The following is a 41414-nucleotide window of genomic DNA, read 5'->3' on the forward strand; positions in this document are numbered from 1 at the left end:
CCCTGACCGCGGCGCCCGTCCCGGCCCGCGCGAAACGCAGACGCCCGCGCCGGACCCGCGCGCCGGGATGACCGGGGCCGCCTGCCGCATCGACGTCTGGCTTTGGCGGGCGCGGTTCGCGAAGACCCGGTCCCTCGCGGCGGCCATGGTCGAGCGCGGCATGGTGCGGCTGACCCACAACGGCGTCCAGACCCGGCTCGACAAGCCCAGCCGGACTGTCCACGTCGGCGACGCCCTGGTGTTCGCCCTCGGCGGGAAGCTGGTCGAGCTTGAGGTGCTGCAGACGGGCGAAAGGCGCGGACCGCCCGGGGAGGCCCGCGCCCTGTATTCCGTCGTGAAGAACGGGCCGCCTCCTACTGGCGGATGAATTCGCCCTCGATGTGCAGGCTCACCTCGTCCCCCAGCACCGGCAGGGCGTAGTCGATCCCGAAATCGGACCGCTTGATGGTCGCCTCGCCGTCGAAACCGGCGCGATAGGCTCCGCCCATGGACGGGCCGGCCTGGTTGAAGCGAACCGTCATGGTCACCGGACGGGTCACGCCACGCAGGGTCAGGTCGCCCTGCACCGTAGCGCGGTTCGGCACGGCGGGGTCGACGGTCACGGAACGCGACACATAGGTGGCCACCGGGTGGTTGGCCGTGTCGAAGAAGTCGGCCGTCTGCAGGTGGGCGTCGAGCCCGTCCGAGTTGGAATCCACCTCGGTCAGCGGGATGGAGGCGGTCAGGGTCGCGGCCGAGGGATTGGCCGGATCGAGGGTCAGGTCGGCGTCCACGTTCACGAACTGGCCCCGGTAGGTCGAGAAGCCGAGGTGGTCGACCGACCAGGTGATCTTGCCGTGCGCGGCGTCGAGCGCATAGGCGCCGGCCTGGACCTCGGCCGGGGCTTTGGTGAGGGCGGCCTGGGCGAAGACTCCGCCGCCGGCCAGCAGGCTGAGGGCGGCGGCGGCGATGACCGTTCTGGAGACGAGACGCATTCTGTAAAATCCTCTGAATATCGGGCGGTCTGCAATCGCATCTGATACAGATAGGGCGGCGGAGCGTCGCGGCAAGCCCCCGCCGGTGCGTCACGTCCGCCCACCGAGTTGACAGGCGGGGCCGCCGGGGTCATGTGCGCTGCCCGTTCCTCCCGCAAGCCGTTAGCGCCCCAGACCGCCCCATGACCTACATCGTCACCGACGCCTGCGTGAAATGTAAGTTCATGGACTGTGTCGAGGTCTGCCCGGTGGACTGCTTCTATGAGGGCGAGAATTTCCTCGTCATCGCACCGGATGAATGCATCGACTGCGGCGTGTGCGAGCCGGAATGCCCGGTCGACGCCATCAAGCCCGACACCGAGGACGAGCCGGACGGCAAGTGGCTGATGGTCAACGCCGACTACGCCAAGGTCTGGCCGAACATCACGGTCAAGGGCACGCCGCCGGCCGACGCCGAGAAGTTCGAGCGCGAGACCGGCAAGTTCGAGAAATATTTCTCTGAAAAGCCCGGCAAGGGTTCCTGAGCGAGACCCGCCGCGACCCGGGGCTCGCCCTGCCCGCATCCGGTGGGGATTTCCAGTCCCGCGCGCGCTGACGCTGTGGACGTTTTGAATTTCTGCAATTTTGTGATAGGTTACTGTCATTGGGTCGGGCGGTAAGCGATTTTCTCGCGCCGCCCGCGTTTGCGACAGAACTCCGCCCACGAAGGCGGAGTCGGCCAGAGGTTTGGTGATCCGTTTCCGCAGTTGAAGCCTGAAATTGCCGCGCCGCTGACGGGAAGCCGTCGTCGGAGAGCGCACAGGTGTCTTCGGTGTTTGCGTCTCGCCTTCCCTGCGCCGGGAAAGGAATGACATGACGAACAAGACCGGACTGGAATTCAAGGTTGGCGATGCGGTCGTCTATCCGGCGCACGGCGTCGGCAAGGTCGCGGCGGTTGAGGTCCAGGAAGTCGCCGGCATGTCGCTGGAAGTCTATGTGGTCACCTTCGACCACGAGAAGATGACCCTGCGCGTCCCCACCAAGAAGGCCAAGACGGCCGGCCTGCGCTCGCTGGCCGCCGACGATGTCGTGACCAAGGCGCTGACGACCCTGAAGGGCCGCGCCCGCATCAAGCGCACCATGTGGTCGCGTCGCGCCCAGGAATATGAAGCCAAGATCAACTCGGGCGACCTGATCTCGATCGCCGAGGTGGTCCGCGACCTGCACCGCGCCGACAGCCAGCCGGAACAGTCCTATTCGGAGCGTCAGCTCTATGAATCGGCTCTGGACCGCATGGCCCGTGAAGTCGCCGCCGCCAACCGCATCGACAAGGACGCGGCCGTCCAGCTGCTGTCCAAGTCGCTGAGCGCCAAGAAGGCGGTCATCGCCGCGGCCGAAGCCGCTGAAGAAGCCGCCGAAGAGGCTGAAGCCGCCTGATCAGGCGACATCGCTGAACACGTCGGAAGGCCCGGGATCGCTCCCGGGCCTTCTGCAATTCAGACGCCCGGCCCGGTCCCGGAGACGCGTTCGAGATAGGCGATCAGATCGGCGATCTCGGTCGGGGTCATCTCGAAGGCCGGCATGGCGGGGTGGGCGGTGACCAGACCTTCGGCGAACGCCTCCTGAAGGTCGCGCACGGGATACAGCACGCCCATGGCGCGGAAAGGCGGGGCGCCGGTCATCGGGCTGTCGCCGGAGCGCTCGACGGCGTGACAGCCGGCGCATTTCTGTTGGACCAGCATCTCGCCTCGATCCGCCGAGCCCATGATGACGGGCTCGGTTCCATTCTGGCGGACGGCCTCGCCGGCGCAGCCGCCCAGCGTAAGGGCCGCCACCGCGGCGATCAGTCGACCTGTCATTGTTTGACCCTCCGTGCGAGCGTCGCGATAAGGGCGACCCGCACCTGCCTGGACCGCAAATGCGTTCCGGGCGTTGTTCCATAACAAAGCGGGTCTGCGCCCGTTCCGGCAGTACCGAAACCGCAAACCTGTTCAACGAGAGCGACGCGAATGACCCAGTTCCACCATATCCGCCTCGAACTCGCCCGCGAACCCGGCCATCCCGAGGGCGCGCCGGATGAGGGCTATGACATCGTCGCCCCGCTCGACGCCGACGGTCGACTGGACGGGGAAGCCCAGCGCGCCGAACCGGGCCGCGGCCACGTCCGGCGCTTCTCGGGGAACGAGACCGTCAGCGCGGGACAATTGCGTCACGGGCCGGGCGGGCGGTGGGTGCTGGACATGGACCAGGGCGACGCCGACGACGCCGTCGGCTTCCGCTTCGGCGACGAGCGCTTCGTCGCCGGCGAATATGTCAGCCTGTCGCTGCCCTCGGGCGAGCAGCACACCTATGTCGTGGCGCGGGTCGTCGAGGTCTGAGCCGAACCCGCCCTAGAAATACTCGGCTCCGGCCGGGCATTGGGCGGCGAGGCGGCGGGCGTTGATCGTCGCCGGGATATAGGGGGTCCAGACGCCGGCGGCGCGGATCGAGGCGCCGCCGCGGAAGCTGAACTGCTCCGGCTGATAGGTCCCGTTGAGCCGCACGCGCACGCGACGGCCGCTGCGGCTGGTGCAATTGCCCTCGAACCGGGCATTGCCGCTGCCGACCTGGCGCACCGGGTAGGTGCACTGGTAGTGGCGCGTCGACAGACCGCCGAAGAAGCGGTTGATCTCGCTGGGCCGAACGCATTTGGTCTCGGTGTCGCGCTGGCCCAGGGCGCTGGTGGTGTATTCCCAATACCCGGCCAGCACGGGCGGCGGGCCCGACTGGGCCGGGGCCGCCGGTCCGGCGAAGGGCGCGGTGGCGGGCGCCGCCAGCAACAGGGCGCCGACGAGGACGGGAACGAGACGGATCAGGGCGGACGACTTCATGACGCGGACCTTCGACGGCGGAGCTTCGCCGCATGAATAGAAGCGATATATGGCGGGAATTGAACAGCGGCTGAACGGCCCGCGACCCGCCTCAAGCCTTGACGGGACGCGGTGACTTCCACTATACGGCCCCCTCTCGCGCGGGGACCCCATCCCTGCGCGCCTCTGTTTCATGCGTCCGCACCGTTTCGCGGCCCGCTCCTGCCCAAGGATAGTCAGATGTCGCGTCGCTGCGAACTCACCGGTATCGGCCCCATGGTCGGCCACAGCGTGAGCCACTCGAACGTCAAGACCAAGCGCCGCTTCCTGCCGTCGCTGAAGACGGTCAAGGTCGCCTCGGAAGCCCTGGGCCAGACCTTCAGCCTGCGGATTTCGAACGCCGCCCTGCGCACCCTCGACTTCAAGGGCGGCCTGGACCCGTTCATCGTCAAGGCCAAGGACGAGCAACTGTCGCTGGCCGCCCAGCGCATCAAGCGCCAGGTCAAGGCGAAGATCGCCGAACAGGCCGCAGCCGCCGCCTGATCGGGCGACAGCGTCAGAATTTGAAGAGGCCGGTGGAAACACCGGCCTTTTTCTTTGCGCGATTGTTTGTGCCGGCCGGCGCCAGGTCAGGGCCGGCTTGCGGCGCCGGGGCTGACAGTCAGGGAGACCGGCTTCATTCGCGGAGGCTCTCGGAGACGACGGGGGCCGGCCCCAGAGGGTCGTCCGTATCGCCCGTCGGTAGACCTCGCGACAGCCGTCAGCGCATCGCCATCGCAGCGGCGGCCTGGCTCGGTTGAGCCAGAAGTCGGGCGACCGCTTCGGAAAAGGGTGTCAGCCTCAAGGGCTTCTGCAGGCATTCGTCGGCGCCGAACAGCATGGCGGTGCGAAGCAGGTGGCCAGGCTCCATGCGACCGCCCGACGAGATGGCGAGTATGCGGATGCCGGGATTGCGGCGGCGGAGCTCAACGATGGTCTCCAGACCGTCCTTGTTCGGCATGAGCATGTCGAGAACCACGAGATCCACCGCCATTGAGGCGACGATCTTCAACGCTTCATCCCCGTCTTCCGCCTCGACAATGGCATGGTCCTCACTGCGAAGAAGCTCACCGGCGATCAGCCGGACAGTGGGGTCGTCGTCTACGATCAGGATGATGGCCATGACAAAAATACTCCAAATGAACTCTAGATGGCCCGGGGTTAGGAATTGATAAGCAAACTGATGAAATCAGGCGGCCGCCTGCGATTCTCCCGCCGGCAGATCGGCAAATACCCCCGGGCGGGCGTAGACATAGCCCTGAATGTAATGAACCCCGGCGGTGCGCAGGAACCGGACCTGGTCTTCGGTCTCGACGCCCTCGCAGACGATCTTCATGCCAAGCGCCCGGCCGACCCCGATGACGGCATGGATGATCGCGGCGGAGGCGGTGTCCTCGGTGCAGCGGGTGACGAAGCTTCGATCGATCTTGAGCGTCGAGAAGCGCAGCCGGCGAAGCGCATGCAGACTGGTGTAGCCCGATCCGAAATCGTCAAGCGCGACGTCGACCCCCAGGTCCGCCAGACGCGCCAGCGTGGGCTGGGCCAACTCGATGTCGAGAATGGCCGTCTCCGTCACCTCGATTTCCAGTCGCTGCAGCGGAAAGGTCGCACGGCGGGCGGCCTCTGCGACCCGGTCGGCGAAGTCGGACCGCTGGAATTCAACCGCGGAGGCATTGACGGAGATACGGAGATCCCCGCGGCTCGCGCCGTCCCGCATGGCCCGCTCCAGGACGAAATCGGTCAGGTTGGCGATGACGCCGGCGGCTTCCAGCTGGGGAACAAATTCCTCGGGACTTCGGGCCCCGCGGGTGGGGCAGGTCCAGCGAACCAGGGCTTCAGCCTTGTTCGCAAACGATCCGCTGCGATCCATCATCGGTTGATAGACCAGACCCAGATGTCCTGCCTCGACGGCCCTGGCGAGATCCGCTGCGGCGTCGTCGGACGGGGCGGCCGGCATCGGGGGAGCGTCGGCCTCGGTGAGGGCCGCCGCCAGGGTCCGGTCCAGCAGCGACGACAGGGCCGCCAGGTCGATCCCGGAGACGTCACCCGCGCGGGCGGCGCCTTCCGCCGTCGAGGCCATCCGGGCCACCGCCGCCGCACCCAGGCTGAGACTCATGGATTTCAGGGCATGGGCGGCGCGGGCGGCGCCGTCCAGGTCTCCGGCTGAAACGGCGGACTGAAGGTCCAGCAGGCGCGCGGGCGCATTGGCGGCGTATAGGGCTTCAACCCGGGCGACGAAATCGGGTCGACCATTGCGCGCCATTGCGGCGAGCTCCTCCCTGATCACCGGATCGAACAGGTCGTCGGCGGCGCGGTCTTCCGGAGCCGGCGCAGGCGGGGCCGGGGCGGCGGCTTCCCGGGCGAACCGGCCGCAGTGACTGTTCAGGGCGCGGGCGAGATCGCCCACGGTGAACGGCTTGTGGATGACCCCGTCCATGCCCGCGTCCCGCCAGGCGTTCGCAGCCGAGCCCACGACATGGGCGGTCAGGGCGAGGATCGGCGTGCGCGCCCGGCCGGCGGCGGCTTCTTCGGCGCGGATCGCCGCGGTCGCCTCGAAACCATCCATCACGGGCATGGAGCCGTCCATCAGCACCAGGTCGAACGTCTGGACCCGAAGCAGGTCCACCGCCTGCGCCCCGTCTTCCGCCAGCGACGGCGTCACGCCCAGTCGCTGCAGGGCTTCGGACGCCACCTCGCGGTTGACCTCGGAATCATCAACCACCAGCACCCGGGCGCCGGTGAAGACCATGGAGGGGATGGCCCCGGCGACGTTCTCGTGAATGGCCAGAGGCTCTCCGGCCCTGATCTGGGCGGCGAGGGCCATGACATCGCAGCGGCGGACGGGCCTGGACAGGAGGCAGGATCCCGGCGCGACCTCCATCTCGGTGGCGCTCACCACCACGGTGGGTCCCCCCCTGCACGGGACGGAGGGTCCACAGAACAGGGCAGCCAGTCCGTCCGGCTGGTCCGTCACCGCCAGGCCGAACAGGTCCAGATAGCGCGCCAGCGCCCGGCCGGTCATCGGGCCGACGGCCTCGACGGCGACAGTGAGGCCGTCGACTCGCGGGTGCGGCCCCACGGCCTCGCCGGCGGCGGGGAGGCTTGCCTCGAAGGCGAAGGTCGATCCCTCGCCGACCGTGCTGGAGAGCTTCCATTCGCCGCCCATGGCCTTCACCAGCCGGTCGCAGATGGTCAGGCCCAGACCGGTGCCGCCGTGTTTCCGGGTCGTGCTCTGATCCTCCTGCGAGAAGGCCTCGAACAGGCGCGGAAGCTTGTCTTCGGGAATGCCGGGTCCGGTGTCCGTGACGCCGAATACGTACAGATCCGGCGTATCGGGACTGGGCTCGATGCTGAGCAGCACGCCCCCCGTCTCGGTGAATTTGATCGCGTTGTTGGCCAGATTGCTGATCACCTGGCGCAGACGGGTGGGGTCAGCGATGACCGGAGGAATGCGCGGATCGACGAAGACCGCGAGATCGAGCCCCTTCTCCAGCGCCCGCTCGGCGAACAGGCTGGCCACGTCCTCGGCCACTTCGGCGAGGTCGACCTCGACGGCTTCCAGCTCCAGCTTGCCCGCCTCGACCTTGGAGAAGTCGAGGATGTCGTTGATGATCCCCAGCAAGGACTTGCCCGATTTGGCGATGACGTGGGCGTAGCGGCGTTGGCGGGGCGGCAGGTCCGAGCCCGAGAGCAGTTCGCTGAGCGCCAGAATGCCGTTCATCGGCGTCCGGATCTCGTGGCTCATGACCGCGAGGAAGTCCGACTTGGCCGAGGTGGCGGCCTCCGCCGCGTCCTTGGCGATGGAAAGTTCGGCGGTTCGCGCGGACACCTGTTCTTCCAGCCCGGCGACGTGGGCCGCGATCCGTTCATCCCGGATGGTGATCCCGGTCATCATCGCCTGGAATCCGGACACCAGATCGCCGACCTCGCCGTCGGCCACGATGTCGGGCATGCGGGCGTAGTCCCCGGACTCGCGGACGGCGTTGGTGAAGGCGGCGAGCTGGGTGATGGGCTGGCTGATGCGGCGGGCCATCCGGAACGCGATCAGCAGGCCGGCCAGCAGGGCGATCCCGGTGCCCGCCAGGCTGATGAGCACCGCGCCGAGAATGCGCGCCTTCAGGCCGGGGGTTTCACTGAGAAGCGTGATCTCTCCGACGCGATCCCCCTCGCTCAGGATGGGCGCGGAAACCTGCAGCGTGCCGCTGTTCAGAACCGACCAAAGGGAAGCGTCGCCGTCACCTGCGAGATGGGCGTCGGAGTTGAGGCGCACGCCGCCGCCGGTTTCCGCCAGCAGTCGCCCGTTCGCGCCCGCTATCCGTGCATAGGTGACGCCGGGCATCTGGCTGATGGACCGGATCGCCACGAAAACTCCGGTTGTATCCCCTCGCCGCACCGAATCCGCCGCCTGGGACCCGATGACCCGCGCCGTCTGGGTCAGGCGGTCAGTCTCGAGGGCAGTCTGGCGGCGGGCGTCGATCCATCCGGACAGCGTTGCAGTAACAATGCAGGTCGTCACCAGTGAGGCAAGGACGAGGCCCACGAGTTTCCGTCGGATGGATGAGCCGGAAAACAGTGTCGAACGAGCCAATGCTCTGCACCTCTTGTCGCGTTACGACATTGATACAGTCGCTTAATGACTTATGCCTTAAAGCTGTCTCAATCGGGGACCGCCGCAGGCCGCCTTGGCCTCAAGGGGACAACCAGTGAGTGGCTTTTTCTACGTCCTGGACGAGACCGCACGGATTCTGTTCGTCGACGACGACCCGATCCTGCGCGAGTTCGCCCAGGTCAATCTGGCCTCGCCCAAGGCCGCGGTCGATGTGGCGGCGGACGGCGCCGAGGCCCTGCGCAGCCTGGCCGCCTGCCCGTACGACATCGTTCTGCTCGATCTCGAAATGCCGGTGTTGAACGGTTTCGACACCCTGGCCAGACTTCGCGCCGATCCGCGCACCCGGGACCTGGCCGTCATCGTCCAGACCGGACGGGAGGATGTCGAGGCCATCGACAAGGCCTTCCGGCTCGGCGCCACCTCCTTCGTCACCAAGCCCCTGAACTGGCGTTTGCTGACCTACCAGATCCTCTATGTCCTCAGGGCGTCTCGCGCCGAGCGCCATCTGCAGTCGGCTGCGGCCGCCGGCTCGTGTCAGGCCGCATGAAAGCCGCCGGCGCCTTCCCTCGCGCCCTGGGCGCCTGGCTGGCCCGGTTTCGCTCGGACGTCGGAGGCAATATCGCGCTGACCGCCGCCCTCGTCGGACCGGCGGTGATTCTGCTCGGCGTCGGGGCGATCGACCTGCTGGCGGTGAGTTCCGCGCATGGAAGGCTCCAGAGCATCGCCGACGCCGGCGCGCTGGCGGGCGCGCCCCATCTCGCCCTGGCCACCGACGGCGCCGGCGCCAAGGAGCGGGCGGCATCCTTCGTCGTCGGCGAAATCAGCCAGTGGGAGGACGCGCCCGACTATGTGGGAACCTATGAGGTCGTCGAACAGGGCGGTCAGCGCGCGATCCGGGTCCTGCTCCGCGGTCACCGGCCGTCGTTCTTCGCCAACATGCTGCCGCCGGGCGGCTGGAATTTCGTCGGAGAGGCAACCGCGACCTCGGTCGGACTGGTGCCGCTCTGCGTGCTGATCACCGGGGACGACCGGGCCAAGATGCTGAACATCAAGGATGCGAGCCGGCTGACCGCGCCCGCCTGCATGGTCCACTCCAACCACGACATCCTCGTTGAGGGCGGCTCGATCACGGGGGCGGCGGTCCAGGCCGTCACATCGGCCCGCGGGACGATATCGCCGTCTCCCGGCACGGGCGCGGCGCCGATCGACGATCCGTTCGCCAATCTTGACCTCACCCGGGAACGGCGGCTGGACTGTACGCTCGGCCGCGCGCTCGAGCCCCTCAGGCTGGCTGCGGGCAGCCGGCGGATTCCGGCCGGCGTGCATTGCGGCGGCATGACCATTTCGGGGTCGGCGACGGTCGTCCTCGAGCCCGGAGAGCACTGGTTCCTGGGCGGACACCTGGTCATCATGGAGAACGCCCGGCTGGAAGGCGACGACGTCGTCCTGTTCTTCGACCAGGCGTCCAAATTCGAGTTCAAGGACAGCGCCCTGGTGCGGCTGGCCGGACGGACCGAGGGCCCCTACGCCGGCATCGTCATGGGGGCGACGCGCGACAACAGGCAGGATTTCATCATCTCCAGCGACAACGTCGAGAGCCTGCTCGGGGTCGTCTACGTCCCCGCCGCCACGATGATCGTCGAAGGCACGGCCGACGTCGCGCGGGACAGCGCCTGGACCGTCATCGTGGCGCACAGCCTTCAGATGAAGGGCTCGCCGTCCCTCTACATCAACGCCGACTACAACGCGACAAGCGTGCCGGTGCCGGCCGGCGTGGGCCCAAGGACCGGCGGCAGCCGGCTTATCGAGTGAGGCAGGAAGAAACCATGGCCATGGAAGCTGAACTGCTGGCGGAGCGCGATGAAACGCCCGCGCCGAAAGAACGCCGGGCGCGGGCCGAACGGCGCGGTCCGGATCGCCGGCGGGAGGGCAACCGGATCAATCCGAAAGCGCCGCGACGGTCGCTGCTGAAACCCTTGGGCGCCTTCGGCGTGGCCTTCAGCGCCGCGACATTCATCCTCACCCTGATGGCGGGAGAAGCGGCGGGCGCGCGGGCGACCATGGGCATCATCGCCTTCGAGGCCGCCGTCCTCCTCACGTCCTTCATCCTGCTCGCAATGGGCGCGATCGAGGCGCGGCTGATCGAGATTCGCCTGGAGCTGATGATGCTGAACGGCGGGACGCGCGGCGCGGATCGCCGCGGCCCGGACCGCCGGGAGGAGTAGGCCGCGCTTCTTTCCGCGGGCGCCGGGACTGTGAGGCTTTCGGGTTGCGCGGGCCGCCGTCGCCTTTAGGCTGAGGTCGTCGTCCCGGGGAGTCAGCCGTGTCCTTCAAAGCCTGCCGCGCCCTCCTCACGGGCGTATCCATGCTCGCCCTCGCCGCCTGCGCCACGGCGTCGGTCTCGCAGGAAGTCGTTCCCGCTGTCGCCGAGCCGGTCGCGGTCCAGACGCCGGTGCGCGAATCGACCGCCTTCACCCTCGGCACCGACCAGCCGCGCACGCCTGAACAACTGGCCATGTCGTTCGACAAGGCGGACCTGTCGATCCGGGTCATGCCCGAGACGAAGACCATCGACGCCGTCGCCGTGCTGGACTTCACCGCCACCGCGCCGGTGACGGCCGTGGTGGTCGAGCTGGACACGCTGCTGACGGTGACCTCGGTGCAGGTCGACGGCGACGAATTGTCGGCCGACGACGAATGGGACAATCCCGAGGGCCGGATGACGATCCGGCTGGGACGCACCCTCGCGACCGGAGAGACGGTGTCGGTCCGCATCGCCTATTCGGGGGCGCCCCGCGTGGCGCCCCAGGCGCCGTGGGACGGAGGTTTCGTCTGGGCCGCCACGGCGGACGGATCGCCGTGGATCGCCACCGCCGTCCAGCCCGAGGGCTGCGACATCTTCTGGCCCTGTATCGACCATCCGCTGGCGGAGCCGAAGCGGGTGGACCTGCACATCACCGTGCCGTCGAACCTGTCGGCGCCCTCGAACGGGCGGTTCATGGGCACGGTCGATCACGGCGACGGCTGGACCACCTGGAACTGGAGCGCCGCCAATCCGAACACCTATGCGATCGCCCTGAACATCGGGCCGTATGACGAGGTGCGCAGCGACTATCAGAGCCGGTTCGGCAATGTGATCCCGATCTCCTACTGGCATCTGCGGTCCGACGATCCGGCCAAGGTCGCGGCCCTGTTCGCCCAGTTCGCGCCGATGATGGACTTCTACGAATCCACGGTCGGCCCCTACCCCTTCGGCGACGAGAAGATGGGGGTGGTGGAGACGCCACACCTGGGCATGGAGCACCAGACCATCAACGCCTATGGCAACGCCTACAAGCTGGACGGCAAGGGCTATGACTGGTTGCTGCACCACGAACTGGCCCACGAGTGGTTCGGCAACCAGATGACCAACCGCAACTCGGACGACATGTGGCTGCACGAGGGCCTGGGCAGCTATATGCAGCCGCTGTATCTGCGCTGGCTGCACGGCGAACGCTATATGCAGGCCGAACTGCAGGAGCAGCGCCGCGACCTGATCAACCGGTTCGCCGTCGTCTCGGGGGCCGAGCGGTCCGAGGACGAGGTCTACAAGAGCGACGTCGGGCCGGGACTGGACCTGTACAACAAGGGATCGTTGATCGCCCATTCGCTGCGGATGCTGATCGGGGACGAGGCCTTCTTCCGTTCGGTGACGCGGCTGGTCTACGGGACCCCTGACCCGAGGCCCGGCGATTTCGCCCCGCGCTACGGCACGACCGATGAGTTCCTCGCCATCGTCAACGCGGAGTCAGGACAGGATCTGACCTGGTTCTTCCGCGGCTACCTCTACCAGGCCGCCCTGCCCGAACTGCGCCAGACGAGGGAGGCCGGCGAACTGGCGCTGGAATGGATCACCGGCGACGCCGGGGCCTTCCCCATGCCGGTGGAGGTCGAGGTGGATGGCGTTCGGCAGACAGTCGTCATGACCGGCGGACGCGGCCGCATCGCGGTTCCGGCTCGGGCGCATGTCCTGATCGACCCCGACAACAAGGTGCTGCGCCGCGATGTGTTCCTCGAGGAATGGAAGGCGGCGGGTTCGCCGAACTAGATCGCCTCGGCCCTGACCGACTGGCGCACCAGCTGGCACGAGCCCTGGGTGGTCAGGAAGGCGATGTCGGCGGCGTCGCGTCCACAGGCGATGCGGACCAGTCCCTCGACCGGCGCGAGGCCCGTCGGATCGACCAGCCACCAGCCGTTCGACAGCCAGACCTCGAAAATGGCGTGGAAGTCCGGCGGGTTCAGTTGATGCGCAAACGCGCTGACCGCCCGCGCCGGAATGCCCGAGGCGCGGCACAGGGTGATGCCCATGTGGGTGAAGTCGCGGCACACCCCGGCGCGGTCGATGAAGGTGCGCGCCGCCGTCGTTTCGCTGTCAGATGCGCCCGGCTCGTAGTCGATCTCGGCCTTGATCCAGTCGAGGATCTTCAGCACCCGGTCGCCGCCGACCGTGCCGCCGAAGGTGCGTTCCGCGAACCGTCCGAACTGGTCCGAGGGGCAATAGCGGCTGGGGTTGAGATAGGTCAGGACCTCGGCCGGCAGGTCGTTCCAGTCATGCTGGACGGTCACCGGCGGCAGGCCCTTGAGCACGCCGTTGTCGACCACCGCCTCATAGGCCAGGGCCACCTCGCCCGAGAGGTGGGCGCGCAGGGTCCGCGCCCCGAACTCCACGTCCTCATCCTGGATGAAGTCGGTCGCCGGGGTGGTGGTCAGGCTTTCCTCTAGAATGGTCTGGCCGGGCCAGTGGGCGACCTGAATCTTGTAGATGGCGTCGGTCGGCGGATCGAAGCGATAGACCAGGTCGGCGCGGACGCGGATTTTCATGAGGGCTCGACTGAAGCAGGACGGGCCTGACGTCAACGGCGTGGGCGCCCCCGCCGTTCCGCAGGAGAAGCGCACGGCCGCCCTGAAGTCGCCGCGTCCGGGCCCTCGGCCTCCGGGTCGCGATCCCTGGGAGCCGGCCGGGGCTGATCGTCGTCGGAAACCGCCTGGGCCTGCACGACCTCTCCGCGGCGGGGCAACCAGCCGCAGGCGCGGTCTCGCCAGACCTCCCCGATCACATAGAAGCCCCGGCTGGCGAGCGCCGCAACAAGGCCCGCGCGCTCGTAGGCGGCCAGGATTCGACGCTTCTCCACGTTGTTCATTTCCGAGCCGCCTCCTCTGCGGGAAACGACAGATCGCGACGCCCGTTCCTGTGTCGACATCCGCACATTGCGCGGAGGCTCCGGCATTGCGCGGGCGCAAGACAGGGCCGCCTCCCATGCCGTACCCTGCGCCGGATGAATGACAACTCGCATTTCCGGCAGCTTCTGGCCGCCGCCGCCGCCCAGTCCGAACCGCAACGTCTGCTGTTTGTCTTCGCCGTCGCCGAATTGCCCGACCGCCCCACGCCTGAACAGAGGGAGCGCTTCGAGTCAGGCCGCGGTGGAACGCTTGCGCCGCTGATGTGCGTCGACAAGGCGCCGCAGGACCTCGCGGACTTCCCGGCCCTGGTCTCGGAAGCCGAGCGGGCCGGCCCGCCGTGGAGCGTGGTGTTCGCCGCAAGCCTGTCCGGTCAGGCCGGGCGTCCGCCCGACAAGGCCCGGATCGAGCTCGCCCTGGAGACCATGACCGCGGCCGTGCGCGACGGCCGGTTTGACGGGTTCGCCGCCTATGGACCGCAGGGCGAGTTCCTCGAAATCGGATAAGACAGTGGAGTCTGCCCGACCTCTTTGACGGGGTTCGTCCGGGCAATTGATCGATGCCAAACCGGTTTGGCGGTCCAGGCTGTAAGTCCATCGGACCGGCCCGTCCGGGGCGTAGAGGCAACCGAATTCCCCATGACCGCAGACCCGGCGCGCGAACTCGTCCGCACCTATTTTCCCGGCGCGCGATCGGAAAACGAACGCCGGCTGCGCGGCGAGATCGACGCCACGCTCGACCACTGGTTTCGATGGCGCTCCGGCCGGTTCGAGGACAGCGCCTCGCACTGCGCGCCAACTGCCGCCGATTCTCCCGCGCGCGAGGGTGATCTGCTCGGGCGCCGGTTGCTGACGCTCTGCGACGCCCTGACGGCGGAAACGCCGACCTTCTCCCCCCGCTACATCGCCCACATGAAGGCCGATCTGTCCCTGCCTGGCCTGCTGGGGTGGTTCGCGGCGATGCTGCACAATCCCAACAACAGTTCGCGCGACGCCAGCCGGGTCGGCAGCGTGATCGAGACCGAGGCCATCGCCGCCCTGGCCGGAATGCTGGGCTATGATCCCGCGCGGGCCCAAGGGCATTTCACCTCCGGCGGGACGGTGGCCAATTTCGAGGCGGTCTGGCGCGCGCGCTACAGGCTGGACCACTGGCTCGCCCTCGCGCTGCATGTCTCCGAAACGACCGGCGAGACACTGGATCCCTTCGCCGCGGCCCATATGGGGTGGGAACAGTTCCGCAGGCTGCAGATCGCCCACGCGGTGTCGGACGATGTCCTGAAGTCCTGCAGCGCGGCGGCGTCCAATCCTGGCGACGTCTGGCGTCGGATCAGCCGGGCCTCGGGGCGGGCCTACCGGGGGCCGGTGATGCTGGTTCCCGGAAATCGGCACTATTCCTGGAGCAAGTCGGCCAATGTCTTCGGCCTGGGCGGGGAGGCGATCTGGAGCGTGGCCCTGGACAAGGGCGGACATCTGGACCTCGCCGATTTCGAACGCCGGGTGGAAAGCGCCCGGGCTGACGGAAGGCCGATCCTGATGGCCGTCGCCGTGGCCGGCGCCACCGAGACCGGGGCCGTTGACCCTCTCCACCGCCTGTATGACCGGCTGGACCTGTGGCGGGCGGAGCGGGGCTGGCGCATCTGGCGCCATGTCGACGCAGCCTATGGCGGGTTCCTCCGGGCCATGCTGGACGGCCCCTCCGAGGCGGCGCTGACCCCGGAGACCGCCGCCGCGCTGCGCGCCATGGGGCGGTCGGATTCGATCACCATCGACCCGCACAAACTGGGCTATGTGCCCTATGCCTGCGGCGCCTTCCTGACGCCGGACGCGGAACATTACGCCGTCTCCGCCTTTGACGCCCCCTATCTGGACCGGCCCGAACTGGGCGAGGGAAAATGGTCGTCGACGCTTGAAGGGTCGCGATCAGCGGCGGGCGCGGCGGCGACCTGGCTGACGGCGGAAACCCTGGGCTTCGGCGCCGACGGCCTCGGGTCGTTGATGGCCGCCACGCTTGAGGCGCGCCAGGCGTTCGAGGCCGCCGTGCGGGAGGCCGTCCCGGAAGCGCGATTCCTGCCCGCCGACAGCAATATCGCCTGCTTCTCGCTGGCCCGGCCCGACGAGGCGCTGAGTCTTTCCAACGCCCGGACCCAGGCCGTCTTTGACTATTTCCAGAGATCGCCCCATTTCGCCGTGTCCAAGACGACCCTGGGCGTCGACAACGCCGCGCTCATCGCCGACTTGCTCAGCGGCCACGGCGGCTACAATGACCGACCGGAGAGTGAGGCCGGGATGCTGGTGATCCGCTGCGTCTTCATGAATCCCTATTGGTCCGAACCCTCGGTGCGGCACGACCTGCTGCCGCGCTTCATCGAGGAGTTGCGCCAGGCCCTGGCGGAACCAAACGAAGCGCAGGCGGCGTGATATGGAGACGACCATGACCCGCATCCTGTTTTTCGGCCGGGTCGGCGAGCGCCTCGGCCCGGAGGGCCGCCTGGACCTGCCGGCGGAGGGGCTTCCGGTCCGGGAGATCCGTCGCCTGCTGGCGGAGCGCGACGAGGTCGCGGCCGGCGCCCTGCTGCGCCCGGACGTCCGCGCCTCGGTCGATCTGGTCGTGGTCGGTGAGGACGCCCTGGCCCGGCCGGACCAGGAGATCGCCTTCTTCTCCCTTTTTTCGGGGGGCTGAGATGGCTCTCGACGTCAGGCTGAGCCGCGCGCCGCTGTCCGCGCCCGCGGAGCTGGAGGCCTTCCTTGCCGGCCGCTCGGCCGAGGGCGCCGTGGTGACCTTCACCGGTCTTGCGCGAGGCATGGGCAAGGACGGCGCGATCGTCGAGACCCTGACCCTCGATTGGTATCCGGGCATGACCGAGCGCTCGATGCAGGATATCGCCGAAGCCGCCGCCGCGCGCTTCCCGGTCACGGATCTGCTCGTGGTCCATCGATGTGGCGAGATCGTCCCGGGCGAGACGATCGTTTTCGTCGCCGCCGCCGCGGCCCACCGGCGCGAAGCCTTTGCGGCGGCGGACTATCTGATGGACAGGCTGAAGACCGAGGCCGCATTCTGGAAGCGCGAGACCGGCCCCTCCGGCACGCGCTGGATCGAGCCTGTAGACGAGGATCGCGCCGCCCTGGCGCGCTGGAAGGACGAAACGCCCTGATGGCCGGAAAAATTGACGAGACGCTGCCGTTTCATCCGCTGAACATCGCAGTGCTGACCATCTCGGACACCCGCGACGAAACCAACGACACGTCGGGCGGAACGCTGGTCGAACGGCTGACCACGGCCGGCCATGTGCTGAAGGGGAAGGCCATTGTCCACGACGAGATCGACGCCATTCGCGGCCAGCTCAGGATCTGGATCGAGGACCCGGACGTCGACGTCGTGCTGACGACCGGGGGCACCGGCTTTTCGCCGCGCGACGTGACCCCGGAAGCGGTGAAGCCGCTGTTTCGGCGCGAGCTGGAGGGCTTTTCCGTGGTCTTCCATCTGGCCAGCCTGGGCACCGTCGGCGTGGCGACCCTGCAGTCACGCGCTCTGGCGGGCCAGGCGGAGGACACCTTCATCTTTTGCGTACCGGGTTCGACCGGAGCCTGTCGCGACGCCTGGGATCTGGTGCTGGCCGAAGAACTGGACAGCCGCTTCCGGCCCTGTTCCCTGGTCGGCCAGATCCCGCGCTTCAGGGGCATCTGCCCGTGAGAGCCCTGACCCATCTGGATAGCGACGGCCGTGTGCACATGGTCGACGTCGGCGAGAAGCCGGCGACGGCGCGGCGGGCTGTGGCCGAAGGTCGGGTGATCTGCGCGCCCGCGACGCTCGCCCTGGTCCGTGACGGCCACGCGCCCAAGGGGGCGGTCGTCACGACCGCCGAACTGGCCGGGATCATGGGGGCCAAGCGCACGGCCGACCTGATTCCGCTGTGCCACTCGCTCGGCCTGGACAAGGTGTCGGTGACGATCGACCTCGACGACGCCCTGCCCGGCTTCGTCGTCACCGCGGAGGCGCGTGTCTCCGGCCCCACCGGCGTCGAGATGGAAGCCCTGACCGCCGTCTCGGTGGCCTGCCTCACCCTGTACGACATGCTCAAGGCGGCCGACCGCGGCATGGTCATCAGCCAGATCAGGTTGTTGTCCAAGTCCGGCGGACGATCGGGTGACTGGGTCGCCGGCGACGGACCCGCGACGTGATCGATTTCGACTCGGCCGTGGCCCTGATCCTCAACGAGGCCCGCCCCCTCCCCTGCGAGTCCGTAGCCCTGGAAGGCGCCGCCGACCGGGTCCTGGCCGCCGACCTGAGGGCGCGCGGCGACGCCCCGCGCGCAGCGGTATCGGCCATGGACGGCTATGCCGTGCGCGACGCCGACCTCGCGACGCTGCCCGCCCGATTGCCGATCGCCACCGTCGCCTTCGCGGGGCGAGCCGACGTGCCCGTCCTGCCTCCGGGGACCTGCGCCCGGGTCTTCACGGGCGGACCCGTGCCGCACGGAGCCGACAGGATCGTGGTGCAGGAGATCGTCGGCCGCGACGGCGACCTGGCCCTGTTCGAGGCTCCGCCCGGACCCGCGAGCCACATCCGCGCGGCCGGGTCGGATTTCCGGGCCGGCGACACCCTGCTTCCGGCCGGGACCGTCCTCGGCTTCCGCGCCATCGTGGCCGCCGCGGCGGCGGATGTCGCCGCCCTGTCGGTCGTGCGGCGGCCGCGCGTCGTCATCCTCGGCACCGGCGATGAACTGGCGGAACCGGGACGGGCTCTGGAGACCCCCGGCAGCATCCCGGAAAGCGTCTCGTTCGGTGTCGCCGCCCTCGCCCGTCAATGCGGCGCCGAGGTGCTCGCCCGTCGTCGCCTGACCGATACTCCGGAGCTTCTCGAGGCCGCCGCCCGGCTGGCTCTGGCCGAGGCTGATCTGGTCGTGGTCACGGGCGGGGCGTCCGTCGGGGAGAAGGACTACGCCCGCTCCATGTTCGCCCCCCTGGGTCTGGAATTGATCTTCTCCAAGGTGGCCATCAAGCCCGGCAAGCCGGTCTGGTTCGGACGGGTCGGCGGCGCGTTGGTTCTGGGTCTGCCGGGCAATCCGACGTCGGCGCTGGTGACGGCCCGCCTGTTCATGGCGCCGCTGGTCGCGGGTCTGGCGGGCCGGGATCCCGCCGCCCTGCTGAACTGGCGGGACATGATCCTGACCGCGCCGCTGAAGCCCTGTGGAGACCGGGAGACATTCGAGCGCGGCCGTCTGGTCGATGGCGGCGTCGCCGGGCTGGAGGTTCAGGACTCCGCGACCCAGAAGGCCCTGGCGATCGCCGACGTCCTGATCCGCCGTCGGCCGGGCGCGCCCGGTCTCGGCGTGGGCGACGTCGCAGCGGTCCTGGACTTCTGATCCGGCTCAGAGGAAGCGTCGGAACAGGATGTTGTTCTCCAGATGGACGTGCTCTCGCAGGTCCATATCCAGCTTGCTGCAGCCGGCATAGAGGGCCCGCCAGGTGGCGCAGGCTCCCTCCGGCGCGACGAAATCGTCGGTCAGGTCCGCCATGAAGGCGAGCAATTCGCCCAGGTCATCATGATCCTGCATCATCCGGGCGATCGGGTCCCGCAGGACCGGACCCAGGCCGTTGATCATGGCCGGAAACAGGACCGCCTCCTCCTTGTGTTGATGGTCTTCCAGGTCCTCGAACATGTCGGTCAACAGATCGGCGAGCCCCCGCGGACAGTCGACCCTGTCCTGGTGCACGGACTCGACGCGTCGGGCCAGTTCGATGACCGCCGGGAATTCGCGCCGGTGCACCTTGTGATAGCGCTCGATGATATGGGCGATCAGATCAGCGGTCTCGGCGGGCGCATGGACGCCGGGCGTATCCAGAGCGTGGAGTTCCGCCTCGAGCGCCGACAGGTCCAGTCCGCGGCTTTCCGCTTCCCGGGCGAGCAGGCTTTCGCCCTTGCAGCAGAAATCGATCTTGTGACGGCGAAAGACGGATGTGGCTCCCGGCAGCATGACGGCGATCTCGCCGACCGACAGATGTTCCAGCGCCATGGTCCGGGGTGTCCTCTCCGCTTCCCGCCCCGATCCTTCGGCGCGGCGATCGGGTCTTCCTAAGCCGTCGCCGCCGACCGCTGCTTGACCTCCATCAAGGCCCGCATTGATGGCGGTCCGGAGCCGCGACACCCCCGGACCCCTTCACCGCGCCGCAGGGAATCACCGAGTCTGGGCTCCGCTTTTGAAGGGGTGCAGACATGGCGTTCGACAGTCCGCTGGCCGGTGAAATCTGGAGCAGCAAATATCGTTTCCGGCCGCACGACGGGGCGGGAGACGCGACCGTCGAGGCCACCTGGGACCGGGTCGCCGCCGCCCTCGCTGAAGCTGAACCGGTCAAGTCGCGCGGTCGCTGGCGCACCCGGTTCCGCGAAGCGCTCGAAGGCTACCGCTTCCTGCCCGCCGGGCGAATTCTCGCCGGAGCCGGCACCGGGCGCGCCGTGACCCTGTTCAACTGTTTCGTCATGGGGACGGTGCCTGACGACCTCGACGGCATCTTCCAGCATCTGCGGGAGGCCGCGGTCACCATGCAGCAGGGCGGCGGGGTCGGCATGGACTTCTCGACGGTCCGGCCCTCAGGCGCGCCGGTGCGGGGAGTCGGGGCGGAGGCCTCGGGCCCGCTCAGCTTCATGGACGTCTGGGACTCCATGTGCCGCACCATCATGTCGGCCGGTCAGAGACGCGGGGCGATGATGGGCTGTCTCCGCATCGACCATCCGGACATCGAGGCCTTCATCGACGCCAAACGCGACGCGGTCCGCTTCAGGAATTTCAATCTGTCGGTGCTGGTCCCCGACGCCTTCATGACCGCCCTGGACGCCGATGCGGACTGGCCGCTGGCGTTCGGCGGCGAGGTGCGGCGCACGGTGCGGGCGGCGGACCTGTGGACCCGTCTGATGCAGGCCACCTATGACGCCGCCGAACCTGGGGTGATCTTCATCGACCGCGTCAACGCCGCCAACAACCTGGCCCATTGCGAGGTGATCTCAGCCTCCAATCCTTGCGGCGAACAGATGCTGCCGCCCTATGGGGCCTGCCTGCTGGGGTCGATCAATCTCGCCCGCCTGGTCTCGGCCCCGTTCGAACCGGGCGCGGCCATGGACGAGGCGGAGCTGGGGGCCCTCACCCGCACCGCGGTGCGGATGCTCGACAATGTCATCGACATCTCCCGTTTCCCCCTCCCCGCGCAGGAGGCGGAAGCCCGGGCCAAGCGTCGCCTCGGTCTGGGCGTCACCGGACTGGCCGACGCCCTGATCTTCTGCGGCGCCCGCTATGGCGAGGATCGGGCCGTGGCCCTGACCGAACAATGGCTCGGGGTGATCCGGCGCGAGGCCTATCGCGCCTCGGCGGAACTCGCGGCCGAAAAGGGCGCCTTTCCCCTCTACGATCCCGTCATGCTCGAGCGGCCCAACCTGGCCGGGCTGGATCCTGAGACCCGCGAACTGATCGCCCGTCACGGACTGCGCAACGGCTGCCTGACCTCGATCGCCCCGACCGGCACGACCTCCCTGCTGGCCGGGAACGTTTCGTCCGGAATCGAGCCGGTGTTCGCCTTCGCCTATAGCCGCAAGGTGTTGCAGCCCGACGGCACGAAGCGCGAGGAGGCCGTCGAGGACTATGCCCTGGCCCTCTGGAAGCGGCTCAAGGGGGCGGATGCTCCGCTGGAAAGCGCGCCCGGGAACGCCTTCGTCAGCGCCCAGACCCTGACGCCCGAACATCACCTGCGGATGCAGGCGGCGGCCCAGGACCAGATCGACAGCTCGATCTCCAAGACCATCAACTGCCCGGAAGACATCGCCTTCGACGCCTTTTCCGATGTCTATCGCCAGGGCTATCGTCTGGGCTGCAAGGGGCTGACCACCTACCGGCCCAACGCCATCACCGGCTCGGTGCTCAGTGTCGAACCGCCCCCCGCGGTCGAAGCGGTTCCGGCCGGACCCGTCCTGACGCCCAGGCCGGCGCGGCTCGAGGGCGCGACCTACAAGGTGCGTTGGCCGCTGGACCCGCACGCGGTCTATGTGACCATCAACGATTCCGGCGAGGAGGATGGCGGCGAACGCCGTCCGCTGGAGATCTTCGTCAACTCCAAGAACATGGCCCACTACGCCTGGACGGTCGCCCTGACCCGGATGGTCTCCGCGGTCTTCCGGCGCGGCGGCGACGTCTCCTTTGTGGCGGAAGAACTGAAGGCGGTGTTCGATCCCGGCGGCGGGGCCTGGATGGAGGGGCGATACACGCCGTCGCTCCCGGCCGCCATCGGCGCCGTGATCGAGCGTCACATGAGCCTGTCGGCCGGCGCCGTCGCGCCTGCGCCTGACCCGGCGGCGGCGCCTGCGAGAACGACCGCAGCTGTCTACGTCCCTTCGGCCTGCCCGCGATGCGGCACACCGGGGCTGGTCCGCAAGGAAGGCTGTGACAGTTGTCTGGACTGCGGCTACTCGCGGTGCGGCTGACGCCCTTCGGGACGCGCCGGGGCCTTGACGAAGGGCAGGCGGCGGCGGCCAGTCCATCAAGGCCGCGGCCGCCCGGCTCGTCTATGCAGACCCGGTCTGCTGTCCGGGAGTCCCCATGAACACCGCCGCCGCCATCCGCGCCCATCGCGGCCCCGCCGTTTTCAGCGTCGGCCTGCGCCCCTTCTTTCTGTTCTCCGCCGTGTGGTCGGCGATCGCCGCGCCGCTCTGGCTCTACGCCTTTCTCAGCGGCGGGCCTGTGGGGCTGAGCTGGCATGTCCACGAGATGCTGTTCGGCTATACGGGCGGAGTCGTCGTCGGCTTCCTGCTGACCGCCGTGCCCAATTGGACCGGTCGCCTTCCCGTGGTGGGGACGCCGTTGGCCCTGCTGTTCGGCCTGTGGCTGGCGGGTCGGGCGGCCATGCTGGCCATGGCGCTGAATGCGGATCTGGCGGCGGCGGTCTGGCCATTGGTCATGGACGGCCTGTTCCTGTTCGCCATGGCCTTCGTGGTCTGGCGCGAGGTGCTGGCGGGACAGAACTGGCGCAATGTTCCGGTGGCCGTCATGGTCACGGTGTTCGCCCTCGCCAATGCGGGATTTCATCTGGAGGCCGAAGCCGGCGGCGTCGCCACCCTGTCCACCCGGCTGGGTCTCGCGGTTGTGACCCTGCTGATCGCCGTGATCGGCGGTCGCGTCACCCCGAGCTTCACCCGCAACTGGCAGGCCCGGCGCGGCGGCCCGCTGCCCGCCGCCGTCGGCCGGTTCGACGTCGTGACCCTGGCCGTCACCGCGGCCGGCCTGATCGCCTGGAGCCTGGCCCCGGCCCATCCCGCGGTGGGCGCCATGCTGCTGGCGGCCGGCGGACTGAATCTCGTCCGGCTGATCCGCTGGCGGGGCGACGCTACGCTGGCCGAACCGCTCGTCTGGATTCTGCACCTCGGCTACCTGTGGCTTTCGGCGGGCCTGGTCCTGACGGGGATGTCGGTCGCGGCGCCCGGCCTGGTTCCTCCCTCCGCGGGCGTCCATGCCCTGACCGCCGGCGCCGTCGGAGTGATGACGCTGGCCGTCATGACCCGCGCCAGTCGGGGTCATACCGGCCGGCCCCTGACGGCCGGCAAGCTTGAGGTCCTGATCTATGTCCTGATCAATGCGGCGGCCCTGACCCGGGTGGCGGGCGGCCTGGCGCCGGCCGTCTATCAGCCGTTGTTGATCGTCTCGGCCGGACTCTGGTCGGCGGCGTTTCTGACCTTCGCGATCGGCTATGGCCCGATGCTGCTGTCGCCCCGTCCTGATCGCGGCTGATCGCCGTCAGGCGTAGCGGGCGGCGGCGGTCGCCTTGACCAGGGCGATCACGCGCCGCCCCGGCGCCAGGGCGAGCTGTTCCCTCGCTTGCCGGGTGATCAGAGCCTTCAGCCTCAGTTCGCCCGCCTCGAGCCGGACGAGGACGCCGTCCGGTCGGACGTCGAGCGCCGCGACCTGCATCGGGAGCCGGTTCTGAAAGCTGGCGTCGACCGGATCCGTCAGGGCGAGCGCCACATCGCGCGCATCGACGACCACCCGCAGCCGGTCGCCCGGGGCCACGTCGAGGAGCGGGGCCAGAAACGCGGTTCCCGCCAGATCGATGCGGGTCGCATTCCGTGCGGGATCATGCGCGGTGACCCGCCCGTCGAGAATGGACAGGGGCGCGCTCAGCCCGGCGGCGGCCTCGGCCTCCGGTCGGTCGAACGCCGCGTCCGGCGGCTCTGCTCCCACGGCCCGACCCTCACCCACCAGCACCACGCGATCCGCGAGGCGGGCGACCTCCTCGACCGCGTGGCTGATATAGAGGATGGGCGGACCTTCCCGGGCCAGTCGGTCCAGCCACGGCAGGATGTCGCCGCGACGGGCGCCGTCCAGCCCCGCGAGAGGCTCGTCAAGGATCAGCAGGCAGGGACGGGTCAGCAGGGCCCGCCCGATCGCGACCCGGCGGGCCTCGCCGCCGGACAGCGCGCCGGGCCGGCGCTCCAGAAGGCTCTCGAGTCCCAACAAGGCCACGACCTGGTCCAGGGCGGGGTGAAGGTCGCCCGACCGACGAGGGCCGTACAGCAGGTTGTCGCGGACGGTCATGTGCGGGAACAGCCGCGCATCCTGAAACACATAGCCTATGCGTCGTTTCCAGACGGGGACCGACACGCCTGTGTCGGTGTCGAGAAGCACCTCCCCGTCCAGCAGGACCCGGCCCCGCACGGGACGGATCAGGCCGGCGACCAGTTCGGCCACCGTGGTCTTGCCGGCCCCCGAACGGCCGAACAGGCAGGTGATGCGGGCGTCGCTCGAAAACGCGACCTCAAACGAGAAGTCGTCGCGGGCGATGTGGGCCGAGACCTCCAGCATCACCGCGTCCCTCCGACCCGACGGGCGACGGCGCGCGCGCCCCACTCGGAAAGGACCAGGGCGCCGATCGACACGCCGACCGAGATCAGGACCAGTCTCAGCACCGCCGCCTCGCCGCCGGGAACCTGGGTGAGGCTGTAGATGGCGAGCGGCAGGGTGCGGGTCTCTCCGGGTATGCTGGCCACGAACGTGATCGTGGCGCCGAACTCGCCGAGCGCCTTGGCGAAGGCCAGCACCGCGCCGGCTGCAACCCCGGGCAGGGCGAGCGGCAGGGTAATGGTCAGGAACCGGACGAACGGCCGGGCGCCGAGGGTCTCGGCCGCGCGCTCGATCCGGGGATCGACCATGTCGAACGACAGCCGTACGGCCCGGACCAGCAGCGGAAAGCCCATGACCGCCGCAGCGAGCGCCGCCCCCGTCCAGTCGAAGGCGAAGACGATCCCGATCGGCTCAAGCAGGCGACCAAGCGGTCCGTTGCGGCCGAAAAGCAGCAGCAGCGCATAGCCGGTCACCACGGGCGGCAGGATCAGGGGCAGATGGGTCAGGCCCGACAGCAGGGCCTTGCCGGGAAAGCTGTAGCGCGAGAGCAGCCAGGCCAGGGCGACGCCCGGCGGCAGGCTGAACAGGGTGGCCGTGGCCGCAACCTTCAGCGACAGGCCGATGATCTGCTGTTCCTCGGGGCTGAGCGCGATCATCCCGGAGACTCAGGCGGGCGCCGGCGCGAAGCCGAAGCGCCGAAACAGGGCCAGTCCGTCCGCGCCGTTCAGGAGATCGAGAAAGCCCTGGGCCGCGGCGGGGTCGCCGGCCTCGTCCCGACGTTGCAGCAGGGCGGCGGAATAGATGATCGGCGCATGACTGGCGGCGGGAAAGCTCGCCACAACCCTCACCCGGGGCTCGGCGCGTGCGTCAGTCGCATAGACCACGCCGAGGGGCACCTCGCCGCGCGCGACCAGGGCCAGCGCCGCCCGGACGTCGCCGCCGGGGGCCAGTCGATGTTCGACCGACCGCCACAGGTTCAGGCCGGTCAGGGCTTCGCGCGCGTAGCGGCCGGCCGGCACATTGGCTTCGGCGATCGCCAGCCGGCCGTCGTCCAGCCTTGCGGCGAGGTCGGTCGGCGAGGCCAGGTTGACCGAAGTCACGGTGGTCGCAGCCGGCGCGATCAGCACCAGACGGTTGGAGGCGAGGCGTCGCCGGGTCGCAGGCTCGATCCAACCGCGTTGTTCCAGCCAGTTCATCCAGAGCTCGTCGGCTGAAACGAACAGGTCGGCAGGCGCGCCCTGCTCGATCTGGCGGGCCAGCTGGGCGCTGCCGGCATAGGTCGCCCGAACGGTCCGGCCGGACCGCCGCCGGTGATCGGCGACCGCTGCGTCCAGCACCTCCCGGAGACTGGCGGCAGCGAACACGTCGATCGGCGTGGAGCCGGTGCGACGGCGTGGCGCGCAGGCGACGAGGGACGTGGCCGCCAGCATCATCAGCCCTTCTCGTCGTCCGATGCCCCCCGCATTCGCCATGATCCGCGTCTCTTCCTGAGCCAGGTGGTCTGGTCCGCAGGCACTGACTAGCATGGTCGGCCTCATTGACGGGACAGGGGACGCGGCGATCGTGCTTGATCTTCATCAAGACCCCGAAGACCTGACGTCATAGGGTGAGGTAATGTGATCCGTTAGACCTCTTCCTGAGTTCGCTCCGAGCGGTCCGACCTAAAGCGCCCCGCGCCAGGGTCCGGCAGCCGGATCCGCAAGGATCAAGGGCGGCGGGAGAAATCCCTCCGCCTCCCGTGTTTGGAAAGGAGCTTCCATGGCGCTCGACGCCGCCCCGATGGCCGACGGCTTTGGCCGTCGGTTTCACTACCTTCGCCTGTCGGTGACGGAGGTGTGCAATTTCAGCTGCACCTACTGCCTGCCGAACGGCTGGAAAAAGACCGGCCCCCTCTCCTTCCTGACGGTCGAGGAGATAGGTCGTCTGGTGGCCGGCTTTTCCGGTCTGGGGCTCAGCAAGGTGCGCCTGACCGGCGGCGAGCCGACGGTCCGCAAGGACTTCAACGCCATCATCCAGACCGTCGCGGCCGCGCCGGGCGTGGCCAAGGTCGCCATGACCACCAATGGCTGGAACCTGGCCCGTCACGCGGTCGACTGGCGGGCGTCGGGTCTCAGCCACATCAACGTCAGCATCGACTCGATCGACCCGGAGACGTTCCACCGCATCACCGGCCACGACAAGCTCAACCAGGTCCTGACGGGCCTCGACCTGGCGCTGGCCGAGGGGTTCTCCGCCGTGAAGGTCAACGCCGTCCTGCTGCGCGAGACGGCCGAGGCGGGATTCGACGGCTGGGCGCGATTCGTCCGCGATCGGCCGGTCGCTGTCCGATTCATCGAACTGATGAAGACGACCGACAATGATGAGTATTTCGCCCGCCATCATGTGAAGGCCCAGGGCCTGCGCGACTGGCTGGACCAGAACGGCTGGACCCCGGCGCCGCGCGCCTTCGACGCGGGGCCGGCGCTGGAATATCGCCATCCCGACCACGCGGGCGCCATCGGCCTGATCGCGCCCTACTCCCCCGGCTTCTGCGACAGCTGCAACCGACTGCGGGTCACCGCGCGGGGCAAACTGCGCCTGTGCCTGTTCGGGGACGGCGGCGTCGACCTGCGCGACCTGCTGCAGGACGACGACGACCGCGACCTGCTGGTCCAGCGCATCGTCTCGTCTCTCGGAGGCAAGTCCGCGGGCCATGCCCTCGCCCTGGGGCGCTCGGGCGACCTGCGCAACCTCGCCCAGCTCGGGGGCTGATCAGCCGAGAACCGTGCCGCAGGTGCGGCCCGTCTGGGTGGCCCATCGCTCGCTTTCGGCCTTGCCGACGACGCTCGAGGGCGGGGGCATGTGGTTGTCGATCAGCGGGTCGGGCCGGGCCAGCCGCTCAAGGGCGTCCGGACGGCCCAGGCTGACCTCCGCGCCATGTACGACCACCCCGTAGCTGGACAGGTTGGCGAAGGCGCGTGACAGATTCTCCGGCGACATGCCCAGCAGCGAGGCCAGCACCCGCTTCTCATGAGGGAGGACGATCGGGTCGCGCATCCCCTGACGGACCCTCTGGGTCAGCAGATAGTTGGCCAGCCGCTCAACCCCGCCCCGGAGCTTCTGGTTCTTCACGGCCCGTACGAGGCCGCGGTAACAGCCGGACAATTCCTGGGCCACAGCAAAGCTGAAGTCGGCGTCCTGTCGCATGGTGCGGCGAAGGGCCTCGCCCGACAACATCAGGATTTCGGACCGCTCCAGCGTCCGCGCCGACATCAGGGCGTCCGCATCCAGGACGACCGCGGCCAGGATGAAGGTCGAGACCGGACGCAACAGCGCGAGGGTCGTCTCCTTCTCCTTCCACGATCCCTGGAGCTCGACCGCCCCGTCCAGCAGGACATAGAGGAAGTCGACAGTGTCCCCCTCCATCAACAGGGTCGTGCCCGCGGGGAACCGTTGGAGGAAGGCGCCGGCCGTGACGTCCCTGAAGACTTCCGGCGTAGCCCGGCAGAACAGCGGCAGCGCCCTGACGCGGTCAAGATCGGCGGCGCGCATGGTCATCGGGTCGGCTCCTGGTGCGGTTCGTTGGCGGGGCTCTGGTTTATCGGCTTCGCTCCGCGCGAGCGCAGTCTCTCACTAAAGCACCGCTTGACGAATATCAATCGATCTAGATGTAGATGACAATTCGACGATCGTAACTTGTCGATCTACTGAATTTTTTCTGTATCGAAACACCTATGACCCAACTCCACCAAGAGTTCATTTGATAATCGTCAAAGAGACCGCGCCGAACGCGGACTAGGAGTCATGGAACGACAGCCGGCGAGCGGCGACGTTCCATGGAGCAGGCCAGGTGGTATCCGCCTCCGAAACATCAGCGCGAGGTGCGGCGTCCGCCCTGTGGGTCAGCACTTTTGCCTTCACCGCATGCTTTGCCGTGTGGACGATCTTCTCGATCATCGGGGTCCAGATCAAGGCGGACCTTGGCCTCAGCGAAGCGCAATTCGGCCTGCTGGTCGGGACGCCGATTCTGACCGGTTCGCTGGTGCGAGTGTTCCTCGGCGTCTGGACCGAGCAGTTCGGCGGCCGGCGCGTCAACCTGATCGTCATGGCGCTGGCCGCGGCGGCGACCTTCCTGTTGTCCTACGCCCAGACCTACACCGAGTTCCTCTTCGCGGCCCTTGGCGTCGGCATGGCGGGCGGGGCCTTTGCCGTGGGCGTCGCCTACGTTTCGAAATTCTACCCGGCCGGCAAACAGGGGACGGCGCTCGGCATCTTCGGCGCGGGCAATGTCGGCGCGGCGGTGACCAAGTTCGCGGCGCCGTTCGTGATGTTGGCGCTCGGCTGGGAGTCAGTGGCGCAGATATGGGCCGGAGCGCTGCTCGTCGTCGCCCTCCTCTTCTTCGTGCTGACGCGCGACGAGCCCCAGCTGATCGAACGCCGCCGGACGGGTCAGAAGCCCGTGGCCACCTGGATGCAATTGGCGCCGCTGAAGGACCTGCGGGTCTGGCGTTTCTCGCTCTACTATTTCTTCGTCTTCGGCGGGTTCGTCGCCCTCGCCCTTTGGCTCCCGCACTATCTGACCGGGGCCTACGGCGTGGGCATCGGCGTGGCGGGCATGCTGGCCGCGGCCTATTCGATTCCCGGTTCGCTGTTCCGGGTCTTCGGAGGCTGGCTCTCCGACCGGATCGGCGCGCGAAAGGTCATGTATCTGACCTTCGCCATCAGCGTCGTCTGCGCCTTCATCCTGTCCTATCCCGCGACCTCCTATGTGGTCGACGGCATCGACGGACCGATCCGGTTTCGCATCGCAATGAGCCTGCCGGTCTTCACCGCGGTGGTCTTCGTCCTCGGCTTCGCCATGAGCCTGGGCAAGGCGGCCGTCTACAAGCACATCCCGGTCTACTACCCGGACCACGTCGGCTCGGTCGGCGGCCTGGTGGGGATGATCGGCGGACTGGGCGGCTTCATCCTGCCCATCGCTTTCGGCGCCCTCAATGACCTGACCGGCGTCTGGACCAGCTGCTTCATGCTTCTGTTCCTGCTGGTGCTCACCGCCCTCGTCTGGATGCATTTCGCGGTCCGCCGGATGGAGCGTCGTCGCTCCCCCATGCTCTCGACGCTGCCGGAGTTCCCCGAACTGGCGGGCATCGGACCCGACAAGGCCGCGGCCGCCTCACCCCTCCGTTCGAACTAGAGAAAGACGCGCATGTCCCGTCACATTCTGCACGACTGGCGTCCGGAAGAGCCGGCGTTCTGGGCTTCCACCGGCCAGCGGATCGCGCGTCGCAATCTGTGGATCTCGATCCCGAACCTGCTGCTGGCCTTTTCGGTCTGGATGCTGTGGTCGACCGCCGCGACCCGTCTCAACATGGTCGGCTTCCAGTTCTCGACGGCCGAACTGTTCTGGCTGACGGCGCTTCCGGCCCTCTCCGGCGCCACGTTGCGGATCTTCTACAGCTTCATGGTCCCCATTTTCGGGGGTCGCCTGTGGACCACGCTGTCCACCCTGTCGCTGGCGATCCCGGCGATCGGCATCGGCATGGCGGTGCAGAACCCCGACACCCCCTATCTGGTGTTCGTCATCCTGGCCCTGCTGTGCGGCCTCGGCGGCGGGGCGTTCGCCTCGTCGATGGCCAATATCGGCTTCTTCTTCCCCAAGGCCCAGAAAGGCAACGCCCTGGCCCTGAACGCGGGCTTCGGCAATCTGGGCGTCAGCGTGCTCCAGTTCACGGCGCCGCTGGTCACCGGCGTCGCCCTGTTCTCACCGCTGTTCGGCGCGCCGCAGACCTATCTGGAAAACGGCGTCCAGCATCAGGTCTGGCTGCAGAACGCCGGCTTCGTCTGGGTGCCCTTCATCCTGGTCGCCGCCGCCGCCGCCTGGTTCGGCATGAACGACGTTGCCTCCGCCCGGGCCTCGTTCCGTGAGCAGGCCGTGGTGTTCAAGCGCAAGCACAACTGGCTGATGTGCTACCTCTACATCGGCACCTTCGGCTCATTCATCGGCTTCTCGGCGGCCTTCCCCTTGCTGGGCAAGACGCTGTTCCCCGATGTGAACATCCTGCAGATCGCCTTCCTCGGCCCCCTCGTCGGAGCCGCCTCGCGGGCTATGACCGGCTGGGTCTCGGACCGCTGGGGCGGCCAGAACGTCACCCAGGTGGTCTTCTGCGCCCTGATCGTGGGCGTGGTTGCGGTGCTCTACAGCGTCGGCGCCTTCGGCGGCGAGCCGGTGTTCAGCCTGTTCTTCGCCAGCTTCCTCTGGCTGTTCTTCTGGACCGGGGTGGGCAACGCCTCGACCTTCCAGATGATCCCGGCCCTGGTGCGCGCCGACATGCCCCGCCTGCTGCCCCTCGCCACGGCCGCCGAAAGGCTGAAGGCGTCGGAGCTTGAGGGGGCCGCCATCGTCGGCTTCTCCTCGGCCATCGGCGCCTATGGCGGCTTCTTCATCCCGCTGGCCTTCGCCAACTCCATGAAGGCCACCGGAGGCCCGGTGACGGCCCTCTACGTCTTCCTCGTCTTCTACATCTCCTGCGCCATTGTGAACTGGGTGTTCTACGCCCGCCGGCGCTCGATCCTGAACCTCTCTCCCAGCACGGCGGCCTGATCATGAGCCATACCCTCGACCGTCTCGCCTTCTTCACGCGCAAGACCGAACTCTTCTCTGACCGCCATGGCGTCATGAACGACGAGGACCGCGGCTGGGAGGAGGCCTATCGGAACCGCTGGCGTCACGACAAGGTCGTGCGCTCGACCCACGGCGTGAACTGCACGGGCTCCTGCTCGTGGAAGATCTACGTCAAGGGCGGGATCGTCACCTGGGAGACCCAGCAGACCGACTATCCCCGCACCCGGCCGGACCTGCCCAACCACGAACCGCGCGGTTGCGCGCGTGGCGCCAGCTACAGCTGGTATCTGTATTCGGCCAACCGGGTGAAGTATCCGCTGGTGCGCTCCCGCCTGCTGCGTGTGTGGCGCAAGGCGCGCGAGACCATGGAGCCGGTTGCGGCCTGGGCCTCGATCCAGAACGATCCCGCGGCGCGCAAATCCTACACCAGCATGCGCGGCGCCGGCGGCTTCGTGCGGGCCGACTGGGAAGAGATCACCGAGATCATCGCCGCGGCCAACGCCCATACGGTCAAGCGCTGGGGGCCCGACCGGGTGTTCGGCTTCTCGCCGATCCCGGCCATGTCGATGATTTCCTACGCGGCCGGCGCCCGCTACCTGCAACTGCTGGGCGGCGTGTGCGGCTCCTTCTATGACTGGTACTGCGACCTGCCCCCGGCTTCGCCCCAGACCTGGGGCGAGCAGACCGACGTGGCCGAAAGCGCCGACTGGTACAATTCCAGCTTCATGCTGCTGTGGGGCTCGAACGTCCCGCAGACGCGCACGCCGGACGCCCATTTCTACACTGAGGCCCGCTATCGCGGGGCCAAGTCGGTGGTCATCTGCCCCGACTATTCCGAGGCCTCGAAATTCTCGGACCTGTGGCTGCCGGTCAAACAGGGCACCGACGCGGCCCTGGCCATGGCCTTCGGCCATGTGATCCTCAAGGAGTATCACGTCGACAAGCAGGTGCCGTATTTCCGCGACTACCTGCGCCAGTACAGCGACCTGCCGATGCTGGTCCGGCTGGTCCCTCAGGAGGGCGGCTATGTGCCCGAGCGCCTGGTCCGTGCCTCGGATTTCGTCGGCGATCTCGAGCAGGCCAACAATCCCGACTGGAAGACGGTCGCCATCGACGAGGCCACCGGCGAGATCGTCGTGCCCAACGGCTCGATCGGCTTCCGCTGGGGCGAGGACGGCCGCTGGAATCTCGAGGAACGCGACGCCGCGGGCCGCGAGACCACACTGAAGCTGGGCCTCAAGGACGCGCACGACGAGGTCGCCGGCGTCCGCTTCCCCTATTTCGCCAACACGGCCAGCAACGGCTTCGCCTCCACCGATCACCCCGATGTCCTGACCCGCAACGTGCCGGTCCGGCGGGTGATGCTGAAGGACGGCGAGGCGCTGGTCGCCTGCGTCTACGACCTGTTCCTGGCCAACTACGGCGTCGACCAGGGCTTCGGCGGCGACTGCATGCCGGAGTCTTTCGACGACCTGCAGCCCTATTCGCCGGCCTGGGCCGAAGCCATCACCTCGGTCCCGCGCGACCAGATCATCGCCACCGCCCGCGGCTTCGCCACCAATGCCGAAAAGACCAACGGCAAGTCGATGGTGATCATCGGCGCAGCGATGAACCACTGGTTCCACATGGACATGAACTACCGCGGCGTCATCAACATGCTGGTGATGTGCGGCTGCGTGGGCCAGTCCGGCGGGGGCTGGGCCCACTATGTCGGCCAGGAGAAGCTGCGCCCCCAGACCGGCTGGGCCCCGCTGGCCTTCGCCACCGACTGGATCCGTCCGCCCCGCCAGCAGAACTCGACCTCCTTCTTCTACGCCCACTCCGACCAGTGGCGTTACGAGACCGTCGGCATCGACGAACTGCTGTCGCCCACGGCGCCGGAAGGGCCGTGGAAGGCCTCAATGATCGACTTCAACGTCCGGGCCGAACGGATGGGCTGGCTGCCGTCCGCGCCGGCGCTGAAGACCAATTCGCTGGATGTGGCCAAGGCGGCTGAAGCCGCCGGCGTCGACCCGAAGACCTACACCCTGGACGGACTGAAGGACCGCTCGATCCAGCTGTCCTGCATGGACCCGGACGACCCGGCCAACTGGCCGCGCAACATGTTCATCTGGCGCTCCAACCTGCTCGGCTCATCGGGCAAGGGCCACGAGTATTTCCTCAAACACCTGCTCGGCGCCTCGCACGGCGTCCAGGGCAAGGATCTGGGCGAGACCGGTCAGGTGAAGCCCGTCGACGTCGTCTGGCATGACGAGGCGCCGGAAGGAAAACTCGACCTGCTGGTGACCCTCGACTTCCGCATGTCGACCACGGCGGTCTACTCCGACATCGTTCTGCCGACGGCCACCTGGTACGAGAAGAACGACCTCAACACCTCCGACATGCATCCCTTCATCCACCCGCTGTCCGCGGCCGTGGACCCGGCGTGGGAATCGAAATCGGACTGGCAGATCTTCAAGGCCATCGCGAAGAAATTCTCCGCGGTCGCTCCGGAGGTTCTCGGGCTCGAAAAGGACGTGGTCCTCACCCCGATCCAGCACGACAGCCCCGGCGAGATGGCCCAGCCATTCGAGGTGAAGGACTGGTTCCTCGGCGAATGCGAGGCGATCCCGGGCAAGACCATGCCCCAGATCACCGTGGTCGAGCGCGACTACCCCAACCTCTACAAGCAGTTCACGGCGCTCGGCCCGCTGCTCGACAAGGTCGGCAACGGCGGCAAGGGCCTGGCCTGGAAGACCGGACACGAGGTCGATCTGCTGCGCGAATTGAACGGCGCGGTGCTGGACGTCGGTCTGACCGAGGGCATGCCCAGCATCGATACCGACATCGACGCCTGCGAGACCATCCTGATGCTGGCGCCGGAGACCAACGGCGAGGTCGCGGTCAAGGCCTGGGCCGCGTTGGAGAAGCAGACCGGTCGCGAACACACCCATCTGGCCCTGCCCAAGGAGGACGAGAAGATCCGCTTCCGCGATCTGCTCGCCCAGCCGCGCAAGATCATCTCATCGCCCATCTGGTCGGGCATCGAGAGCGAGAAGGTCTGCTACAACGCCGGCTACACCAATGTGCATGAGCTGATCCCCTGGCGGACGCTCACCGGTCGGCAGCAGCTCTACCAGGATCACCTGTGGATGCGGGCCTTCGGCGAGGCGCTGTGCGTCTACAAGCCGCCGATCGACCTGAAGACGACGCATGTGAAGGGTCTCAAGCCCAACGGCGAGACCGAGATCGTCCTTAACTTCATCACCCCGCACCAGAAATGGGGCATCCACTCCACCTATTCCGACAATCTGCTGATGCTGACGCTCAACCGCGGCGGACCGGTGGTGTGGATCTCGGAGACGGACGCCCGCAAGGCCGGCATCGTCGACAACGACTGGATCGAGGTCTTCAACGCCAACGGGGCCCTGACGGCCCGGGCCGTGGTCTCCCAGCGGATCCGTGAAGGCACCACCTTCATGTACCACGCCCAGGAGAAGATCGTGAACACGCCGGGATCCGAGATCACCGGCCGGCGCGGCGGCATCCACAACTCGGTCACCCGCACCGTGCTCAAGCCGACGCACATGATCGGCGGCTACGCCCAGCTGTCCTACGGTTTCAACTACTACGGCACCGTGGGCTCCAACCGGGACGAGTTCATCGTCCTGCGCAAGATGAAGACGGTCGACTGGCTGGATGAGCCGCTTGAGTCCAAGGAGTTCGGCCAATGAAGATCCGCGCACAGATCGGCATGGTGCTGAACCTCGACAAATGCATCGGCTGTCACACCTGTTCGGTGACCTGCAAGAACGTCTGGACCAGCCGCAAGGGTGTTGAATACGCCTGGTTCAACAACGTCGAGACCAAGCCGGGCATCGGCTATCCCAAGGAGTGGGAGAACCAGAAGAAGTGGAACGGCGGCTGGCGGCGCAAGGCCAACGGCAAGATCGAGCCGCGCATGGGCGCCAAATGGCGCATCCTGGCCAAGATCTTCGCCAACCCCGACCTGCCCGAGATCGACGACTACTACGAGCCGTTCGACTTCGACTACGGCCACCTGCAGACGGCGCCGGAGATGAAGCATTTCCCCACCGCCCGGCCACGGTCGCAGATCACCGGCAAGCGGATGGAGAAGATCGAATGGGGGCCCAACTGGGAGGAAATCCTGGGTGGAGAGTTCGCCAAACGCTCCGAGGATTCCAATTTCGAGGGAATCCAGAAGGAGATCTACGGCCAGTTCGAAAACACCTTCATGATGTACCTGCCGAGGCTGTGCGAGCACTGCCTCAACCCCACCTGCGTGGCCGCCTGCCCCTCCGGCGCGATCTACAAGCGGGAGGAAGACGGCATCGTCCTCATCGACCAGGACAAGTGCCGCGGCTGGCGGATGTGCGTCTCGGCCTGCCCGTACAAGAAGATCTATTACAACTGGGACTCCGGCAAATCGGAGAAATGCACCTTCTGCTTCCCGCGGATCGAGGTCGGCCAGCCGACGGTCTGTTCGGAAACCTGCGTCGGCCGCATCCGCTATCTGGGGGTGCTGCTCTATGACGCCGACCGGATCGAGGCGGCGGCTTCAACCCCGGACGTGAAGGACCTCTACCAGGCCCAACTCGACATCTTCCTCGATCCCCACGACCCGGCCGTCATCGCCCAGGCCCGGGCCGACGGCGTGCCGGAGGCCTGGCTCGAAGGCGCGCGCCGCAGCCCGGTCTACAAGATGGCCATCGACTGGAAGGTCGCCTTCCCGCTGCACCCCGAATACCGGACCCTGCCGATGGTCTGGTACGTGCCGCCGCTGTCGCCGATCCAGAACGCCGCCGCCGTGGGCGCCCTGGAGATGGACGGCGAAATGCCGGATGTGAACTCCCTCCGCATCCCGGTGAAATATCTCGCCAACCTGTTGACCGCCGGGGTCGAGGCGCCGGTGACCCTGGCGCTGCGACGGATGCTGGCCATGCGCGCCTACATGCGCGCCAGGACCGTGGATGGACGCATCGACCACGGCCTGGCCGAGACGGTCGGCCTGACCGCGGCCCAGATCGACGACATGTACAAGATCATGGCCATCGCCGATTACGAGGACCGGTTCGTCATCCCCTCGACCCACCGCGAGACGGTCGAGGACGCCTACGACCTGCGCGGCGGCTGCGGCTTCACCTTCGGCAACGGCTGTTCGGGCGGCCGCACCGAACTGGGCCTGTTCGGCCCCGACAAACGCTCACACGCCAAACCGACAGCAGAGGTGGCCTGATCATGGCTTTGACCTATCGCGCCCTGGCGCTCCTTCTCAGCTATCCGACCGCGGACATCCAGGCCGCGGCGCCGGCCGCCATGGCCGCTATCCGCGAGGAAGGCATGGTCCCCGCCCCCATCGTCGGGGCGCTGGAGAAGCTGGTTCGCAAGCTGGAACACGAGGACCTCTTTGATCTCCAGGAGGGCTTCGTCCACCTGTTCGACCGGACGCGGTCGCTGTCGCTCAATCTGTATGAACATATCCACGGCGAGAGCCGCGACCGCGGACAGGCGATGGCGGCCCTGGTCGAGCTCTACCGTTCCTACGGCCTGGAGCTGACGGCCAATGAGCTGCCGGACCACCTGCCGGTGTTCCTCGACTTCCTGTCCACCCTGCCCAATGAGGAGGCCGCCTCCCTGCTCGGCGAAGGGGCCCATGTCCTCGCCGCCCTGACCGAACGGCTGCACAAGCGCGAAAGCCCCTATCGGGCTGTGTTCGGCGCCCTCACGGCCATGACCGGCGCCGTACCCGACTCCGACGCCGTCGCCGCCCTGATGCAGGAGCCCGACGACAATCCGGACGATCTGGAGGCGCTGGACAAGGCCTGGGAGGAGACCGCCGTCACCTTCGGCCCGGCCGACGCCGGCTGTCCGAAAGCCGACTCCATCCTGTCCGCCATGAACGCCGCCCCGCCCCCCGACAAGAGCCGCCGCGTCGGCGCGGCCGCCTGAGGATCGTCACCATGGACCTGAATTTCATCCTCTTCGGCGTCTATCCCTATATCGCCATGGCGGTCCTGGTGATCGGCTCGATCCTGCGTTTCGACCGCGAGCAGTACACCTGGCGCACCGGCTCGTCCCAGCTTCTGCGGCGCAAGCAGTTGATGCTGGGCTCCGTCCTGTTCCATATCGGCATCCTGGCCATCTTCGCCGGGCATTTCGTCGGCTTGCTGACGCCGATCGCGGTGTGGGACTTCCTCGGCGTCAGCCATGGCTTCAAACAGATGCTGGCCATCGTCGCCGGCGGCGTCGCCGGCGCCTTCTGCCTCGTAGGCGGCCTCCTGCTGCTGCACCGGCGTGTGTTTGATCCGCGGATCCGCCAGACCTCCAGTTTCGGCGACACCGCCATCCTGGCCATCCTGCTGGTCCAGCTGTGTCTCGGCCTGGCCACCATTCCGCTCTCGCTGGGCCATCTCGACGGCCACGAGATGATCAAATTCATGACCTGGGCGCAGGGGATTTTCACCCTCAATCCGGACAGCGCGGGCTTTGTCGCCGACGTCCACTGGATCTTCAAGGCGCACCTCAGCCTCGGGCTGACCATCATGCTGCTCTTCCCCTTCACGCGGCTGGTCCACATGCTCTCGGCCCCGGTCTGGTATCTGAACCGCCGCGGTTGGCAGCTCGTCCGCAGCAAGCGTCCGATGCCGGTCGCGCGCCGCGCCGGAGACCGGGGCCAATGAGCGCCGTCATCGTTGTCGACGGGGTCGCGCTCCCCGAACGGCTGGTCGCCGAGGAGGCCCAGAACCATCCCGCCGCCACGCCCGAGGCGGCCCGGCAGGCCGCGGCCCACGCCCTGGCCATCAAGGCCCTGTTGCTGGACCGGGCGCATCATCTCGGACTGGCGCCCCAACCGGAGATGGACGAGGACGGCCGCGAGGAGACGCCGGAGGAAGCCCTGGTCCGGGCGGTGCTGGAGGTTGAGATCGACGTGGAGCGCCCCGGTGAGGCGGAATGCCGGCGAGTCTATGACAGCGCGCCCGAGCGGTTCCGCACCCCGCCCCTGACCCAGGCCTCCCATATCCTGTTCGCGCCGAAGGGCGAGGACGAGGCCGCCTGGGCGGCGGCGCAGAGCGCGGCCCGGGCCGCCGTCGCCGAGCTGGCGGTTCATCCGCACCGGTTCGCAGACCTGGCCGAAACCCTTTCGGACTGCCCGTCCAAGGGTGTCGGCGGCTCTCTGGGCCAGCTCTCGCCGGGCGATCTCGCCGCCGAGGTCGAGGCCGGACTGGACCGGCTGCAGGACGGCGAGACCGCGCCCGAACCGGTGCGATCGCGCTTCGGCTGGCACGTCCTGCGACTGGAGCGCCGGATCGAGGGGCGCCTCCTGCCGTTCGAACACGTCCTGCCCCGGATCGCCCTGCATCTGGAAAGCCGCTCCTGGACAGCCGCCGCGGCCCGCTACGTCTCGGGCCTCGCGGCCGAAGCCCGCGAGCAGGGCGTGGCGCTGAGCGTGACCGAGGATGGCGGCGTCGCCTTCGGCGCCCTGTCCCTGGGCGACCTGTTGGACGATCAGGCCGCGGTCACGGCCCGGCTGGAAGTCTGGCTGGACGAGGCCGACCCGGCGCTGGCCGCCCGGGCCCGCGAGACCGCGGCGACGAGCGGCGTCAGTCTCGCCGATTTCGTGCAGCGCGAAGTCTCAGCCTTCCTCCAGGGCGCCGATGACGAGGGCTGGACCCGCCTGATCTCGGCCGCCCAGGGCTCCGACGACCCGGCCCTGGCCTGCGTGCGGGCGATCCTGAAGTCGAAACTGAAGACGGCCGCCCGCACCTATACCTTGATCCGGAGACACTGACATGCTGCCGATCGGTCGCCCGGCCCTGCTGGCTCTCGCCGTGATGGCGGCCCCCGCCCTGGCTCACGCCCAGTCTCCCGCGCCTTCCCCTGCGGCGGGGGCGGCCGTCGCTTCGACGCGGTCGGGCGACATCCTGTTCGAGAGCCGCCTGCGCTATGAGGGCGTCAGCCAGGACGGGCTCGATGACGCGACGGCCGTGACCCTGCGCGCGCGCCTGGGTTGGCAGAGCCCGGAGCGGTCCGGCTTCCGTGTGCTGGTCGAAGGCGAGGCGGTCGTCGCTCTCGTCGATGACTACAACGACACCATCCACGGCCCCCCGACCTATCCCGTGGTGGCTGATCCCGAGGCGTTCGAACTGAACCGGCTTCAGGTCACATGGACCGGCCTGCCGGACACCGAGGTGATCCTGGGCCGCCAGCGCATCGTGCTGGGCACGGCCCGGTTCGTCGGCAATGTCGGCTTCCGCCAGAACGAGCAGACCTTCGATGCGGTCAAGGTGACGACCCGCGCGTTCGAGCCGCTCACCCTCACCTGGGCCTGGATCGACCGGGTCCACAGGGTGTTCGGCGACGACAGCCCCGTGGGCGAGTGGCGCTCGGACAGTCACCTGATCAATGTCGAGGCCCCGACCCCGGCGGGCAAGTTGACGGCCTATGGCTATCTGCTGGATTTCAGCAACGCCGCGGCCCAGTCGTCGGCGACCTGGGGCGCGCGACTGGAGGGAAGCCGCAACCTGTCGCCGGACTGGTCGGCCCTCTATGCGGTCGAATACGCTCGCCAGTCGGAGCACGGGGCCAATCCCGCCCGGTTCGATCTCGACTACGGGCTGGTCTCGGCCGGCCTGAAGCGCGGTCCCGTCACGGGGACATTGGCCCTCGAGCGACTGGACGGAAACGGCGCCCAGGCGTTCCAGACTCCCCTGGCGACCCTGCATGCCTTCCAGGGCTGGGCCGACGTCTTCCTGACCACGCCCAGGGACGGCTTGCGCGACGTCTCCGCCACGGTGAGCTATGCGGTCGCCCATCCGCCCGTGGGACGCAGCGGCGTCCTGACCGCCTCCTGGCGCGAGTTTCATGACGCTGATGGGTCCGCCCGCTACGGCGACGAACTGGACCTGTCGGCGCGGCTGGTGCTCGACCCCCGGTGGGCGATCGAGATCAAGGGCGCGCACTTCAACGGCGCCGCGGCCGCCTTCCCCGACCGGGACAAGGTCTGGGCCGCCCTCGACTATCGGTTCTAGGCCGATGACCGGGCAGGGAGCGCATGACCGATGAGCCAGAGCTCCACAATAGAGCCGCTGCCGCCCGAGCTGATTCACGAACCGCTGAACTGGCTGTTCGCGGAACACTATCGCCATCGCCAACTGTGCCAGCTGATCGAACGGGTCGGCAACGCGACGGTTCTGCTGAGCGACGAGGCCCATGAGATCCTGGCCTTCCTGCGCCAGGACATGCCGCTTCACGTCATCGACGAGGAGGATGACCTGTTTCCCCTGCTGCGGCGGCGCTGTCAGCCCGCCGACGAGCTGGACGCCGTGCTGGGGGCCCTGTCGGCCGAGCATCACGATGACCTTGACCGCGCCCGCACGCTGATCGCCGCGCTGGAACACGCCCTGGCGGAGGGGCGGGCGCCGGGTCATGATCGGGAGACCCGACGCCTTTTCACGGACTTCGCCCTGCATGAACGCCGCCATATCGCCCTGGAAAACGCCGTTGTTCTGCCGATCGCCCGCCTTCGCCTGACCGCCGCGGACCTGAGATCGCTCAGCATCCGGCTGGCGGCGCGACGCGGCGTCCTGCTGGATGCCGAAGGCGATGAGGCGGCGTCATGATCGAGGCCCTGCTGCGCAACAACCTGGACTGGGCCGCCACCCGGACCCGGCTTGATCCCGGGTATTTTCGCCGGCTCTCGGAACAACAGGCGCCGGAATATCTCTGGATCGGCTGTTCCGACAGCCGGGTGCCGGCCAATGAGATCGTCGGCCTTCAACCCGGCGAACTGTTCGTCCATCGCAACGTCGCCAATCTTGCGCCGGCCCAGGACATGAACCTGCTGGCCGTGCTCCAGTTCGCCCTGGAGACGTTGAAGGTGCGGCACATCATCGTCTGCGGCCACTATGGCTGCGGCGGCGTGCGCGCCGTGCTGGACGGTCAGCGCCATGGCATCCTCGATCACTGGATGCAGCGCGTTCAGCGCCTTTGCGAAGACCATCACACGGATCTTGAGGCCATCCACGACCCCGAGACCCGGGTCAATTTCATCTGCGAGAAGAACGTCCTGGCCCAGGTGCGGGCGCTGTCCCGCAATCCCTTTGTCACCGACGCCTGGCGCCGGGGTCAGCCGGTGTCGATCCACGGCTGGATCTACTCCATCCGCGACGGCCTGGTGCGGGACCTCGAGACGACGGTCAGCGACGTCGGCGCAGCCGGGCGACTGGCCGCGCCGCCCCCGCTTCCCCGCCGCGGCGGCGCGCCCCGGGCC

Annotated in this window: 40 protein-coding genes and 1 riboswitch; of the genes, 29 read left to right on the top strand and 11 right to left on the bottom strand. The window is 68.1% G+C overall.

Translation table 11 applies throughout. The annotated features are described in order from the left end of the window. The first annotated feature begins 67 nt into the window (after nt 1–67). A complete protein-coding gene (locus QQJ79_RS05530) occupies nt 68–367 on the top strand; it encodes an RNA-binding S4 domain-containing protein (RefSeq protein ID WP_284221958.1) in 300 nt (99 codons plus the stop codon). Here the strand turns inward: QQJ79_RS05530 and QQJ79_RS05535 are convergent. Then, nucleotides 354–974 carry a YceI family protein gene (locus QQJ79_RS05535; protein WP_284221921.1) on the bottom strand — a complete coding sequence of 207 codons (621 nt, stop codon included), beginning with the start codon at nt 972–974 and terminating at the stop codon, nt 354–356. The two genes, QQJ79_RS05530 and QQJ79_RS05535, sit on opposite strands and share 14 nt — an antisense overlap. A 182-nt stretch (nt 975–1156) precedes the next feature. On the opposite strand from QQJ79_RS05535, the gene fdxA reads away from it, so the two are divergent. Together fdxA and QQJ79_RS05545 are read left to right on the top strand one after the other, a co-directional pair. Further along, entirely contained in the window at nt 1157–1498 is a 342-nt protein-coding gene (gene fdxA / locus QQJ79_RS05540) for a ferredoxin FdxA (protein WP_284221922.1), read from the top strand. Nucleotides 1499–1826: 328 nt separating this feature from the next. Then, nucleotides 1827–2390, top strand: a complete 564-nt coding sequence (locus QQJ79_RS05545; protein WP_284221923.1) for a CarD family transcriptional regulator — start codon at nt 1827–1829, stop codon at nt 2388–2390. Nucleotides 2391–2449: 59 nt separating this feature from the next. Here QQJ79_RS05545 and QQJ79_RS05550 read toward each other — a convergent pair whose 3' ends face one another. After that, a complete protein-coding gene (locus tag QQJ79_RS05550) occupies nt 2450–2812 on the bottom strand; it encodes a c-type cytochrome (protein WP_284221924.1) in 363 nt (120 codons plus the stop codon). A gap of 150 nt (nt 2813–2962) precedes the next feature. Here QQJ79_RS05550 and QQJ79_RS05555 point away from each other — a divergent pair, with 150 nt between their 5' ends. Continuing rightward, nucleotides 2963–3331, top strand: a complete 369-nt coding sequence (locus QQJ79_RS05555) for a hypothetical protein (RefSeq protein ID WP_284221925.1) — start codon at nt 2963–2965, stop codon at nt 3329–3331. Between the two features lie 12 nt (nt 3332–3343). On the opposite strand, the gene QQJ79_RS05560 is transcribed toward QQJ79_RS05555, so the two are convergent. Continuing rightward, entirely contained in the window at nt 3344–3823 is a 480-nt protein-coding gene (locus QQJ79_RS05560) for a DUF3617 domain-containing protein (RefSeq protein WP_284221926.1), read from the bottom strand. 219 nt (nt 3824–4042) lie between these two features. Here QQJ79_RS05560 and rpmB point away from each other — a divergent pair, with 219 nt between their 5' ends. Then, a complete protein-coding gene (gene rpmB / locus QQJ79_RS05565; RefSeq protein ID WP_284221927.1) occupies nt 4043–4345 on the top strand; it encodes a 50S ribosomal protein L28 in 303 nt (100 codons plus the stop codon). A 217-nt stretch (nt 4346–4562) separates the two neighbouring features. Here the strand turns inward: rpmB and QQJ79_RS05570 are convergent, their stop codons facing one another. Together QQJ79_RS05570 and QQJ79_RS05575 are read right to left on the bottom strand one after the other, a co-directional pair. Next, entirely contained in the window at nt 4563–4964 is a 402-nt protein-coding gene (locus QQJ79_RS05570; protein ID WP_284221928.1) for a response regulator, read from the bottom strand. A gap of 66 nt (nt 4965–5030) precedes the next feature. Continuing rightward, a complete protein-coding gene (locus QQJ79_RS05575; protein WP_284221929.1) occupies nt 5031–8204 on the bottom strand; it encodes an EAL domain-containing protein in 3174 nt (1057 codons plus the stop codon). Nucleotides 8205–8544: 340 nt separating this feature from the next. On the opposite strand from QQJ79_RS05575, the gene QQJ79_RS05580 reads away from it, so the two are divergent. The 4 genes from QQJ79_RS05580 to QQJ79_RS05595 all read left to right on the top strand — a co-directional run bounded on the left by QQJ79_RS05580 (nt 8545) and on the right by QQJ79_RS05595 (nt 12537). Further along, a complete protein-coding gene (locus tag QQJ79_RS05580) occupies nt 8545–8997 on the top strand; it encodes a response regulator (RefSeq protein ID WP_284221930.1) in 453 nt (150 codons plus the stop codon). Further along, nucleotides 8994–10262: a TadE/TadG family type IV pilus assembly protein gene (locus tag QQJ79_RS05585; protein ID WP_284221931.1), complete on the top strand. Its 1269-nt coding sequence runs from the start codon at nt 8994–8996 to the stop codon at nt 10260–10262. The genes QQJ79_RS05580 and QQJ79_RS05585 overlap by 4 nt, the downstream gene beginning before the upstream one ends. A 14-nt stretch (nt 10263–10276) precedes the next feature. After that, nucleotides 10277–10675, top strand: a complete 399-nt coding sequence (locus tag QQJ79_RS05590) for a hypothetical protein (protein WP_284221932.1) — start codon at nt 10277–10279, stop codon at nt 10673–10675. A gap of 98 nt (nt 10676–10773) precedes the next feature. Further along, nucleotides 10774–12537, top strand: a complete 1764-nt coding sequence (locus tag QQJ79_RS05595) for a M1 family metallopeptidase (RefSeq protein WP_284221933.1) — start codon at nt 10774–10776, stop codon at nt 12535–12537. On the opposite strand, the gene QQJ79_RS05600 is transcribed toward QQJ79_RS05595, so the two are convergent. Then, nucleotides 12534–13310: a transglutaminase-like domain-containing protein gene (locus tag QQJ79_RS05600; protein ID WP_284221934.1), complete on the bottom strand. Its 777-nt coding sequence runs from the start codon at nt 13308–13310 to the stop codon at nt 12534–12536. The two genes, QQJ79_RS05595 and QQJ79_RS05600, sit on opposite strands and share 4 nt — an antisense overlap. Nucleotides 13311–13765: 455 nt before the next feature. On the opposite strand from QQJ79_RS05600, the gene QQJ79_RS05605 reads away from it, so the two are divergent. The 7 genes from QQJ79_RS05605 (at nt 13766) to QQJ79_RS05635 (ending at nt 19029) form a co-directional block, all read left to right on the top strand. After that, complete coding sequence (locus QQJ79_RS05605) at nt 13766–14173, top strand: ribonucleotide reductase subunit alpha (RefSeq protein WP_284221935.1); 408 nt, start codon at nt 13766–13768, stop codon at nt 14171–14173. Nucleotides 14174–14305: 132 nt separating this feature from the next. Then, nucleotides 14306–16084, top strand: a complete 1779-nt coding sequence (locus QQJ79_RS05610) for a pyridoxal phosphate-dependent decarboxylase family protein (RefSeq protein ID WP_284221936.1) — start codon at nt 14306–14308, stop codon at nt 16082–16084. Nucleotides 16085–16097: 13 nt separating this feature from the next. Beyond that, nucleotides 16098–16346 carry a MoaD/ThiS family protein gene (locus tag QQJ79_RS05615; RefSeq protein ID WP_284221937.1) on the top strand — a complete coding sequence of 83 codons (249 nt, stop codon included), beginning with the start codon at nt 16098–16100 and terminating at the stop codon, nt 16344–16346. Between the two features lies 1 nt (nt 16347). Beyond that, a complete protein-coding gene (locus QQJ79_RS05620) occupies nt 16348–16818 on the top strand; it encodes a molybdenum cofactor biosynthesis protein MoaE (protein WP_284221938.1) in 471 nt (156 codons plus the stop codon). Then, nucleotides 16818–17357, top strand: a complete 540-nt coding sequence (gene moaB, locus QQJ79_RS05625) for a molybdenum cofactor biosynthesis protein B (protein ID WP_284221939.1) — start codon at nt 16818–16820, stop codon at nt 17355–17357. The genes QQJ79_RS05620 and moaB overlap by 1 nt, the downstream gene beginning before the upstream one ends. After that, a complete protein-coding gene (moaC, locus tag QQJ79_RS05630; RefSeq protein ID WP_284221940.1) occupies nt 17354–17845 on the top strand; it encodes a cyclic pyranopterin monophosphate synthase MoaC in 492 nt (163 codons plus the stop codon). The genes moaB and moaC overlap by 4 nt, the downstream gene beginning before the upstream one ends. Then, entirely contained in the window at nt 17842–19029 is a 1188-nt protein-coding gene (locus QQJ79_RS05635) for a molybdopterin molybdotransferase MoeA (protein WP_284221941.1), read from the top strand. The genes moaC and QQJ79_RS05635 overlap by 4 nt, the downstream gene beginning before the upstream one ends. Before the next feature lie 6 nt (nt 19030–19035). Here the strand turns inward: QQJ79_RS05635 and ric are convergent, their stop codons facing one another. After that, the gene (ric, locus tag QQJ79_RS05640) at nt 19036–19680 is read right to left on the bottom strand and encodes an iron-sulfur cluster repair di-iron protein (protein WP_284221942.1); all 645 of its coding nucleotides are present in this window, start codon (nt 19678–19680) and stop codon (nt 19036–19038) included. 200 nt (nt 19681–19880) lie between these two features. On the opposite strand from ric, the gene QQJ79_RS05645 reads away from it, so the two are divergent. Further along, nucleotides 19881–22133 carry an adenosylcobalamin-dependent ribonucleoside-diphosphate reductase gene (locus QQJ79_RS05645; protein WP_284221943.1) on the top strand — a complete coding sequence of 751 codons (2253 nt, stop codon included), beginning with the start codon at nt 19881–19883 and terminating at the stop codon, nt 22131–22133. 115 nt (nt 22134–22248) lie between these two features. After that, nucleotides 22249–23433 carry an NnrS family protein gene (locus tag QQJ79_RS05650; protein ID WP_284221944.1) on the top strand — a complete coding sequence of 395 codons (1185 nt, stop codon included), beginning with the start codon at nt 22249–22251 and terminating at the stop codon, nt 23431–23433. 6 nt (nt 23434–23439) lie between these two features. Here the strand turns inward: QQJ79_RS05650 and modC are convergent, their stop codons facing one another. The 3 genes from modC to modA are packed head-to-tail and all read right to left on the bottom strand — an operon-like array spanning nt 23440 to nt 26015. After that, complete coding sequence (modC, locus tag QQJ79_RS05655) at nt 23440–24504, bottom strand: molybdenum ABC transporter ATP-binding protein (RefSeq protein WP_284221959.1); 1065 nt, start codon at nt 24502–24504, stop codon at nt 23440–23442. After that, nucleotides 24504–25199, bottom strand: a complete 696-nt coding sequence (gene modB / locus QQJ79_RS05660) for a molybdate ABC transporter permease subunit (RefSeq protein WP_284221945.1) — start codon at nt 25197–25199, stop codon at nt 24504–24506. The genes modC and modB overlap by 1 nt, the downstream gene beginning before the upstream one ends. A 9-nt stretch (nt 25200–25208) precedes the next feature. Beyond that, complete coding sequence (modA, locus tag QQJ79_RS05665) at nt 25209–26015, bottom strand: molybdate ABC transporter substrate-binding protein (protein WP_284221946.1); 807 nt, start codon at nt 26013–26015, stop codon at nt 25209–25211. A 161-nt stretch (nt 26016–26176) separates the two neighbouring features. Beyond that, nucleotides 26177–26312, top strand: a riboswitch (molybdenum cofactor riboswitch). On the opposite strand from modA, the gene moaA reads away from it, so the two are divergent. Next, entirely contained in the window at nt 26302–27294 is a 993-nt protein-coding gene (moaA, locus tag QQJ79_RS05670) for a GTP 3',8-cyclase MoaA (RefSeq protein ID WP_284221947.1), read from the top strand. (Overlaps the previous riboswitch by 11 nt.) On the opposite strand, the gene ftrB is transcribed toward moaA, so the two are convergent. Further along, complete coding sequence (ftrB, locus tag QQJ79_RS05675) at nt 27295–28080, bottom strand: transcriptional activator FtrB (RefSeq protein WP_431307572.1); 786 nt, start codon at nt 28078–28080, stop codon at nt 27295–27297. A gap of 292 nt (nt 28081–28372) precedes the next feature. On the opposite strand from ftrB, the gene QQJ79_RS05680 reads away from it, so the two are divergent. The 10 genes from QQJ79_RS05680 to QQJ79_RS05725 form a co-directional block, all read left to right on the top strand. Continuing rightward, nucleotides 28373–29716: an MFS transporter gene (locus QQJ79_RS05680; RefSeq protein ID WP_284221948.1), complete on the top strand. Its 1344-nt coding sequence runs from the start codon at nt 28373–28375 to the stop codon at nt 29714–29716. A 12-nt stretch (nt 29717–29728) separates the two neighbouring features. Next, the gene (locus tag QQJ79_RS05685; protein ID WP_284221949.1) at nt 29729–31123 is read left to right on the top strand and encodes an MFS transporter; all 1395 of its coding nucleotides are present in this window, start codon (nt 29729–29731) and stop codon (nt 31121–31123) included. Between the two features lie 2 nt (nt 31124–31125). Further along, nucleotides 31126–34857 (top strand): nitrate reductase subunit alpha, encoded by a 3732-nt coding sequence (locus QQJ79_RS05690; protein ID WP_284221950.1) that lies wholly within the window; start codon nt 31126–31128, stop codon nt 34855–34857. Next, the gene (gene narH / locus QQJ79_RS05695) at nt 34854–36380 is read left to right on the top strand and encodes a nitrate reductase subunit beta (protein ID WP_284221951.1); all 1527 of its coding nucleotides are present in this window, start codon (nt 34854–34856) and stop codon (nt 36378–36380) included. The genes QQJ79_RS05690 and narH overlap by 4 nt, the downstream gene beginning before the upstream one ends. Before the next feature lie 2 nt (nt 36381–36382). After that, nucleotides 36383–37093 carry a nitrate reductase molybdenum cofactor assembly chaperone gene (gene narJ, locus QQJ79_RS05700; RefSeq protein ID WP_284221952.1) on the top strand — a complete coding sequence of 237 codons (711 nt, stop codon included), beginning with the start codon at nt 36383–36385 and terminating at the stop codon, nt 37091–37093. An 11-nt stretch (nt 37094–37104) separates the two neighbouring features. Then, the gene (gene narI, locus QQJ79_RS05705) at nt 37105–37824 is read left to right on the top strand and encodes a respiratory nitrate reductase subunit gamma (RefSeq protein ID WP_284221953.1); all 720 of its coding nucleotides are present in this window, start codon (nt 37105–37107) and stop codon (nt 37822–37824) included. Beyond that, the gene (locus QQJ79_RS05710) at nt 37821–38933 is read left to right on the top strand and encodes a peptidylprolyl isomerase (protein ID WP_284221954.1); all 1113 of its coding nucleotides are present in this window, start codon (nt 37821–37823) and stop codon (nt 38931–38933) included. Before narI ends, QQJ79_RS05710 begins: the two co-directional genes overlap by 4 nt. A 1-nt stretch (nt 38934) precedes the next feature. After that, the gene (locus QQJ79_RS05715) at nt 38935–40173 is read left to right on the top strand and encodes a hypothetical protein (protein WP_284221955.1); all 1239 of its coding nucleotides are present in this window, start codon (nt 38935–38937) and stop codon (nt 40171–40173) included. A gap of 30 nt (nt 40174–40203) precedes the next feature. Next, nucleotides 40204–40764 (top strand): hemerythrin domain-containing protein, encoded by a 561-nt coding sequence (locus QQJ79_RS05720; RefSeq protein WP_284221956.1) that lies wholly within the window; start codon nt 40204–40206, stop codon nt 40762–40764. Further along, the coding region (locus tag QQJ79_RS05725; RefSeq protein ID WP_284221957.1) for a carbonic anhydrase at nt 40761–41414 on the top strand (654 nt) is incomplete at its 3' end. The genes QQJ79_RS05720 and QQJ79_RS05725, both read left to right, overlap by 4 nt.

This window comes from Brevundimonas denitrificans (assembly GCF_030160755.1).
In the GTDB taxonomy this organism is placed as follows: Bacteria; Pseudomonadota; Alphaproteobacteria; order Caulobacterales; family Caulobacteraceae; genus Brevundimonas; species Brevundimonas denitrificans.

What these genes read in the sequence shown, in the direction of transcription:
- QQJ79_RS05530 (WP_284221958.1), top strand. Translation starts at nt 68, where the DNA reads ATGACCGGGGCCGCCTGCCGCATCGACGTCTGGCTTTGGCGGGCGCGG.
- QQJ79_RS05535 (WP_284221921.1), bottom strand. Translation starts at nt 974, where the DNA reads ATGCGTCTCGTCTCCAGAACGGTCATCGCCGCCGCCGCCCTCAGCCTG.
- fdxA (WP_284221922.1), top strand. Translation starts at nt 1,157, where the DNA reads ATGACCTACATCGTCACCGACGCCTGCGTGAAATGTAAGTTCATGGAC.
- QQJ79_RS05545 (WP_284221923.1), top strand. Translation starts at nt 1,827, where the DNA reads ATGACGAACAAGACCGGACTGGAATTCAAGGTTGGCGATGCGGTCGTC.
- QQJ79_RS05550 (WP_284221924.1), bottom strand. Translation starts at nt 2,812, where the DNA reads ATGACAGGTCGACTGATCGCCGCGGTGGCGGCCCTTACGCTGGGCGGC.
- QQJ79_RS05555 (WP_284221925.1), top strand. Translation starts at nt 2,963, where the DNA reads ATGACCCAGTTCCACCATATCCGCCTCGAACTCGCCCGCGAACCCGGC.
- QQJ79_RS05560 (WP_284221926.1), bottom strand. Translation starts at nt 3,823, where the DNA reads ATGAAGTCGTCCGCCCTGATCCGTCTCGTTCCCGTCCTCGTCGGCGCC.
- rpmB (WP_284221927.1), top strand. Translation starts at nt 4,043, where the DNA reads ATGTCGCGTCGCTGCGAACTCACCGGTATCGGCCCCATGGTCGGCCAC.
- QQJ79_RS05570 (WP_284221928.1), bottom strand. Translation starts at nt 4,964, where the DNA reads ATGGCCATCATCCTGATCGTAGACGACGACCCCACTGTCCGGCTGATC.
- QQJ79_RS05585 (WP_284221931.1), top strand. Translation starts at nt 8,994, where the DNA reads ATGAAAGCCGCCGGCGCCTTCCCTCGCGCCCTGGGCGCCTGGCTGGCC.
- QQJ79_RS05590 (WP_284221932.1), top strand. Translation starts at nt 10,277, where the DNA reads ATGGCCATGGAAGCTGAACTGCTGGCGGAGCGCGATGAAACGCCCGCG.
- QQJ79_RS05600 (WP_284221934.1), bottom strand. Translation starts at nt 13,310, where the DNA reads ATGAAAATCCGCGTCCGCGCCGACCTGGTCTATCGCTTCGATCCGCCG.
- QQJ79_RS05605 (WP_284221935.1), top strand. Translation starts at nt 13,766, where the DNA reads ATGAATGACAACTCGCATTTCCGGCAGCTTCTGGCCGCCGCCGCCGCC.
- QQJ79_RS05610 (WP_284221936.1), top strand. Translation starts at nt 14,306, where the DNA reads ATGACCGCAGACCCGGCGCGCGAACTCGTCCGCACCTATTTTCCCGGC.
- QQJ79_RS05615 (WP_284221937.1), top strand. Translation starts at nt 16,098, where the DNA reads ATGACCCGCATCCTGTTTTTCGGCCGGGTCGGCGAGCGCCTCGGCCCG.
- QQJ79_RS05620 (WP_284221938.1), top strand. Translation starts at nt 16,348, where the DNA reads ATGGCTCTCGACGTCAGGCTGAGCCGCGCGCCGCTGTCCGCGCCCGCG.
- moaB (WP_284221939.1), top strand. Translation starts at nt 16,818, where the DNA reads ATGGCCGGAAAAATTGACGAGACGCTGCCGTTTCATCCGCTGAACATC.
- ric (WP_284221942.1), bottom strand. Translation starts at nt 19,680, where the DNA reads ATGGCGCTGGAACATCTGTCGGTCGGCGAGATCGCCGTCATGCTGCCG.
- QQJ79_RS05645 (WP_284221943.1), top strand. Translation starts at nt 19,881, where the DNA reads ATGGCGTTCGACAGTCCGCTGGCCGGTGAAATCTGGAGCAGCAAATAT.
- QQJ79_RS05650 (WP_284221944.1), top strand. Translation starts at nt 22,249, where the DNA reads ATGAACACCGCCGCCGCCATCCGCGCCCATCGCGGCCCCGCCGTTTTC.
- modC (WP_284221959.1), bottom strand. Translation starts at nt 24,504, where the DNA reads ATGCTGGAGGTCTCGGCCCACATCGCCCGCGACGACTTCTCGTTTGAG.
- modB (WP_284221945.1), bottom strand. Translation starts at nt 25,199, where the DNA reads ATGATCGCGCTCAGCCCCGAGGAACAGCAGATCATCGGCCTGTCGCTG.
- modA (WP_284221946.1), bottom strand. Translation starts at nt 26,015, where the DNA reads ATGGCGAATGCGGGGGGCATCGGACGACGAGAAGGGCTGATGATGCTG.
- moaA (WP_284221947.1), top strand. Translation starts at nt 26,302, where the DNA reads ATGGCGCTCGACGCCGCCCCGATGGCCGACGGCTTTGGCCGTCGGTTT.
- ftrB (WP_431307572.1), bottom strand. Translation starts at nt 28,080, where the DNA reads ATGACCATGCGCGCCGCCGATCTTGACCGCGTCAGGGCGCTGCCGCTG.
- QQJ79_RS05685 (WP_284221949.1), top strand. Translation starts at nt 29,729, where the DNA reads ATGTCCCGTCACATTCTGCACGACTGGCGTCCGGAAGAGCCGGCGTTC.
- QQJ79_RS05690 (WP_284221950.1), top strand. Translation starts at nt 31,126, where the DNA reads ATGAGCCATACCCTCGACCGTCTCGCCTTCTTCACGCGCAAGACCGAA.
- narH (WP_284221951.1), top strand. Translation starts at nt 34,854, where the DNA reads ATGAAGATCCGCGCACAGATCGGCATGGTGCTGAACCTCGACAAATGC.
- narJ (WP_284221952.1), top strand. Translation starts at nt 36,383, where the DNA reads ATGGCTTTGACCTATCGCGCCCTGGCGCTCCTTCTCAGCTATCCGACC.
- narI (WP_284221953.1), top strand. Translation starts at nt 37,105, where the DNA reads ATGGACCTGAATTTCATCCTCTTCGGCGTCTATCCCTATATCGCCATG.
- QQJ79_RS05710 (WP_284221954.1), top strand. Translation starts at nt 37,821, where the DNA reads ATGAGCGCCGTCATCGTTGTCGACGGGGTCGCGCTCCCCGAACGGCTG.
- QQJ79_RS05715 (WP_284221955.1), top strand. Translation starts at nt 38,935, where the DNA reads ATGCTGCCGATCGGTCGCCCGGCCCTGCTGGCTCTCGCCGTGATGGCG.
- QQJ79_RS05720 (WP_284221956.1), top strand. Translation starts at nt 40,204, where the DNA reads ATGAGCCAGAGCTCCACAATAGAGCCGCTGCCGCCCGAGCTGATTCAC.